Raw genomic sequence first — 56,964 nt, 5'->3', positions numbered from 1 at the left:
ACAGCGGCACCGCGATGCCATCGGTCGGTTCGCCGCCGGCCGTGCTGATGATCGCGATGTCGGCATCGCCCTGGTTCAAGCGGTCAAGCGCGTCGGCTTCACCGGCCTGCTGCAGGTGCACGCTGACCTGCGGGTAGGCCTGCTTGATCGCCGCCACCGCCGGCGGCAGCACGAAGCGCGCCTGGGTGTGGGTGGTGGTCAGGATCAGCTGGCCCTGGCTCTCGCGCCGCTGGTTGGCGGCGTAGGTGCGGATGTTGTTGGCCTCGGCCAGCACCGCGCGGGCGCGGGAGATGACTTCGGTACCGGCCGGGGTCACCGATTCCAGGCTGCGCCCCTTGCGCACGAACAACAGGAAGCCCAGCTCGTCCTCCAGCTGCTTGAGCTGCTTGGACAGGCCGGGCTGGGTGGCGTGCACACGCGTGGCCGCGAGCGTGATGTTCATCTCGGCGTCGGCGATGGCGACCAGGTAGCGCAGCTGGGTAAGCGTCATGGCAGGCGGGGGCGCAGGGGGGCGGAGGTCCACTCTAGGGTCTAATACCCTCACCAGCTTATAACCAAAGGTTGTTTAAGAAAGGTATCTGGTCATTTCCGGGCGTCATATGCCGGCGCTACGGTCAGCCGGCAGCCGCTGGCCTGAACGGCCAGCCTCCCCCCTTCCGCCCGCCGGCCCACGGCGCGGCCCGCTTCCGGAGCGCTTCCATGGCCCTGTACGACTCCATCCTCGACACCGTCGGCAACACCCCCATCGTCAAACTGCAGCGCCTGGCTCCGCAGGGCGTGACCCTGTACGCCAAGGTCGAATCGTTCAACCCCGGCGGCTCGGTGAAGGACCGCCTGGCGCTGGCCATCATCCTCGACGCCGAGGCACGCGGGCTGCTCAAGCCGGGCGACACCATCGTGGAAGCCACCTCGGGCAACACCGGCGTGGCCTTGGCCATGGTGGCCGCCGCGCGCGGCTACAAGTTCGTGGCCACCATGGTCGAGACATTCTCGGTGGAGCGACGCAAGCTGATGCGTGCCTATGGCGCCAAGGTGATCCTGACCCCGGCCGCCGAGCGCGGCAGCGGCATGGTGCGCAAGGCCGCCGAACTGGCCGAGCAGCACGGCTGGTTCCTGGCCAGCCAGTTCGCCAACCCGGCCAACCCGGCCTACCACCGCAACACCACGGCGGCGGAGATCGTGCGCGACTTCGCTGGCAAGCGCCTGGACTACTTCGTCAGCGGCTGGGGCACCGGCGGCACCCTCACCGGCGTGGGCGAAGTACTGAAGGTCGCCCGCCCGCAGACCCGCATCGTGGCCACCGAACCGGCCGGCGCTGCGCTGTTGAAGGGCGACGACTGGAAGCCGCACAAGATCCAGGGCTGGACCCCGGACTTCGTGCCGGACGTGCTCAACCGCGACGTAGTGGATGAGCTGCTGACGGTCGAGGACGACCGCGCCATCGCCACCGCCCGCCGCCTGGCAGCCGAAGAAGGCATCTTCGTCGGCATCTCCGCCGGTGCCACGGTGGCCAGCGCACTGGACGTGGCTGCCCGCGCCGAGCCGGGTTCGGTGATCCTGGCGATGCTGCCGGACACCGGTGAACGCTACTTCTCCACGCCGCTGTTTGCCGAGGTGAACGAAGGCTCCGACGACGACTGGCTGGCCGGCCTGCCGTAAGCCGCACGGGGTCGGATCCCTTTCCCGCAGGGAAAGCGCTCTGACCCCACCCGCGTGGATCAGCGACAGGGGTCAGAGCCTTTCCCATGCGGGAAAGGATCTGACCCCTTTCTGCTTCAGCCTGCGTGAAGGTGATTGCCCCCATCGTGCCTGAAGGCCGTAATCGCAGCGCGTGAGACGGTCATGACGCAGCATGGATGCCCTCTCCACTACGGTGGGTGCAGCCAGCGCGGGCACGGCGCGCAACAACAACAGGCAGGAGACGGACGCATGAAGATCGAAGTGTGGCAGGGCGACATCACGACCCTGGCGGTGGATGCGATCGTCAACGCGGCCAACGAAACCCTGCTCGGCGGGGGCGGTGTGGACGGTGCGATCCACCGTGCGGCCGGGCCGGAGCTGCTGGTCGAATGCGAGCGCCTGCCGGAACTGCGCCCGGGCGTGCGTTGCCCGACCGGCGAAGTGCGTGCCACCGACGCCTATGCACTGCCCGCACGGCATGTGCTGCACACCGTCGGCCCGGTCTGGCATGACGGCCAGCGCGATGAACCGGCGTTGCTGGCCAACTGTTACTGGAAATCACTGCAGCTGGCCGAATCGCTGGGCGTGCACTCGATTGCGTTCCCGGCCATCAGCTGCGGCGTCTATGGCTACCCGCTGTACCAGGCCGCGCAGGTGGCAGTGACCGAAACGCTGGCATGGCAGCGCAGCCACGCGCAGCCGATGCGTATCGTGCTGGTGGCGTTCAACACGGCCACGGCCAAGGCCTACCAGCAGGCACTGGCCGCGGCGGGCCAGGCGGTGGAGGCCGAACGCATCCTGCCGCTGCCGCCGGTGGGTGATGCCGGGTACGTTGCCGCGCATTGAGGTGCAGCAGCGCAGGTGGATGAAAGGCCATCCACGCATGGCGTGGATCTACCGCTGGATGCGCAGCTCCACCAGGCCGGAATCGCCGCCGATGCTGGATACATCCACCGTGTAGTGGCCGGCCGGCAGGGTTTCCTGCAGGCGCGCGTCCGTGCCACTGCCGCCATCATCGTCTTCGATGTCGATGTCACCGCCGACCACGCGCAGCACGGTATCGACCTGGCTGGACAGCGCATCCACCTGCACCCGCGCCGGTGCGTCCAGGCTCAGCAGGAAGCGCCGGCGTCCGTCGGCATCCAGCACGGTGAATACGCTGCCCGACGCTGGAAGCGGGGTGCCGTCCTGGTCGACGATCGTGGCAGGCACCTTGCTGCGCTGGACGTCCAGCGTGAACGCACCGCTGTCCTCTTCATCCAGGGCACTGACGTTGAGCGTGTAGCGGCCCGGCTGCAGCAGCAGGCTGATGCGCGAATCGCTGCCTTCGCCGCCATCGTCGTTCTCGGCATCCTGGCCCTCGCCCTCCAGCGCCAGCAGCGTGTCGAACACGTCCGAGCGCAGATCGATGGTGTAGAGGCCGGCGTCATCCACCTGCAGGGTGTACGTCTGCGACGTCTCCAGCAGCAGGTCGGCGATATGCCCGGAGTTGATGATCGGCTTGCCGTCGTAAGGCTTGAGTTGCTCAGCGCGCAGCCGGAACGGACCGTAGGTGTCCGGCCCGGAGGCATTCACGGCCACCTGGTAACTGCCGCCGCCGTCGGCCCGGAAGGCGACCGCGACACTGCTGCCCTCATCGGTGGCGCGGCTGCGGGCCACCACCTTGCCATCGTGGAAGACGGTCATCGCGCCGCTCAGCGTACCGGTCAGCGTAATGCCGACGCGCTGCTTGTCCTGCAGGGTGATCTGGTACAGCTGGTGATGGCTGCCATCGTTGAAGTTCGTGCCATTGCGCGAGGTGATCTCGCCGGACACGGGCTTGTCGAACTGCAGGACCGGCACCCGGCCCGACGGCGCGGGCGCGCCGAAGCGGTCGCAGCCTGCCACGGACAGCACCGTGGCGATGGCCAGCGCGATTGCGGTGGTACGCATTGAACCTCTCCCTGGCCTTTCGCGGACATCCCTGGCGCACAGGCCCTGCGCAAGGGAGCAGCAACGATACCCGCAAAAGCAGACGCCGGCATGATGCCGGCGCTGCTGTGTCACGTCATGCAGGGGATGGGACGGCTCAGCCGTTCCACTTGCCCAGCGCGGCCAGGCCGTTGTCCTTGGCACGCTCGTACACGGTCTTCTGGGCAGCGGCGTAGTTGCCCTTCATGTCCTTGGCCCACAGCTTCAGCGCGGCCTGCTGCATGGCGCGGCCGTAGGAGAAGCTCAGCGGCCACGGCAGGTTGCCCAGCTGGTTCATCGCGTTCAGGTGTTCGGTCGACTGCTCGTCGCTCTGGCCACCGGACAGGAACACCACGCCCGGCAGGATCGCCGGCACGGTGCTCTTCAGGCACATCACGGTCGACTCGGCCACTTCCTCGGCGTCGGCCTGCTCATCGCAGCCCTTGCCGGAGATGACCATCGAGGCCTTCAGGATGGTGCCTTCCAGCAGCACGTTCTGCTGGTACAGCGCGTCGAACAGCGAACGGAGGGTGGCTTCGGTGACTTCGTAGCAGGTCTCGATGTCGTGGTCGCCGTCCATGATCACTTCCGGCTCGACCATTGGCACCAGGCCGCATTCCTGGCACAGGGCGGCATAACGGGCCAGCGCGTGGGCGTTGGACTCGATGCAGGTGCCCGACGGGGTGTTCTCGCCGATGTTGATGACCGCACGCCACTTGGCGAAGCGCGCACCCAGCTTGTAGTACTCCTGCAGGCGCTCGCGCAGGCCGTCGAGGCCTTCGGTGACCAGCTCGCCCGGGCAGCCGGCCAGCGGGTGTGCACCCTTGTCCACCTTGATGCCCGGAATCATGCCGTGGTCGGCCATGTACTTGGCGAACGGCACGCCGTCCTTGGTCGACTGGCGGATGGTTTCGTCGTACAGGATGGCGCCGGAAATGTGCTCGTTGAGCTTCGGCGTGGTCAGCAGCAGCTCGCGGTAGGCACGACGGTTCTCCTCGGTGTTCTCGATACCGACGCCTGCGAAACGCTTGGCGATGGTAGCGGTGGATTCGTCGATCGCGATGATGCCCTTGCCCGGGGCGACCATGGCCTGGGCGGTTTCAGCCAGCTGTTCGATGCTCATGTATTTCCTGTGGCGGGTGCGGGAAAAACGTAAGTATAGCCCCGCTGCCCGTTGCCTCGCCGTGGAGGACAGGATGGAAACGCTTCCATGTCTGCGCAGGACAAACGGTGTCCTGCGGCATGGGGTCGGAGCCCCTGCGGGGATCCGACCCCAGGTCGGCGTGGGGTCAGATCCCCGCAGGGGCTCTGACCCCGGATCGGCAGCGCCGACCCGATAACGTCAGGGCTTACAGATCGCCCAGGCCGCTGGCGCGGCCGTCTTCGCCCACTTCCAGCAGGCGCAGGGTGTTGGTGGCACCCAGGGTTTCCATGTGCTCGCCGCTGGTGAACACGACGCGGTCACCGGCCTGCAGCAGGTCCGACTCCACCAGCAGGCGGATGCTGCCGCGTGCCGCTTCGCGCGGGGTCAGGCCGCGGCTGTCGAAGTTGATCGGGTACACATCGCGCATCAGTGCCATCTGGCGGCGGGCGCCGTCATGGCGGGTCACCGCGAACACCGGTGCCTTGGCGCGGAAGCGCGACAGGTAACGGGCGGTACCACCGGATTCGGTCATCGCCACGATGGCACGCACGCCCACGTGCTGCGACAGGAACATGGTGGCCATGGCGATGGCCTGGTCGGCACGTTCCAGGTTGCGCGGCGAGGCGTTGAAGTCGGTTTCGGTCTGGAACTGGCGCTCGGCGCCCAGGCAGATGCGCGCCATTGCTTCGACCGCCTTCACCGGGTAGGCACCGGCGGCGGTTTCGGCCGACAGCATCACTGCATCGGTGCCATCGATGACCGAGTTGGCCACGTCAAGCACTTCGGCGCGCGTCGGGATCGGGCTTTCCACCATCGACTGCAGCATCTGCGTGGCGGTGATCACCACCTTGTTCTGCGCCAGCGAGGCCTTGATGATCTTCTTCTGCAGGCCCGGCAGCTCGGCATCGCCGATTTCCACGCCGAGGTCGCCACGGGCCACCATCACCACGTCACTGGCTTCGACGATTTCTTCCAGGTTCTCGATGGCTTCGGTGCGCTCTATCTTGGACACCAGCGCGGCGTAGCAGCCGTGCGATTCGGCGATCTGGCGCGCATCGTTCATGTCCTGCGCGTTGCGGCAGAAGGACACGGCGATGAAGTCGACGCCGATCTTGGCGACGATGCCGATCAGTTCCTTGTCGCGCTCGGTCAGCGCGCCCAGCGACAGGCCACCGCCCTGCTTGTTCAGGCCCTTGCGGTCGGACAGCGCGCCATCGTTGAGCACGGTGTTGATGATGCGGTCGCCCTGCACTTCAACTACCTGCAGCTGCATCAGACCATCGTCGAGCAGCAGCACGTCGCCCGGGCCCACGTCCTGCGGCAGGCCGAGGTAGCTCACGCCCACCTGGCTGGCATCGCCCGGGCCGGCGTTGTCGCTGGCGATCAGGTCGAAGCGGTCACCGGCCTTCAGGTACACCTTGCCTTCGGCAAAGCGCTCGATGCGGATCTTCGGGCCCGGCAGGTCGGCCAGGATGCCCACTTCCACGCCGACACGGGCGGACGCCGCGCGGACATCGGCGGCACGCTTGGCCTGGCCGGACGGGTCACCGTGGCTGAAGTTGAGGCGCACCACGTTCACGCCGGCGCGGAACAGATCCTCCAGCACGCCCGGCGGGTCGGTCGCCGGACCGAGGGTGGCTAGGATCTTGGTGCGACGCTGACGCTCGAACATGGTGAATGGGCCTCTCCCGTTAAAGGTGGGAAATTAGCACATCCTTCACGCCCCATGTATACGGTTACAGCCTTGGGGCGCCTGACTCTGCGGGACATCGAACGGACATGTTCCGGACATACGCTGGCCGGCGGGTGTGCAGCGCCCGCCGGGCAGGGCAGCAACGGGGTCAGAGCCCTTTCCGCGGGAAAGGGATCCGACCCCGGTATTGACCCCGGTATTGGTCAGGCCAGCAGGGCCAGCAGCTGCGCCGGCTCGCGTACCAGGTGGTCGGCACCGGCCTCGATCAGCTCGGCTTCGCCACCGAAGCCCCACAGCACGCCCACGTTGCGCAGGCCGTGGTGGCGCGCGCCTTCGATATCCATGCGGCGGTCGCCGATCATCCAGCACTGCGCCGGCTGCAGCTGCAGGCGCTGCAGCGCCTCGCCCACCAGCTGCGCCTTGCTGCTGCGCGAGCCATCCGGGGTTGAACCGATCACATCATCGAACAGGCCGCCGAATGGCAGGTGCTCGACGATGCGGCGCGCGTGCGGCTCGTTCTTGGCGGTGACCACCGCCAGGCGGTGGCCACGGTCACGCAGCGCACGAACGGTCGCCTCGATGTCCGGGTAGAGGGCGTGCTCACGCCAGCCCTCCACGTCGAAACGCTCGCGGTAGTAGGCCACCGCCTCCTCCACCCGCACGTCGTCGCCGAACAGCGGGGTGAAGGTGGTGCGCAGCGACGGCCCGATCCAGCCCTGCAGGGTTTCCTGCGGCGGCACCGGGTGGCCCATTTTCTGCAGCGCATAGGCGATGCAGGTGGTGATGCCCACTTCCGAATCGATCAGCGTGCCGTCCATGTCGAAGAAGAGCGTTGCACGCGCTTCCCCGCCGGCCTGCAGCGCGACGCTCATGCGCCGCGGGCGGCCAGCGCAGCCACGGCCGGCAGGGTCTTGCCTTCCAGGAACTCCAGGAACGCACCACCACCGGTGGAGATGTAGCTGACATCACCGGCGATATCGAACTTGTCGACGGCCGCCAGGGTGTCGCCACCGCCGGCGATGGAGAACGCGCTGGAGCTGGCGATGGCACGCGCCAGCGCCTCGGTGCCCTTGCTGAAGGCTTCGAATTCGAACACGCCCACCGGGCCGTTCCAGACCACGGTGCCGGCCTTCTCGATCAGCTGCGCGTACTGCGCGGCGGTCTGCGGGCCGATGTCGAGGATCAGGTCATCGTCGGCCACGGCGTCTACGGCCTTCACTTCGGCAGCCGCATCGGGCAGGAACTGCTTGGCGGTGACCACGTCCACCGGCAGCGGAATGGCGGCGCCGCGCGCCTGCGCGTCGGCCACGATCTTCTTCGCGGTATCCAGCAGGTCCGGTTCGTACAGCGACTTGCCCACCTTGTAGCCTGCGGCGGCGATGAAGGTATTGGCGATGCCACCACCGACGATCAGCTGGTCGACCTTGCCGACCAGGTTGGCCAGCAGTTCCAGCTTGGTGCTGACCTTGCTGCCGGCGACGATGGCCAGCAGCGGTTTGGCCGGGGCATCCAGCGCCTTGGCCAGGGCGTCCAGCTCGGCCATCAGCAGCGGGCCACCGGCGGCCACCGGGGCGAAGCGGATGACGCCGTGGGTGGAGGCCTGGGCACGGTGCGCGGTACCGAAGGCATCCATCACGAACACGTCGCAGAGCGCGGCGTACTGCTTGGACAGGGCCTCGTCATCCTTGCCCTCGCCGACGTTCATGCGGCAGTTTTCCAGCAGCACCAGCTGGCCCGGCTGCACGTCGACGCCGTCGACCCAGTCACGCACCAGCGGAACCTCGCGGCCCAGCAGTTCCGACAGGCGCGCGGCGACCGGTGCCAGCGAGTCGGCTTCGGTCCACACGCCTTCCTTCGGGCGGCCCAGGTGCGAGGTGACCATCACGGCGGCACCCTGCTCCAGCGCGCGCTTGAGCGTCGGCAGCGAAGCGGTGATGCGCTGTTCGGAAGTGATGCGGCCATTCTCGATCGGCACGTTCAGATCCTGGCGGATCAGCACGCGCTTGCCGGAGAGGTCGAGGTCGGTCATGCGGACGATGGACATGGGCAACTCTTTGGCTCGGGGACGGGATGCCGGTGTACGGCAGACGGGCATTGTATCGGGTGGCGATGCCTGCGGCAGGCAGAGGCGTACGGCAACAGCAACAGCCCGCATGGTCGGCTCTGGGTTGTCTGTGTGGGGCCAGGGCGGTGTGGGTGGGCGGGACACGCCGTGAACCCATCCATGGGGGCTCGTAGGCGCCATCCATGGCGCCTGCGGTCCCGCCCACCCACACCGCCCTGGCCTCGACAGGTTCCCGGTGACGGAACGGAAGGCAAGAGCAGAAGCGGTTTCTGATGTCGGATGGAGAAAGAACGGGGTCAGATCCGTTTTCCTGCGGAAAACGGATCTGACCCCGCAGCGAGTGCGCGCAGCGCGCGACCCGCTTTTGCTCTTCTTTTTTCTTTCCGTGGGTGGACGCACACAGAAACTGTCAGAGGCCGGGCGGGTGGGCTGGGCAGGGGTGTCCGCGGCATGGATGCCGCGGCCAAGCCTACAGGGACGTACTTGCGGCGTCCCCTGCCCAGCCCACCCGCCCGGCCAAGCGCATGAATCGCGTTTTGCGACCACCCACGAGGGGCTGTGCCGTTCGCGGGAACCTACGCCGAAGGCGCAGGCTTCTGCCGCAGCAGGCTGACCGCCAGGCCACCCACCACCAGAACGCCCAAGCCAAGCAGCGCCCACAACAACCATGCCTTCCAGTCGCGCTGCGGCTCCAACGCCGCCGCGCCGGCCAGCGTCTCCGGGGCGCCTTCCAGGCGCGCCAGCGTCGGCTGCCACGCGGGGTCGTTGCGCTGGCGCAGTTCCTCGATCAGCACCGCGATCGGGGCTTCGGCGCGGCGTGCGGTGGCGCTGCCCACGGCCAGCGCATACGGCGCCGCGCCCTGGCTCAGAAACACCATCACTTCCGGCTGGTAGCCCAGGCGCAGGGTCGGCGCCGTGGCCGTTTCCACCGGGCTGGCCACCAGCTTCCAGTAACGGTCACGCCAGGGCCCGGCCAGTGACTGTGCCGCCGACTGCTGGCGCTGGCCCGGTGCGCCCTGCTGCACCTGGTAGGCGATCCACGGCGCGCTGCGCCGCTGCCATTCCGCGTTGGCATCATCGCGGCTGTACAGCGTCCACTGCACCAGGCTGTTGTCGGTGCTGGCCACGTCGGCCTTGCTGACCGGGAATCGCCCGTCCAGCTCGAAGGTGTATTCACCCTTGCCGGCGGCGGTCGGCTGCAATGACAGCCACTCCCATGGCACCGTCGCCGGGGCGGGCGGCAGTTCGGCCAGCACGCTGCGCAGGGTCGGCAGGCGCGCTTCGCCCTGCGGCAGCACGCGCAGGTAACGCGCATTGCCATCCACCTGCAGGCGGCGCTGCAGCAGGCGCTTGCCGGCGCGCTGCAGATCCACCAGCGGCACATCGCGCGACACCGCGCGCCAGTGCTGCAGGTCGTCGCTGGCGTCGACCTGCACCTGTGCCTGCAGGGGTTGGCCGCTGTCGACCCAGTCCAGCACCAGCGCCGCGACCGGCTGCTGGCCCAGCACGCTGCCGTCGATCAGCCAGCCGCCCTGCCCGTTCGCCACGGCACCACTTCCCACCCGCGCCTCGACCCGGCGAACGCGGCCATCGGTATCGCGCTCGGTCAGCAACTGCAGGTCGTTGCGCTGCGCTTCGGCCAGCGGCGGCAGCGCGAACCACGGCAGCTCGCGCTGCACCGGCGGCTGTGCCAGCGGCTGGTCGGGGGCCAGCAGCGCCGACGGCAACGCCTGCCCGGCGGCGTTGAACACCTGCAGGTCGCCCAGGTCGGCACGGCCAGCGCGGCGGTAGATGGCCGGCTCCAGCACCACGCGGTAGGCGCCGGACTGCGCGCTGGACAGGCTCAACGGCCATTGCTCGGCGTAGTGCCTGCGGTAATCGTTGGCCTGCGCGGATGCCGTACCCGCCACGGCCAGCAGGATCGGCAGCAATGCACTGCGCCATGTCTTCATTGCGTGTTCTCCACGGTCGGCGCGGTGCCCGGGGGCGCCGGCGCCAGATAGCCCACGACCGTGCACAGCAGGCCGTAGGCGATGAACGATGCGATACCCAGCAGGTTGCCCAGGTGCTGGCGGTCGATCAGCACCAGCTTGGCCAGCACCACGGCCATCAACACGGCACCCACCATCCACAGGACGCGCTGGCCACGGCGCGAGCCCCAGACCCAGGCGATAACGCCTAGCACGCTCCACAGCACCGTCAGGCTGGTCTGGGCCAGGCTCCCGCGTGCCATCGACGGGCTCCAGGGCGCGCCGCCCCAGTGGTGGACACCGTGCAGCACGGTGCTGGTGAGGGCGATGAAACCGGCCAGCGCCAGCACCGGCACGCGCAGGCGCTGCAACGAGGCCGGGGCCTGGCTGCCGAACAGCCAGCGCGCGGCCAGCAGCAGGCTCAGCCACTGCGCAAGTTCAGCCGGGTTGAGCACCGGCAGCCACGGCAGCGGATCGGCATCACCGGCCAGGCTGATGCCGATCCACCAGGCACAGGCCAGCACACCAAACACCACGGTCTGCAGGGTGGTGCGTGCCGCGTCGAAGGCATCGCCCAGCGGCCAGCGCAACCACGTCCAGCGCCACAGCGACACGGCCGCCAGCAGCAGCCACGGCAGGGTCACCAGCAGCGCCGTCCAGCCCTGCGCCAGCTGCGCGGCATCATCGCCCCACAGCGCAAGCAGGGACAGCAGCGAAGGCCACAGCAGCCACCACAGGAACTGGGCGATGCGGCCCACGCCGTCGCCGCTCTGCCGCAGGCACAACAGCGTGCGCACGCCCAGCACCGCAAACACCGCCCAGGCCAGCCCGCCGTAGCCGGCAAACGGCTGCTGGTGCGCATCGCCCTGCAACAGCGCCAGCGGGAAGCCCGTCGCCAGCATCAGCAGCGCGGTCATGCCCAGCGCACGCGCCGGCTGCCGACGATGCACCTCGGCGGCCAGCCAAGCGGTCACCGCCGCCAGCACCAGCAGGGCATCGGCCTTTGCTGCGTGCTCGATGAAGCGGACGATTTCATGGACGAAGCCGCCCAGCCACCACAGCAGGCCCCACAGGTAATAGACCAGGGCCACGTCATGCCGCGCGCGGCGCTGGTAGCTCCAGGCACTGGCAAAGCCGGCCACGGCCAGCAGCAGCGCGCCGACGGCGGTGGCGTTGAGCAGGAACCGGGTGTCGCCGTGCCAGTGGTCGGCGCCCGCCACGAAGGCGAACGCAGCGCCGAGCTGCAGCAGCGCGGCAGCCACCTGCGGCAGCCAGCGCTTCTGCCGCAGCCCCAGCCACGCCAGGCCGGCACCTTCCAGCGCGAACACCGCGCCGGTGGCGCGCGCCGACAGCGCCAGCGGCACCGCGAGCGTGGCAAAACCCACCGCCAGCACCGCGTGCGACTGCGCCAGCACGCTGTACGACGCGCGATGGATCAGCGCGCGTGCCAGCAACGCATAGACCGCCGCCAGGCCCAGCGCGCACAGCGCCAGCGTCATCGGCTGCTCGTGCAGCATGCCGGCCTGCAGCGAGAACGCGATCAGCGGCGTGCCGAACACCAGGCTGCCATCAACCAGATCGCGGCGCTCGGCCGGCTGGCGGCGTGCGTACAGCAGCGGAATCAGCAGGTAGAACGCGAAGAACAGCAGCAGGAAGGGTTCGGTACTGCCGAACTTGTCGGCGCGGTACTGCAGCACGCCCCAGAAGGTGCCGATGCCGAAAGTGAAAGCAAAACCCAGCAGGTTGAGCGCGCGCCACGGGCGGAACCAGGCGATGGCGAAGATGCCCGCATTGAGCACCGCGTAGTAACTGAACAGCCCGACGTGGTTGCCACTGCCGGTGGACAGCCACAGCGGCGCCATGAAGCCGGCAAGGGTGCCCAGCACTGCCAGCGTGCGCGAGTTCTGCACCACGGCCAGCACGCACAGGCCCGCCACCAGCAGGATCGAGCTGGCGAAGGCGAAGCCGGGGTTGATGAGTTCGAAGCGCTTGAACGCAGCGAAGATGGTCAGCAGCAGCACGCCGATGGCACCGCCCTGCAGGGCCAGCGCAAACAACCGACGACGTTCACGCTGGTGCCAGCCGAAGCCCAGCAGGCACAGCGCGCCGACGGTGATGGCGGCAAGGCGCAGCTCGATGGGCAGCACCAGCCAGCCCTGGTCGCTGACGTACTTCAGCAGCGCGGCGACGCCGGCCAGCAGCACCAGCATGCCGATCTTCACCGGCACGTTGCCCTCGGTGAACCAGCGTTTGGCCGCGCCCACGGCACGTTCGACGACGTTGGGCTGCGCCGGCTGCGGCGGCAGCGGCGGCCGCGCCGATACCGGCGGTGGCACAGGGGGCACGGGGGGCGCAGGTGGTTCGGGCGCGGGACGCGATGCAACGGGAGGTACCTGCGATACCACCGGCGGCGGGGCGGCCGCAGCCGGGCGCAGCAGCGGCGGTTCGCGGGGCGCGGCGGGCCGTGGCGGCACCACGGCGGCCTCGGCCTCACGCGGCGGCGCGGCGGTGGCCGCGATGCCGTCGGCCACCACGCTCTCCAGGGCGGCCACGCGCCGGCGCAGGCCGGCAATCATCACCAGTGCCACCACCAGCAGCAGCGGTATCGCCAGCAGGGCCAACACCACCAGGACGATCAGTGCTTCCATTCTTCGTCTACCCCAACGCAGCCGCGCCCCAGCGGCAGCGGTCCGTGGCCCATGCTACGTCAGCCGGGCCCATGAACGACGAACCCCGGCAAGCCGGGACCCATAAACAATGAACCCCGGCAAGCCGGGGTTCGTGTGCGGATCTTCGCGGGCCTTACTTGGCCGCGACGACCTTGGCCATTTCAAGGCACTTGTTCGAGTAGCCCCACTCGTTGTCGTACCACGACACGAGCTTGACGAAGGTGCCGTCGAGGGCGATGCCGGCGTCGGCATCGAACACCGAGGTGTGGGTTTCACCGACGAAATCGGTGGCCACCACCTTGTCTTCGGTGTAGCCCAGGATGCCCTTCAGCGCGCCTTCGCTCTGTGCCTTCACTTCGGCGCAGATCTCGGCGTAGGTGGCTTCCTTTTCCAGCTCGACGGTCAGGTCGACCACCGACACGTCCGAGGTCGGGACGCGGAAGCTCATGCCGGTCAGCTTCTTGTTCAGTTCCGGGATGACCACGCCGACGGCCTTGGCCGCACCGGTGGACGACGGAATGATGTTCTCCAGGATGCCGCGGCCGCCGCGCCAGTCCTTGTTGGACGGGCCATCGACGGTCTTCTGGGTGGCCGTGGCCGCGTGCACGGTGGTCATCAGGCCGCGCTTGATGCCCCACTTGTCGTTGATGACCTTGGCCAGCGGGGCCAGGCAGTTGGTGGTGCACGACGCGTTGGAGATGATCGCCTGGCCGGCGTAGGTCTTGTCATTCACGCCGAACACGAACATCGGCGTGTCGTCCTTCGACGGAGCCGACAGGATGACCTTCTTCGCGCCCGCATCGATGTGCTTCTGCGCGGTTTCCTTGGTCAGGAACAGGCCGGTGGCTTCCAGCACCACGTCGGCGCCGACTTCGTCCCACTTCAGGTTGGCCGGGTCGCGTTCCTGGGTCAGGCGGATCTTCTTGCCGTTGACCAGCAGGTCGTTGCCCTGCACCGCCACGTCGGCCTTGAAGCGGCCATGCACGGAGTCGTACTTCAGCATGTACGCCAGGTAGTCCGGCTCCAGCAGATCGTTGATGGCCACGATTTCGATGTCATCGCCGAAGTTCAGCACCGCCGAGCGCAGGACGTTGCGTCCGATGCGACCGAAACCGTTGATACCAACCTTGATTGCCATGTTCAGAAGCTCCTGCAGCCGCGACAGGTGCGGCGGGATGGATAGGGCCCATAAGTCTAGCAGCACCCCACTGGCCACCGCCGGCCAGCGCCGCGGGCTGGCAGGCGGCGGGACAGGATTTGATCCGGATCAAAGCGTTAGCGCGGCGTGAGGCCGAGACTGGCCGCATCTACCCCGCAACGAGAACACCCCCATGCGCAAGACCTCCCCCCTGATCCTGGCCGGCCTGGCCGCTGCCGTCTCACTGGCCGCCGCCCCGGCCATGGCCCAGTCCAAGGGCGACTGGACCGTCTCGGCCGGCGTCCACCAGGTCGCCCCGAAGTCGAACAACGGCTCGCTGGCCGGTGGCACCCTGAAGGTGGACGTCGACAGTGACATCAAGCCGACCATCACCGGTGAATACTTCATCGCCGACAACCTCGGCATCGAAGTGCTGGCCGCGCTGCCGTTCAAGCACGACATCAACATCAACGGCCTGGGCCGCGTGGGCAGCACCAAGCACCTGCCGCCGGTGGTAAGCCTGCAGTACCACTTCAACAGCAAGGGCAAGGTCTCGCCGTTCGTCGGCGCGGGCCTGAACTACACGACGTTCTTCAGCGAGGACACCACTGGCGCGCTGGCGGCCAGCAAGCTGAAGCTGGAAGACTCGTGGGGCCTGGCCGCGCATGCCGGTATCGACTTCGCCATCGGCGAGAAGGGCGCGCTGCGCGTGGACCTGCGCTGGATCGACATCGACAGCAAGGTGAAGCTGGACGGCGAGAAGATCGGTACGGTCAACATCGACCCGCTGGCTTACGGCGTCTCCTACGTCTTCAAGTTCTAATTCAAGTTCCAGGACACCCACAACCCTCGCAGCATGTTGCCCCGGTGTGTGTGCCGGGGCTTTTTTGTGGACACATTGCGTCAATCCCGCGGTTACCTTCGCCCCGCTAGAATGGGCGCATGAAAGCCCTGCACTCCCTGATCCTCGCTGCCGCCCTCGCGCCGGCCCTGCTGACCCTGTCCGCCCCCGCCCATGCCTGGGGCGCGCAAGGCCATCGCCTGGTGGCCGAAGTGGCCGATACCCGCCTCAACCCGGCCGCGCGTGCCGAGGTCGACCGCCTGCTGGCCACCGAGCCCGGCGCCACCCTGGCCAGCATCGCGCCGTGGGCCGACCAGCTGCGCGCCAAGGACCCCGGCCTGGGCCGTCGCTCCGCCGGCTGGCACTACGTCAACATCGCCGAGGACGGCTGCCAGTACGAGCCGGCCAAGCATTGCAAAAACGGTAACTGCATCGTCGAAGCACTGAAGGCGCAGAGCGCCATTCTCGGCGACCACAGCCTGACCGACGGCGAGCGCCTGCAGGCGCTGAAGTTCGTCGTGCACATGGTCGGCGACGTGCACCAGCCGATGCATGCCGGCTATGGCCACGACAAGGGCGGCAACGACTTCCAGCTGCAGTTCGGCAACCGCGGTACCAACCTGCATTCGCTGTGGGACAGCGGCATGCTCAACACCCGCAAGCTGGATGACGCCGGCTACCTGCCGGTGCTGCGCGCGTTGCCGGCGCCGAAGCTGGCCCGCCAGTCCAACCCGCAGCGCGACCCGCAGCGTTGGGCCGAAGCCAGCTGCCGCATCTCGGTGCAGCCGGGCGTGTACCCGGCCACGCGCAAGATCGGCGATGAATACACCGAACGCTATCGCCCGGTGGCCGAAGCACAGCTGCGGCTGGCCGGCGAAAATCTGGCACAGCTGCTGAACCGCGTGCTCGGCACGCGCTGAGGAGGTTCCGATGTCGGCCCAGGTCCAATCCTTCTTCCACCGCGACAGCAATACCTTCAGCTACCTGGTCTTCGACCCGGACAGCGGTGAAGCGGCGCTGATCGACCCGGTCCTGGATTACGACCCGGACACCGACGCCAGCAGCGACGCGCCGGTGCGCCCGCTGCTGGAGGCCATCGAGCAGCAGGGCCTGCGCCTGCGCTGGCTGCTGGAAACCCACGCCCATGCCGACCACGTGTCGGCCGGGCGGCGGCTGAAGCAGCGCTTCCCGCAGGCGACCCTGGCCATCGGCGAGGGCATCCGCGCGGTGCAGGCCACCTTCGCACCGCGCTACGGCCTGGAGCTGGCAGCGCAGGACGCACACTTCGACCATCTGTTCACCGACGGCGAAACCTTCGCGCTGGGCCAGTTGCAGGGCCGCATCATCGCCGTGCCCGGCCACACCAGCGACAGCATCGCCTACCTCATCGGCGATGCGCTGTTTACCGGCGACTCCCTGTTCATGCCCGATGGCGGCACTGCCCGCTGCGATTTCCCGGGCGGTGATGCCGCGCAGCTGTACCGCTCCATCCAGCGCCTGCTTGCCCTGCCCGATGCCACCCGCGTGTTCGTCTGCCACGACTACGGCCCGGGTGGCCGCGCGTTCGCCAACCGGACCACCATCGGCGAGCAGCGCGCGCACAACATCCACGTGCACGACGGCGTAGAGGAAGCCGCATTCGTCAGCGTACGCGAGGCACGCGATGCGACCCTGGCCGAACCCAGGCTGATGCAGCCGGCGGTGAAAGCCAACATCGTTGGCGGCGCCTGACGACAGCGGTGGAGAACCGCCGGGCGTGGCCCGGCGCTACCCGTTACCTGCCCTGCGTGCGTACCACGTGCTGGCCCTTCACGATCTCGAAGGTGAACGCGTACTGCAGGGTGACCGCCACCGGTTCGATGCGGTCCGCGCCCTCGCAGCCACGGTCATCAGGCATCTTGCCCGGTGCGAAGTGGCAGACCGCTGCGGACGAGTACAGCCACTGCGCGACCGCGGCCTGCGCAGCCTGCAGCAGCGGCCCGTTCTCCGCCGCCAGGCCGGCGCTGCATTCACTGCGGTCGGTCAGCGGCTGGCTGCGTTCAACCCGCCCCTGCGCGTCGACCACCACCTGCAGGCAGATGGTGGTCGGTGCCAGCGAGGTGCGTGGGTCGTTCCCGCCCACCACCGGGTCGGGTGCGGTATGCAGCTGCGGCATCCGATAGCCCTCGCTGGCCGCCAGCGTGTAGGGCTGGATCTGCCCGCTACCGTCCCCATCCGCCGCCCGCAGGCGCTGGTGGCCGACGTTCTCGCTGCGGGTGTCGACCGTGGTCACGCGCTCCCGGGTGGCGCAGCCTGCCAGCAGCACCGCTGCAATACACAGCGGTGCGCCCTTCATCGCTGCCTTCACTGCGCCTGGCCACCAGCAGGTTCGGTGTTGTCCATGGCGTAGGTGATCGGGATACGCAGCTTGCCGGCCACCGCCTTGCCATTCTTCATCGCCGGCGTGTAGGTCCATTTACGCGCCGCTGCGATCGAGGCAGCTTCGAATACTCCGGGGTTGGTCGCACTTTCCACCTGCACGTCGGTGACGGTGCCCTTGGCATCGACGGCCACGATCAGCTTCACCACACCGGTCTGGCCCTTCTCGAAAGCCTCGGCCGGATAGCTGGGCGGTGACATCTTCTGTGCCTGGATCGGGCTGTCCAGCCCGGCCTTGGCGGCATCCGCCGCGGCGTACTGGTACGGCTCGGCGCTGACCGACGGCGTGCCCTTCACCGCACCCTGGCTGGCCCAGGCCAACGCAGCAACACCCATGCACAACCCCACCAGCAACACCTGGCCGGACACCTTCGGCAATGCCTTCCGCTTCGACTGCTTCAACATGGCGATACGCTCCTTCAACACGGGTTGGCTGCGCCAATGACATGCCATCGGTGCAACCGGGTGGACCAGCTGCGCCTTCAACAGCGTGCTGGCATAAAGACGGCGCTGCATCGGCTGCGCGGCAACGGTGCGCGCATCGCAGGCCAGTTCCTGGTCGCGCAGGAAGCGGCGCGCAGCCCAGGGCAACAACGGGTGGAACCAGAACACCGACCGTGCCAGCAGCAATGCGCCATTGGCCCAGTGGTCGCCATTGCGGCGGTGGCTGCGTTCGTGGCGCAGGATCAGCGCCTGTTCGTCGGCATCGAACTGCTGGTCGAAGTGCGGGCCGACCACGATGCGCGGCTGCCACAGGCCGACCAGCGCGGGCAGGCCGGGGTCGGCGCTGGCCTGCCAGCTGCCATCACCACGTGCCTGCAGCGTGCCCAGTGCGCACTCGAAGCGGCGTTGCGCGCGCAGTTCGCGCGCCAGGTGCAGGCCGGCACCCAGCCCCCAGACCAGGGCCAGCAGCCAAGGCCACATCGGCAGCTGCGCGGTGACACCTTCAACGGTGCCCGGCACCACCTTCAGCGGCAGCGTGGGCACATGCTGCAGCACCGGCAATGCCCGCAGGGCCGGCAGGGGCAGCAGCAGGGCCACCAGCAGCAGCGGCAGCAGCCACCAGCTGCGATAGGCCAGCTCCGCGCCGCCCAGCTTCACCAGCAGTGGCCGCGCGGCCGCCAGCAGCAGCGCGCCCAGCGCCAGCCACAGGCTGGCCTGCCACAGTCCATCGAGCAGCTCATTCATCGTCCATCTCCTGGATCAGCTTCTTCAGTTCGGCAATGTCCTGCGCCGTCAGTTGCCCGCGCTCGCTGAAGTGCGCCACCAGCGGCGCCACCCGGCCATCGAACACGCGGCCGATGAAGTCCTGGCTCTGCGTTTCCACCCAGGCCTGGCGCTGCAGCAGCGGCTGGTACAGGTAGCGGCGGCCATCGCGCTCGGCGGCGATCGCGCCCTTGGTCAGCAGGCGGTTGAGCAGGGTCTTGATGGTCGGCTCGGCCCATTCACGGTGGGCCAGTGCGGCCACCACCTCATCGGCACTGCGCGGCGCCTGCTGCCACAGCACCTCCATCACGACGGCTTCGGCTTCGCTGATCGGGGTCATGGTTTACATCCGTAATCGACAACCCGATTACGCGCGTAATCGAATGGGATGTCAAGCCCTCGACTGTCGGTTCATCCGGCCTGCCCCAGCATCGGCCCTTCTGCCCACGGAGCCCGCATGAAGCCACTGCGCAAACTGGATTACCCGGTGGACCAGGCCCGGCGTTTCCTCGAGCCGGGCCCCATCGTGCTGGTCAGCACGGCGGCCCACGGCCAGCGCAACCTGATGACGCTGGGCTGGCACATGGTGATGGGCTTCTCGCCCTCGCTGCTGGCCACCTACATCTGGAACGAGAACCACAGCTTCGCCCTGGCCCGCGACAGCCGGCAGTGCGTGATCAACGTGCCGGGCGTGGAAATGCTGGACACCGTGGTGGACATCGGCAACTGCAGCGGCCGCGAGGTGGACAAGTTCGCACGGTTCGGCCTGGATGCAGTGCCCGCCCGCGACGTCGCCGCACCGCTGGTCGGCCAATGCCATTCCAGCTTCGAGTGCCGGCTGCACGACGACAGCCAGGTGCAGGCCAACAACCTTTTCATCTGGGAAATCGTGCGCGCCCACGTCGCCCCGCGACCGAAGCTGCCACGCACGTTCCACTACCGGGGCGATGGCCGGTTCATGGTGTCGGGGCAGGAAATCTCGCGTCGACGGCGGTTCAAGCCCGGCATGCTGTAATGCCAGCACTCCCCTTGCCGCAGGACCGCCACGCATGACCGAACACCTGACCGACCTCGACGCCGCCGTTGACTGGCTGTTCGCGCGCGTGGACGGGCCGCTGCGGGTGGGGGCACCGCTGGCACTGGGCAAGCCGCACCGGCTGCTCAATGCGTTGTATGCGCGGGTGGAAGGGGATGCGTCGCGGCCGCTGCAGCTGTACACCGCACTGTCGTTGAACCCGCCCAAGGCACGCGGCGATGGCCTGGAGGCGCGCTTCATGGCGCCGTTCGTGCAGCGCCATTTCGGCGAGGATTTCCCGCGCCTGGCCTACGCCGATGCGATCGCCCGCGATGCGCTGCCCCCGCATGTGGAGGTGGAGGAGTTCTACATGCAGTCCGGTGCGCTGCTCGGCTCGCGCCAAGCGCAGTCCAGCTACACCAGCCTGAATTACACGCATGCCGCCGATGCCGTGGCGCAGCGCGCGCCGCACGTGATCGTGCAGAAGGTGGCGATGCGCCCGGACGATCGCCGGCTCTCGTTGTCGTGCAACAACGACATCACCCAGGACACCTTGGACGCGATGGCCGCGCGTGGACTGCCACGCCCGCTGCTGGTGGCCGAGATCGACCCGCAGCTGCCCTACCTGGGCGGCACGGCCACGGTGGATGTGTCCTTCTTCGATCTGGTCATCACCCCGCCGCCGCCGTACCCGGCGCTGTTCGGCCTGCCACGGCAGCCGGTGGCCGATGCGGACTACGCCATCGGCCTGTACGCGAGCACCCTGGTACGCGATGGCGGCACGCTGCAGATCGGCATCGGCACCCTGGCCGATGCACTCAGCCATGCGCTGGTGCTGCGCCACACCGACAACGCGCGCTACCGCCGCGTGTTGAACGCGCTGGACCCGCAGCTGGCCAGCCACCCGCTGGTGCAGGAAATCGGCGGGCTGGATCCGTTCGAGGTGGGCCTTTACGGCTGCAGCGAAATGCTCAACGAAGGCTTCCGGCGGCTGGTGCAGACCGGCGTCATCCGGCGCAAGGTGCACGACGATCTGGCGCTCATGCAGCGCATCGAGAATGGCAGCACGCTGTCCATCGACCATGCCACGCTGGAAGCCGAGGGCGAGTACCTGCACGGCGCGTTCTACCTCGGCTCGCCCGAGTTCTACGAATGGCTGCGCACGCTGCCCGAGGACGAGTGCCGCGCGATCGGCATGCGCCGCATCAGCGAGATCAACCAGCTGTACGGCGGCAACGAGACGCTGGAGCGCCTGCAGCGCCGCCATGCGCGCTTCTTCAATTCCTGCATGATGGCCACCGCGCTGGGTGCGGCAGTGTCCGATGCGCTGGACGACGGCCGCGTGGTGTCCGGCGTGGGCGGGCAGTACAACTTCGTGGCGATGGCGCATGCGCTGCCGGAAGCGCGCAGCGTGCTGATGTTCCGGGCCGCGCGCGACGACAAGGGCCAGCGCGCCTCGAACGTGCGCTGGAACTATGGGCACACGACCATTCCGCGCCACCTGCGCGACATCTACCTCAACGAGTACGGCATTGCCGACCTGCGCGCGTTGACCGACGACGACTGCGTGCAGGCGATGGCCGCGATCACCGAAGCGCCGTTCCAGGCGGGGCTGCTGCAGCAGGCCTACGCATCGCGCAAGCTGCGTACGGGGCGGCACCCGGACCCGCAGCGCGAACAGCGCAACACACCGCAGGCTCTGGCCTCGGCACTGGCCCCGTTCCGTGCCGATGGCACCCTGCCCGACTACCCGCTGGGCAGCGATTTCAACGAGATCGAGCAGGTGCTGGTGAAGGCACTGGGCTGGCTGAAATCGAACACGCAGACGCGCGGTGACATGCTGCGCACGGTCTGGGCAGCGCTGCGGCAGCCGGCCGGCGATGGCGATGCGGTGTACCTGCAGCGCATGGGCCTGCAGGCGCCAAAGGAGTTTGGCGAGCGCCTCAACGCACGGCTGCTGCGCCTGGCCCTGGCCCGCACCGCGTAATTGCACGGTGGTAGCGCCGGGCCACGCCCGGCGGACAAGCATCAGTGCCAACCAAGGTTGGCACCTACCTGGGCACGGCGGCACGCTATCCTGTAGCGATGAAAGACGATTCCCGTTTCCTGCATGACCTGCAGCAGCGCCAGGCTGCAGGCGAAGACCTGCGGTACCTCTGCTTCTGGGGCCACCAGCCGCCGCGCAGCGGTGTGTCCGCCTCCTGTTTCAGTCAGTGGTATGACGCCGGCTTCGACATCGACGGCGTGCATTACCGCACCGCCGAGCACTACATGATGGCCGGCAAGGCGCGCCTGTTCGGTGCCACCGAGCTGCTCGACAGGATCATCGCCAGCACCACGCCGGACAAGGCCAAGGCACTGGGCCGCCAGATTGAAGGCTTCGACGAAGCGCGCTGGGTACAGGCGCGCTACCAGCTGGTGGTGGACGGCAACAAGGCCAAGTTCGCCCAGAACCCGGAACTGGGGGCGTTCCTGCGCGCAACCGAAGGCTGGGTGCTGGTCGAAGCCAGCCCGGTGGATTTCATCTGGGGCATCGGCCTGGCCAAGGACCACGCCGACGCGCACAACCCGGCGCAGTGGCGCGGGTTGAACCTGCTGGGGTTCGCACTGATGGACGTGCGCGGGGCGATGTAGCGTCTATCCACGCATGGCGCGGATCTACTGCTGACTGTTCAGCATGTCGCCCAGATACAGGCGCTTGATCGGAGGATGTTCCCGATGTTCCGCTTGCCATAGATCATAGGCTGCCTGCATCGCCAGCCACATCCGTGCATTTCCCAAGCCAGCCAGTTCCAGCCGGTACGCCAGCTCTGCAGAAATGCCCGCATGCCCGTTGATGATCGTCGACAGCTGCCCCCGGGAGTACCCCAGGTGCTGCGCCAGCGCACTGATGGACATGCTGATCGCAGGCAGGATGTCCTCGCGCAGCGACTGCCCCGGATGAGGCGGGTCATACATGGGCATCGCGGGTGCTCCTAGTGGTAATCAAGGTAGTCAACCAACTCAACATCAGGCCCCCGGAACCGGAAGATCACTCGCCAGCTGGCCGACACACTTACGGACCAATAGCCTTTGTAGTTCCCTTGCAATGGGTGCAGGCGATTACCCGGTAATCCCATGTCGCCGGGCAGTTCGGCTTGATCCAACTGATGGAGCAGACGACGCAACCGGCCGACATGGTCCGGCCTGACTCCTGACGCGTCACCACGGTCATAAAGTGCTTTCAGCCCCTTGTGCCGGAAGCTGACGATCACGGACGTCCACTGTAAGGCATGACCTTACATTCCGCAATTTGGATGTGCGTCCTGTTCACGATTCCTCCCGTATACGAACTCGGCCCGCATCGGCGAACCTAACGAAGGTGGTTGTTTTCGCAGAGAACGCAGTAAAGACGGAAGAGGCCAACGCGACATCACCGGTTCGCCGATGAGTCATTCCGGGAAAGAGAGTGTGTCCACCCGGAAACGAGAAAGGCCGGCTTGCGCCGGCCTTCTCCTTTCTGCTTCGCGAAGCTGCTTACAGCGCCTTCGCCGCGGCCACCACGTGATCGGTGGTGATGCCGAAGTGCTTGAACAGCTTGTCCGCCGGGGCCGAGGCACCGAAGGTGTCGATACCGATCACCGCACCGTCCAGGCCGACGAACTGGCGCCAGAAACCGGTGACGCCGGCTTCGATCGCCACGCGCTTGCGCACGGCATTGGGCAGCACCGATTCACGGTAGGCCGCATCCTGGCGCAGGAACACGTCGGTGGACGGGATGGAGACCACGCGGGTCTTCAGGCCGGCGGCGTCCAGCTGGGCCTTGGCTTCGGTGGCCAGCGAGACTTCCGAACCGGTGGCGATCAGGATCACGTCCGGGGTGCCAGCGGCGTCGGCCAGCACGTAGCCACCGCGCTCGATCTGGGCGATCTGCTCGGCGCTGCGCGGCTGGTGCGGCAGGTTCTGGCGGCTGAACACCAGGCAGCTCGGGCCGTCCTGGCGGGTAATCGCAGCCTTCCAGCTCACGGCCGACTCGACGGCATCGCACGGGCGCCACACGTCGTTGTTCGGAATGTAGCGCAGCGAGGCCAGGTGCTCCACCGGCTGGTGGGTCGGGCCGTCTTCGCCCAGGCCGATCGAGTCGTGGGTGTAGACGTGGATCGCGTGGGCCGGGATCAACGCGCTCATGCGCACGCCGTTGCGGGCGTAATCGCTGAACACCAGGAAGGTGGCGTCGAACGGAATGAAGCCACCGTGCAGGGCCAGGCCGTTGGCAATGGCGGTCATGCCGAACTCGCGCACGCCGTAGTACACGTAGTTGGCATTGGCGTCATCGCTGGCCACCGACTTGCTGCCCTTCCACAGGGTCAGGTTCGAGTGCGCCAGGTCGGCCGAGCCGCCGACGATTTCCGGCAGCAGCGGCGCGAAGGCTTCGATGGCCAGCTGCGAGGCCTTGCGCGAGGCGATGGTGGCGCCTTCAGCGGCGACCTTGGCGATGTAGGCATCGGCCTGGGCGACGAAGTCGGCCGGCAGTTCGCCGTGCGAACGGCGGGTCAGTTCGGCGGCTTCGGCCGGGTATTGCGCAGCGTACTTGTCGAACTGCTGTTCCCACTCGGCCTGGCGCAGGGTACCGGTACCGCCGGCACGCCAGCCGGCGTAGATCTCTTCCGGAATCTCGAACGGACCGTAGTTCCAGTCCAGCGCCTTGCGGGTGGCAGCCAGTTCGTCCTTGCCCAGCGCGGCGCCGTGGCTGGATTCCTTGCCGGCCTTGTTCGGCGAACCGAAGCCGATCGTGGTGCGGCAGCAGATCAGGGTCGGCTTGTCGCTCTGCGACAGCGCGGCCTCGATGCCGGCCTTGATGCTTTCCGGGTCATGGCCGTCGACATCACGCACAACGTTCCAGCCGTAGGCCTCGAAACGCTCGGGGGTGTTGTCGGTGAACCAGCCCTCGACGTTGCCGTCGATGGAGATGTGGTTGTTGTCCCAGAAGCAGACCAGCTTGTGCAGGCCCCAGGTGCCGGCCAGCGAAGCGGCTTCGTGCGACACGCCTTCCATCAGGCAGCCATCGCCCATGAACACCCAGGTGCGGTGGTCCACGATCTCCAGCTCCGGGCGGTTGAAGCGCTGTGCCAGCAGCTTCTCGGCCAGAGCGAAGCCCACGGCATTGGCGAAACCCTGGCCCAGCGGGCCGGTGGTGGTTTCCACGCCCGGGGTCTCGTGGCGTTCCGGGTGGCCGGCGGTGTGGCTGCCCAGCTGGCGGAACTGCTTCAGCTGCTCGATCGGCAGGTCGTAGCCGCTCAGGTGCAGCAGCGCGTACTGCAGCATCGAGCCGTGGCCGTTGGACAGCACGAAGCGGTCGCGGTTGAACCACTGCGGGTTGTTCGGGTTGTGCCGGAGGAAGTCGTTCCAGAGCACTTCGGCGATATCGGCCATGCCCATGGGCATGCCGGGATGGCCGGAATTTGCGGTTTCAACCGCATCAGCGGCAAGGAAGCGGATGGCGTTGGCCAACTGGCGACGGGTAGGCTGCGTCATGGTTCTGTCGGAATCGGGAGGCGGCCGCGAAACTGCGGGCGCGCCATTGTCCCACAGACGCCCGGCAGGGTCAGGTCAACGTCGCCCGGAAACGAGACGGGGTCGGAGCCCTTTCCTGGTGGAAAGGGATCCGACCCCGTTCAGGTGTTGCCGGGATCAGTTGTCCAGGCGGGCGGCGGCGGCAGCGGCCTCGGCCGGGGTGTCCGCAGCCTCGCCCTTGGCCACCAAGGTGGTCAGGGCCAGGTCGCCGGTCACGTTCAGCGCGGTACGGCACATGTCCAGGAAGTGGTTCACGCCCAGGATCAGGCCGATGCCCAACGGGTTCACGCCCACCATGGCGCAGATCATCGCCACCACCGGCAGCGAGCCGGAGGGAACGCCCGCGGTGCCGATGCCGCCCAGGATGCAGACCGCCATCACCATGACCTGCTGGCCGATGGACAGGTCCACGCCGAAGAACTGGGCCAGGAAGATCACCGTCACGCCCTCGAACAGCGCGGTGCCGTTCTGGTTGGCGGTGGCGCCCACGGTCAGCACGAAGCGCGACACGCGCTGCGGCAGGCCCATCTGGTCGGCCACGCGCAGCGCGGTCGGCAGGGTGGCGTTGCTGGAGGCGGTCGAGAACGCCATGACCGTCGCTTCCTGGGTATCGCGGAAGAACGACAGCGGCGAACGGCCCGACAGCCACACCGCCGCGCCATAGGTCACGATCATGTGCAGGCCCAGCGCCAGCACCACCACGCCCACGTAGGCGCCGAGGCGGATGATCAGCTCGAAGCCGAACAGCGCGGCCAGGTTGAACATGAAGCAGGCCACCGCATACGGGGCCAGGCGGATGACCAGGTTGATCAGGGTCATCGAGATTTCGAACACGCCTTCGATGGCGCGGCGCAGCGGGGCGACCTTCGCTTCATCGGTCAGCACCATGCCGATGCCGAACATCAGCGCGAAGAACATCAGCGACAGGATGGCGCCGTTGTCCGACGCGGCCTGCAGCACGTTGCTCGGCACGATCGACAGCAGCATGTCCATGCCCTTGGGGGTGCCATGGATGCCGGCCACGATTTCCTTGCTGCGCTCGGCGTTCTCCGAGAGCATCAGCGCGGCGGTCTGCGGGTCGACGCCGGCGCCCGGCTTGAGCACGTTGACCAGCACCAGGCCGATGCCCACGGCGATGCCGGACAGCAGCACGGTGTAGGCCAGGGTCTTCCAGCCGATGCGGCCGAGGGCGCGGATGTCGCCCATCTCCGACACGCCCATGATCAGCGCCGAGAAGATCAGCGGCACGATCAGCATGAAGATCAGGTTGAGGAACAGGCCCGACGCCGGCGTGGTGATGTAGTCCATGACCCACTTGGCACCGGCCTGCAGGCCATCGACGCTGCCGCCCAGGGCATGCACGGTGAGTCCCAGGACCAGGCCGATCGCAAAGCCGATGCCCATCTTCCAGTGCAGGGGCAACTTCTTCTTGTCGGCAGCAGCTGCTGTCATACGCGGCGTTCCTCGAAAAATGAATCTACTCTAACAAAGCGCGCAAGCCGCGCCGGTTCAGGGTCGCTGCGTGGGGTACAGCGGCGCCAGCCCAGTGTCGGCGGCCTCCTGCGGTGTCGACCAGTGCGGTCCGTCACGGAAGCATTCGCGCAGGCGTGCACGCAGTGCGGAGGCTTCGCCCTGCCCGCCCCAGCGCGCGGCCTGCAGGTCCAGCAGCACCTGGCGCTGGGCCGGATCGGCCAGGCGTTCGATCACCTGCTCCAGGCGCTCGACGCCGGCCATCGCACACAGCTGCGCCTGCACCTGGTCGAAACCTTCACCATCGAGCGCACGGCGCAGCTCGGCCACGCTGCCGCGCGGCACGCCACTGTGGTTGGTGCCTGCCGCTGTGGGCGACCCTGCAGGAGACACGCGGCGGCCACGGCGCCAGCCCCAGGCCAGGGTCAGCAGCCACAGCAGGGCGAGGCCAGCGGCGGCGGCGATCCACGGCCACGGGCGCGCGTCCGCGGCCCCCAGCGGCACGGCAGTCGGTGCGGCCGGCGCCGCGTCGTCGCCGGGCAGCGCGGCCTGTGTGTCGATGGGCTGGGCGGCCGGAGCGCCGCCACGGCCGGCGGCCACCACCAACGTGAGGTCCGGCAGCGTGGCCTGCTGGGCGCTGCCGCTGTCCACGTTCCACCAGGCCAGCCTCGGCCCGGGCACGACCAGCGTGCCGGCCTGGCGCGGCACGATCGAGTAGCGCCGGGTGATCTTCAAGCGCGGCGTGCTGCCGGTGAACGTTTCATCGTACTGGGCCGGCTCGGCGAAGACCTGCCCGGCATCGCCTACGTCGGGCACCGGCAGATCAGTGAACTGGGCGCGGGTCGCGCCGTTGGCCACGGCTTCGACCACCACGGTGGCCGCTTCGCCGGCACGCGCACTGTCCGGCGCCGTGGTGTAGCGCAATTGCAGCCCATGCAGCGGCAACCACGGCTGCGGTGCCTGCGCCGGCTGCGCGCGGACCTGCAGGGTACGCTCGGGGGCGACGGCATTCATGCGCCCGTCGCCGCCGGCGCCGAAGAAATCATCGAAGAAGCCACCCGCGGTGCGCCCGTTGAAGCGGGCACCGGGCAGGCGCAGCGGCCCGCTGCGTTCGGGAATCAGCAGGAAGCGCCGCTCCACCACGTTGTAGCGGCGGCCGTTGATCTGGCGCACGTCGGTGCGGTCCTCGCCCACCCGCTGCAGCGACGCGCCCTCGGGCGTATCCAGCACCAGCTCGCCGGAGGCCAGCTGCGAGGCGAAGTAGAGGCGCACCACCACGCCGACGCTCTGCTGCACGTAGGGCTGCGCATCATCCACCTCGGTTTCGACGAAGGCGACGGCATTGCTCTGTGCGGTGGCCACCGTGCCCGCGCCCACCTGCAGCTGCAGCGGCTCGGTGCGCTGGCTGCCCACCTGCAGCGAGGGCACCAGCAGGGTGCCGCTGCGGCGCGGGGTCAGCGTCACCGAGTAGACGGTGCGCTGCTGCATGCTGCCGTTGCTCCATTGCACCTGGCGGTTGCTGCCCTGCGCACCCAGCACGAAATCGGCATTCAACGGCGCGTAGTCCGGGCTGCCCTGGTCGGTTTCCACCTGCAGCGTGACCGGTTCACCGAGCTGGGTACTGGTCGTCTCCAGCCACGCGCGCGTCTGCGCCAGCGCGGCCGATGGCAGCCAGGCCAGCAGCATCGCCAGCAGCACCGTCACGTGGAGTGTCCTGCGCGGCACGCCGATCATCGCCCTTCCCTCTTTCTACGTTCGTTTTCCAACTGGAACTTGGTGCGCAGCAACGAGCCCGGGTCATCGGGCACGCGGCGCATCCAGGCGTCCACGGCCTGCTGTTCCTCGCGCTGCTGCGGCGTGCGCCCGTCGCCGCGTCCAGCGGGCTTGCCCTGCTCGCCCGGCCTGGATTGCTGCATGGCCTGCTGCATGCGCTGGCGCTGTTCCGCATCGGCCTGTGCCTGCGCCTTTGCATCGGCCGCCTGCGGACCGGTGTCCTGGCGGTCCTTGTCACCGGGTTTGCCCTGCTGCGGCGGCTGCTGATCCTGCCGGCCCTGCTGCGGGCCCTGCTGCCCCTGCTTGGGATCCTGCTGCCCCGGCGAACCCTGCTGGCCCTGTTGCTGCCCTTGCTGCGGCTGCTGCTGGCCCTGTTGCTTGTCCTGGTTGGAGCGGTTGTTCTGGTCTTTGCTGGACGGCGGCTTGCGCTTGCGCGCGGCGTCCACCACCGCACGGTTGGCCACCGCGTCGGCCATGCCGGGATGCTTGGCCAGCGCGCGGTCGTAGGCGGCGATGGCACCGTCGTAGTCACCCTGCCGCGCCAGCGCGTTGCCCAGGTTGTACAGGCCGGCATCGCTGTCGATGCCTTCGAAGCGCGCGCGCGCCGTATCAAAATCGCCGTTGCGGTAGGCCTGCACGCCTTCGGCGATGCGTTCGTGCTCGCGCTGGTCGGCACGCTGCCAGAGCGTGCCGGTTTCCTTGGCCGATGTGTTGCGGGGTTGCGCCTGCAGGTTGCCTGCCAGCGGCAACAGCCCCACCGCCAGCACCGCGGCCAGCACCGCGCGGCGGCGGAACGCCAGCAGGGCCAGCAGCATCAGCGGCGGCAGCAGCCAGTAACCTTCGTCCTGCCATTGCCTGCCCTGCCCCGGGCCCTGCCGTGCAGGGCCATCACTGGCATCCAGCACGTCCAGCGCGCGCAGGTCGCGGTCATCGGCGGCAATGCGCGCGTACTGCCCCCCACCGGCGGTCGCCACCGTGCGCAGGCTGCCTTCATCCAGCGCCGCCTGCGCGATCTGCCCGCTGCCATCGCGATAGGCCGCGCCCGTGGGCGTGCCCAGCCCCAGCACGGATACCTGCAGGCCGAGACTGCGCGCCTGCGTTGCGGCGAGTGCAGCGGCAGCATCGGCCTGGTCAGTGACCAGCAGGATGCGCCCGCGCAGCGTGCCGGTCTGGCGCAGCAGCTGGGTGGCCCAGTCGATGCCACGGTCGGCATGCTGGCCATCGCGCGGCATCACATCCGGGGCCAGCGCATCCAGATAGAGCGCTACGTTGGCGGTGTCATCGGTCAACGGTGCAACGGTGTAGGCATCGTCGGCATACACCACCAGGGCGACCTGGCCTCCTTGCCGCGCACGCAGCAGCGCACCGATCTTCGCCCGCGCCTGCAGCAGCCGCGAAGGCGGCAGGTCGGTGGCCGTGATGCGACTGGACAGGTCCAGCACCACCACCAACGGCGTGCCGGCCTGGTACATCGGCTGCGCCTGCTGGCGCCAGCTCGGGCCGGCCAGGGCCAGCACCGCCAGCGTGCAGCCCAGCAGGAGGGCCCACGGCAGGCGCGTACGACGGCGCTCACCGGCCGCCAGCAGGTGCGACAGCAGGTGGGCATCGACCGCCTGCCGCCACGCATCGCTGCGGCGTTGCCGGTACAGCGTGAAGGCGATGACCAGCGGCAGCACCAGCAGCGCCCACAACCATTCCGGCCGCAGGAAATGCAGTGCGCCCGCATCGGGGAGGACGGCGTGGAGCTTCTGCAGGAATGTCGCGATCATCGGCGCCGCTCCGGCCACAGCCAGGCCAGCGCGCCCAGCAGCAGGGCCAGCGCCAGCGGCCAGGCATAGCGTTCGCTGCGCGGGCGCAGGCTCGGGCCCTTGGCGGCGATGGGTTCCAGACGATCCAGCTCGGCGTAGATGCCGACCAGCTCGTCGGTGTCGCGGGCGCGGAAGAATCGGCCCCCGGTCATCTCGGCAATCCTGCGCAGGGTGGCTTCATCCACCGGATCACGATCACTGGCGATGGGGATGCCGAACAGGCGCATGCTGCCATCGCTGCCAAACGCGACGGTGTGCACGCGCACGCCTTCGGCACGGGCCAGTTCGGCCGCGCGCAGCGGCTCCAGCACACCGGCATTGCTGACGCCGTCGGTCAGCAGGATCAGCACGCGCTGTCCTTCGGGTTGGCTGCGCAGGCGCTTGACCGCCAGCGCGATCGCATCGCCGATGGCGGTTTCGCGCCCGGCCAGGCCGACCACGCTGTCGCGCAGCTGGTCACGCACGCTGGCCAGGTCGGGGGTGATCGGGGTGAGGGTGTACGCGCGGTCACCGAAGACCAGCAGGCCGACACGATCACCGGCACGCCGGTCGAGGAAGTCGGCCAGCACCGCCTTGGCCGCGGTCAGGCGTTCCACTGCCTGCGAGCCGAGCACCATGTCCGGCTCGCTCATGCTGCCGGACACATCCATCGCCAGCATCATCTGCCGGCCCTGCTGCGGCGGCGTGATGGCCTCGCCCAGCTGCTGCGGCCGTGCCATCGCCACGCACAAGGCGGCCCATGCCAACCACAGGATGAGCGTGCGCAGCCAGGACGCATCGATACGCCCGCCCCCGGACAATGCCTGCAGCTCGGCTGCGGCGTAGGGCACGCGCAGGGCTGCACCGGGGTCGGCGCGGCGTTTCCAAAGGTGCATCAGCAGCGGCACCGGCAGCGCGAAGAGCGCCAGCGGCCAGGCCAGCTGCAGGTCCGGCCAGGGCCAGTAACTTGCCAGTAGGCTCATCGGCGGCGCTCCTGCAGCAACTGCAGGTATCGCTCGCGCGCCCAGCGACGGACCTCGGCCACGTCGCCTGCTGCGACCTGCGGCCGGTAGGCGCCTTCGGCCAGCAGGCGGCGCTGCGGCTCCGGCAGCTGCTCCTTCGGATCGATCCGCTGCCACCAGGCCTGGTCATGCAGGGCTTCGCTGCCGGGCTGGGCCAGCCGCGCGGCACGGCGCAGCAGCCCGGCGATGGCGGCCAGCTCGGCCGCTGCGGCGGGCGCGGCCTGCAGCTCGCGGTCGAACTGCTGCAGCCAGCGCTGGCGACGGCGGCGACGGCGCTGGCTGATGAACACAAGGATGCCCAGCACCAGCAGCAGGACGGCGGCCAGCATCAGCCAGCCCGGTGCGGGCGGCCACCACGACGGTGGCGGCGGCAGCGCGACATCGCGCAGCGGCAGCGCCGTACTCATGCCGGCACCTCGGTGGGCGCAGGTGCCAGCCAGGCATCGCTGGGGGCGTCGGTGGAAAGGATCTGCACATCGACCCGGCGAGCGGCCAGCTGCTGGCGCAGCGCCTGCAGCGGTTCGACGAAGTGTGCGTGCCAGTGGTCCTGCACCTCGCTGCGGCGCAGGTCCAGGCCGATGCGCTGCTGTGCGGCCAGGAACTGCAGCGGCGCCGACGGCGGCTGCAGTTCCAGCGGGTCGACCAGCAGCAGCAGGGTCAGGTCATGGTGCTGGGCCAGGGCGCTCCAGCGCGCCGGCGCGATGCGCAGGGCCTGCTGGGGATCGGCCAGCACCAGCATGCGCGCGCCGGGGCGCAGCACGCGTCCGGCGTGGTCCAGCGCACGCTCCAGGCCGAGGTCATCGGCGGGCGGTTGCGCGTACCAGCGGGTCAGTGCGTCGAGCACGCGCAGCACGCCACGCGGCCCGCCGGCTGGCGCGATCGGTGTTTCACGGTCGCTGCCGCGCAGGGCGCCGATCCGGTCGCCACGACGCTGCGCCGACCATGCGGCCACGGCACCGGCGCGTGCGGCCTGCACCGATTTGAAGCGCACGCGCGTGCCGAAGTACAGCGCGGGCGAGGTGTCGGCCACGATCAGGCTGACCCGCTCGCGCTCGGCCTGGAACAGCTTGGTGTGGGCGCGGCCGGTGCGTGCGGTCACCCGCCAGTCGATGTGCCGCGCGTCATCGCCGGCGACGTATTCGCGTGATTCGGCGTACTCCATGCCGCGCCCACGCAACGGTGAGGGCGCCTGGCCGGCATTGCCGGCACGCCCACGGCGTGGCGGTGGCGGTCGCTGTGCCAAGCGGCGCAGGGCCACCAGTTCGGCCAGCTGCGGGCGCAGGCCATCGCCTTCAACCACGCTGGCGCTCTGTGGCGCGGATGGATCGGACATGCGCAGGCTCAGGGTGCCGGCACGCGGGCCAGCAGTTCCTGCACCAGGCGCTCGCCATCCCAGCCTTCGGCAGTGGCTTCGTAGCTGGGCAGCACGCGGTGGCGCAGCACATCGGCGGCCACGGCGCGCACGTCATCGGGGGTGACGAAGTCACGACCGGCCAGCCAGGCCCGTGCTCGCGCGCAGCGCTCCAGCGCGATCGAGCCGCGCGGGCTTGCGCCCCAGGCGATGCGGCGGCCGAGGCCGGCGTCATAGCGCGACGGATCGCGCGAGGCCAGCACCAGCTCGATCAGGTAACGCTCCAGCGCCGGCGCCATGTGCAGGTCCAGCACTTCGCGGCGGGCGTCGAAGACCACCTGCATCGGCAGCTTTTCCGGTGCGGGCGCCGCGTCGCCGAGGGCGCCACGTGCGCGCTCGCGGGCCAGGCGCAGGATCTCCGATTCAGCGGCCTGGTCGGGATAGCCGATCCGCACATGCATCAGGAAGCGGTCCAGCTGCGCCTCGGGCAGCGGGAACGTACCCTCCTGCTCGATCGGGTTCTGCGTGGCCATCACCAGGAACAGCGACGGCAGCGCATAGGTATGCCGGCCGACAGTGACCTGGCGCTCGCCCATCGCTTCCAGCAGGGCCGACTGCACCTTGGCCGGGGCGCGGTTGATTTCATCGGCCAGCAGGATCGGATGGAAGATCGGGCCCGGCACGAATTCGAAGCGGCCTTCCTGCGGGCGCCAGATCTCGGTACCGGTCAGGTCGGCCGGCAGCAGGTCCGGGGTGAACTGGACGCGGGCGAAATCGGCTTCCAGGCGCGAGGCCAGCGCGCGGATGGCGGTGGTCTTGGCCAGGCCGGGGGCGCCCTCGACCAGCAGGTGGCCATCAGCCAGCAAGGCGATCAGCAGGCGCTCGACCAGCGCGGCCTGGCCGACGATCTCGGCCGACAGGGCGTCACGCAGGCCGATGAAGGCCGCATGCAGCTGCGAGGGGGTCTGCGCGGGCGGCGCGGTGGCTGGCGCGTCAGGCGGCGCGTTCGACGAATCGGGCATCGGCGGTGGCAGGTTCATGGGGGCCTTTGACCGGCGCGGGGTGGCACGGGTTCCCCACATCATCGCAGGCCGGTCCCGGGATTGGATCAAGGACGGATGAATGGCCATCCGCGCAGGGCGTGGCGCCACAACGAACCGGGGCCGCACATGGCGGCCCCGGTTCGAACAGCGTGTGATGGCTGGCTCAGCTCTTCTTGGCCACGCGCAGCACCTTCGGGGTCACGAACACCAGCAGTTCGGCCTTGTCCTTGTTGCGGCCACGCTTCTTGAACAGGTTGCCCAGGAACGGCACGTCGCCCAGGAACGGCACCTTGCTGACGCTGCTGCGGTCGGTGAACTCGTACACGCCACCGATCACCACGGTCTGGCCGTCTTCCACCAGCACGGCGGTGTTGACTTCGCGGCGGTTGATTTCCGGGATTTCACCGTAACCGGCCAGGGTGATGTAGCGCTGCACTTCGTCCTTCTTGACCTCCATGTTCAGGAACACACGGTTGTCGTCGGTGATGGTCGGAGTGACCTTCAGCTGCAGCACCACTTCCTTGAACTGCACGTTCGGGGTGGCGGCACCGCCGGCGGCACCGCCGCCGCTGATGGTCACGTAGCCGATTTCCTTACCCTGCTTGATCAGGGCCTCGCGCTGGTTGGTGGTCACCACGCGCGGGTTGGAGATCACTTCACCACGCGACTCTTCCTGCATGGCCGACAGTTCGACGTCCAGCAGGTAGCCCGCGTTGAGGATCGACAGTGCCAGCGAACCCGGGTTGCTGGTGGAGGCCACCGGCAGGTTCCAGTTGAGGCCGTCGCCAATCTTCGAGGCAGTCGGAACCGGGGCGGGGCCGACGCTGCCGCCAATGATCCAGTCACGCACGGCATTGGCGTTGGCTGCGTTGGTGTCGACCTGCGAGTTGAGCGTATTGTGGTTCTGGGCCACGTTGCCGCCGAAGAACACATTGTCGCGGCTGCCGCTGATGCCGAACTTCGCACCCAGCTCGCGGGCGAAGGTATCGGTGGCGATGACGATGCGGCTCTCGATCAGCACCTGGTCGACCGGGCGGTCGATCACGTTGATCAGCTCACGCATGCGCGCGATCTTCTTCGGGATGTCGCTGATCATCAGGGTGTTGGTGCGCTCGTCGGCCACGATGCGGCCGCGCGAGGACAGGAAGCCGCTCTCTTCATTGCTGGAGCTGCTGCCACCACTGCCACCACCACCGCCACCGATGCCCTTGGCTTCGGTCAGCGCTTTGAAGATCTGCGAGGCGCTGTGGTAGTTGATCTGCACGTAATCGGTCACCAGATCCTCGCGGTTCTCGATGGCGATGCGTGCGTCTTCCTTTTCCTGCTCGAACTTGGCCAGCTCGGCCTGCGGCGCGACCCAGATCACGCTGCCATCCTGGCGCTTGTCCATGCCCTTGGCGCGCAGCACGATGTCCAGTGCCTGGTCCCACGGCACGTTGACCAGGCGCAGGGTCACATTGCCCTGCACCGAATCGGACGCCACGACATTCAGGTTGGATTCTTCGGCGATCAACTGCAGCACGGTGCGCACCGGCACGTCCTGGAAGTTGAAGGTCACCGGCTTGCCGCTGTAGCCACGCTGCGGCACGCCCTTGGCGGCCTGGGTGACGCTGCCTGCGGTGACGGCACCGACGGCGGCCGGTGCCTTGCGGGCACTGATCTCCACCACGTACTCGTTGCCACTCTGGTAGGCCAGCGATTCAACCGCGCCGCCAGTGCTCAGCACCAGCTGGGTGCCTGCGCCGGACGGCTTGGCGTCGATGCGCTGCACCGGCGTGGCGAAGTCGGTGACGTTCATCGGCTTCTGCAGGTTGGCCGGCAGCCGGGCATTGCCGACGTCGACCACCACGCTGTTGTCCTGCGTCCGCAGGTCAGGGATCGCGCCCTGGCCGTCGAACTCGACGATCAGGCGGCCGCTGCCGTCTTCGCCGCGTTTGAAATCGATCCGCTGCACCGCCAGCGATGCCGGCGCGGTGGCCTGCGCTGCAACGGCGGTGCTGGCCGGCTTTTCAGCCGGTGCGGCAGCCAGCGCCGGAGCGCAGGCCAGCATCAGCGCGACTCCCAGCGCGCTGATGCGGTTCAAGGTAGAGCGCCGGATGGGTCGCAGCCCCTTGGCTTGGTGAAAAGTCATCGTGCTATCCCCAGTAAACGATCATTGATCATCGAGCGCGAGCGTGGCCGGACGTTCCAGCCAGCCCCCCGCGCCGTCCGGCACAAGTTCGATCAGTTCCACGCGGTCTTCGTAGACCGCGGTGACCCGCCCGTCGCTCTGCCCAAGGTATCCACCCGGGCGCACCCGGTAGGTCACCTTGTCGGGCCCCATCACCAGGGCGACCGTGCCGCCTCCGGTACCGATGGTGCCCACCATGTCCAGCGCATCCAGCGGGAAGCCTTCAAGCGGCTCCTTGCGCCGGTTCGGATCCGGACGGGTTCCGCCAGCCCCCTGCTGCGGATTGGTCCAGGCATCGGTGAACGGATCGCGCATGCCCTGCGCGGAGTATTCGAAGGTCTCGAACTGCTGCATCACCGGCAGCGGCTCCAGCGGCTGCGCCGGTCGTGCACGTTCGCTGGCGACCCAGGTTTCAAGGTTGGGCGCGTCGCCCGGCGTGCTGGTGACGCCGCGGCCACAGCCGGCCAGCATCAACACCGCCAGGGCCATGCCGCCTCGTGCAATGAAGGAACGGATCACGGCTGCGCCTCCTTGCCGGCTTCAAGCTGCTGCTGTTCGGCGACCTCGGCATCATCCAGGTAACGGTAGGTCTTGACCGTACCGGACAGCTCCAGCGCACCGGCACGGCTGTTGCCGTTGGCCTTGTCGACAGGCTTCAGGTTGATGTCGTGCATGGTCAGGATGACCACGCGCGGCAACGAGGCCACGCCACTGACGAACGCGCCGAACTGGTGGTAGCTGCCCACCATCTTCAGCTTGATCGGCTTCTCGGCGTAGAACTCCTTGACCTGTTCCTGTTCCGGCTCGAACAACTGGTTGGTCAGGCCGCTGGACAGCGCGGTCTGCGAGATGTCGATGATCAGGTCCGGCATCTCGGTCTTGCTGGGCAGCTGCCGGAGCATCTGCTGCAGGACCTGCTCCATCTGCGCCAGCTGCTGCTTGAGCGGCTCCAGGTTCACCGCGCGCGCCTGTTCCTTGCTGAACTGGTCACGCAGGGTGGCTTCCTGTGACTCCAGGCCCTCCAGCTCCTCGCGCTTGCCGCTGATCAGCAGCATGTACGCGACGAACATGATGACCAGGGCGATCAGCGCGCAGAACACGATCTTCGCGTTCCGCGGCCAGTTGCCGATGTCGTTGAAATCCAGGCTCTTGACGTCGAATTTCTTGCTCATGCGCGGTCCCCCTGCAACGGGGCATGGAAGGCCTGCGGCGGTTGGGCCAGTCGGCTCCCTTCAGGCTTGGGCGGGGCCGCCGGGGTAGCTGCCGGTGCTGCCGGAGCGGGCTGGGCAGCCGGTGCCTTCGCGGGGGCAGCCGGTGCCGGCGGCGGCGTCGGGGCTGCGCCGGGCTGGGCAGGTGCCGGGGCGGCCGAAGCGGCATCGGCGCCAGCCGCCAGCGGCGCGACCGCCGGAGCCGCAGCACCCGGTGCCGCGACCGAACCATCGGCGTTCAGGCCTGGCGTGGTCGACTCATCGCTCTGCGCCGGCAGTTTCACCGTCACCTTGAACTTGTACGGCAGGGCCTTGACGTCAGCCAGCAGGTTCCCCTGGCTCGACTCCTTGTCCGGCGCGCTGGCTTCGATGATCGACAGTTCCGGGCTGGTCATCCAGCCGGACACTTCCAGGTTGCGCATGTACGCCGAAACGCGTGCATTGGACTGGGTCCGGCCTTCCAGGGTGAGCATGTCACCGTCCTGGGTCAGGGCGGTGAGCACGACGCCATCGGGGATCGTGCGGACCAGGGCGTCGAACAGATGGACCATCTGCGAACGCTTGGCCTGCAGCTGCTCGATGACGGCCTTGCGGGCCAACAGGCGGTTCTTCTGCTCGTCGAGGCGCTTGATCTCCTCGTTCTGCTTCTTGACCTTCTCGATCTCGGTCTGCAGGTAGGCGTTGCGATCCTGCTGGCCGCTGACCTGCATGTCGTAATAGAACCAGATCAACAGGGACAGCAGCAGGCCACCGAGCGCGGCCATGCCGAGCATGACGCCGAACTCGCGCTGGCGTTGCTTGCGCCGTTCGGCGCGCCAGGGCAATAGATTGATGCGTGCCATCAGTCGAAGCTCCTCAGTGCCAGACCGGTAGCGATCATCAGCGCGGGGGCATCCTGGGCAAGCGCCTGCGCCTGCACCTTCGGGCCCAGGGTCATCTGTGCCAGCGGGTTGGCGACCACGGTCGGCACGCCCAGCTGTTCTTCGACCATTTCCGGCAGACCGGCCAGCGCGGCGCAACCGCCCGCCAGCACGATGTGGTCGACACGGTTGAATTCACTGCCCGCGTAAAAGAACTGCAGCAGGCGGCTGATCTGCTGGACCGTCGCCTCCTTGAAGGGTTCCAGCACTTCCACTTCGTAGCTTTCCGGCAGCCCGCCCTGGCGCTTGGCCAGGCCGGCTTCCTCGTAGCTCAGGCCGTAGCGGCGCATGATCTCGTCGGTCAGCTGCTTGCCGCCGAACACCTGTTCGCGGCTGTACAGGCTGCGGCCGCCGCGCAGGACGTTGAGGGTGGTCATGGTCGCGCCGATGTCGACCAGGGCGACCACGCCGTCATGGGACACCGGCAGCTCGCTGGCCACCAGGGCGAAGGCGTTCTCGACCGCGAAGGCCTCCACGTCCATCACCTTGGCCTGCAGGCCGCCCAGCTCCAGCGCCGACTGGCGCAGCTCGACGTTCTCCGAGCGCGAGGCAGCCAGCAGCACCTGGACCATTTCCGGGTTGTTCGGGATCGCCCCGATCACCTCGAAGTCCAGGTTCACTTCCTCGATCGGGTACGGAATGTAGTTGACCGCTTCCAGCTCGATCTGGGCTTCCATGTCGGCTTCGTCGAGGTCGGCCGGCATCGGGATCACCTTGGTGATCACCGCCGAACCGGCCACGGCGGCAGCGGCCAGCTTGGCCTTGCTTCCGGAACGGTTCATCGCCCGGCGGATGGCCTCACCCACGGCCTCCACTTCGACGATGTTCTTTTCAACCACAGCATTCGGCGGCAACGGTTCCACGGCGTAGTGTTCCACGCGGAAACGGTTGCCACTGCGGGAAAGCTGCAACAGCTTTACCGCAGTCGAACTGATGTCGACGCCAATGAGCGGCGACTGACTTTTTGGGATGAGCCCCACGGTTTCTCCCCTGCCGACGGGCACTTGGACACAGGATCTGCGTCCGCGCATTAATAACGTATTTTTAGCGAATGGCAACCGCCCTGCTGTGAAATCCCTCACAGGATGAACACGCAGCCCCTGGCAATTCCCCTTGCGTTCCCCGGTGCCGGCCCCAGCCGCCACCTTGCGTAATCTATACTCTGCGACCACGAAATTCGCAATCGGAATCTGACACCGATGACTCGTCTCCGCCGCTGGCTGCGCTGGATCTTTGTTGTTGTCCTGGTCCTGGCGCTGGTCGGTGCTGCCGCCGTGGGCGGCCTGTACTACGCCGTATCGTCCAAGCTTCCCGACGTGCAGACCCTGCGCGACGTGGAGATGCAGGAGCCGATGTACGTCTATGCTGCCGACGGCAAGCTGATGGCCGTCTTCGGTGAAACCCGGCGCACCCCCATCACCATGAAGGACGTGCCGGAGAACCTTAAGAGGGCTTTCCTGGCCACCGAGGACGCCCGCTTCTATGAGCACGGCGGCGTGGACTACAAGGGCATCGCCCGCGCGGTCTGGCTGCTGGCCACCACCAGCGACCGCCGCGTGCCGGGTGGCTCGACCATCACCCAGCAGGTCGCCCGCCAGTTCTTCCTGAGTTCCGAATACAGCTACACCCGCAAGCTGGCCGAGATCCTGCTGGCCCGCAAGATCGAGTCGGAGCTGAGCAAGGACGAGATCTTCGAGCTGTACCTGAACAAGAGTTTCTTCGGCAACCGTGCCTACGGCGTGGCCGCGGCCGCCGAGTTCTACTACGGCAAGAAGCTGAACGAGCTGGACCTGGACGAGATGGCCTCGCTGGCCGGCATCCCCAAGTTCCCCTCCTCGGGCAACCCGATCTCCAACCCGGAGCGTGCCCGCCAGCGCCGCGACAACTACGTGCTGCAGCGCATGGCGGACCTGAAGTTCGTCAGCCAGGCCGAAGCGGACGCCGCCAAGGCGGTGCCGATGCATGCCACCCCGCATGAGCCGCCGGTGCAGGTGTATGCCCCTTACGTGGCCGAGCTGGTGCGCCAGGAAATGATCGCCCGCTTCGGCGGCGACGTGGTCAACAAGGGCTATCACGTCACTACGACGATCGATTCCACCCTGCAGGAATCGGCCAACGTGGCCGTGCGTGACGGCCTGCTGCTGTATGACCACCGCCACGGCTGGCACGGCGTGGAAAAGCAGGTGCAGCTGGGCGCCGCGGATGACGCTGCCGCCCTGGCCGAGCACCTGCGCGGCATCCCCGGCCAGGCCGGCCTGCTGCCGGCCATCGTCGCCAGCACCGGCGCCGACGGCAGTGCCACGGTGGTCATGGCCAACCGCAGCGAGGTCGTGCTGCCGGCCGCCGCCGCCAAGTGGACCAACAAGACCCCGGGCAAGCTGGTGCAGCGCGGCGACATCGTGCGCGTGCGTGCCGGGGCCAAGGAAGGCGAGTGGCTGCTGGACCAGATCCCGCGCGGCCAGTCCGCCCTGGTCTCCCTGGATGCCCACAGTGGCGCCCTGAAGGCCCTGGTCGGCGGCTTCAGCTTCTCCGGCAACAAGTTCAACCGTGCCACCCAGGCACGCCGCCAGCCGGGTTCGAGCTTCAAGCCGTTCGTCTATGCGGCCGCCTTCGACAAGGGCTACAACCCGGCCTCGATCGTGCTCGACGCCCCGGTCGTGTTCCGCGACCGCCGCGGCAAGACCTGGGCCCCGCAGAACGACGGCGGCGGCTTCCGTGGCCCGATGCGCCTGCGCGAGGCCCTGGTGCAGTCGCGCAACCTGGTTTCGGTGCGCCTGCTCGATGGCATGGGCGTGGACTACGCGCGCAAGTACATCAGCGAGTTTGGCTTTGCCGAATCGGAGCTGCCGCCGAACCTGTCGATGTCGCTGGGTACCGCTTCGCTGACGCCACTGTCGGTGGCCCGCGGCTACGCCGTGTTCGCCAACGGCGGCTCGCGCGTGGACACCTGGCTGATCGACCAGGTCAGCGACCGCGACGGCACGCTGGTGTTCAAGGAGAACCCGGCCCTGGCCTGCCGCGAGTGCGCCGGCACCAGCGACCAGCCGGTGAACCAGGTGGTGGATGGCTTCAACTTCGGTGCCCCGGCACCCAAGCCCGATGCCACCGCCGCGGCCAAGCCGGCTACCGAGGCCCCGGCCGCGCCGGCCAACCCGGACGCCCGCACCGCCCCGCGCGCGATCGACGCCCGCACCGCCTACCAGCTGGTGTCGATGATGCGCGACGTGGTCCAGCGCGGTACCGGTACCGCCGCCAAGGTGCTCGGCCGCGCCGACCTGGGTGGCAAGACCGGTTCGACCAACGACCATCGCGATGCGTGGTTCTCCGGCTTCGGCGGCCCGTACGTCACCACCGTGTGGGTGGGCCGCGACGACTTCCGCTCGCTGGGCTACCGCGAATACGGTGGCAAGGCCGCCCTGCCGATCTGGATCGACTACATGCGCGTCGCCCTGAAGGACGTGCCGCTGGCCGAGAACGAACCGCCGGCCGGCATGGTCCAGGCCACGCTCAATGGCGCCGTGGAGTGGGTGAAGGTGGAAGACATGGACCGCCTGACCGACTACGACCTCAACCTGCAGAACACCCCGCAGGCTGACGCGGCCGCGTTCGACATCTTCTGAGGCAGGTAGTGGTGGGTGCCAACCGTTGGTTGGCACTTTGGCATCCACCGGGCATGGCCCGGCGCTACCGGTAGATGCCAACCTTGGTTGGCACGATGGCTCTGGTAGGTGCCAACCTCGGTTGGCGCTCTCAACGATGGCCAACCAAGGTTGGCCGCTACCTACGCCCACCCCCACGCAGGTGTCACATCCCTGCGCTACCCTGCACCCAGGTCGCATCAGGAGTCTTTGCATGCATCGGGCACGTCAGCATGCTGCCAGCCAGACCCGCGAGCGGCGCCACCGCCTCGCCCACGAAGCCGCCCGCCTCATGGCCGAAGGCGGCATCCGCGACTACCACCAGGCCAAGTTGAAGGCCGCCAGCCGGCTCGGCATCCACGACGATGCCTCCCTGCCCCGCAACGTCGAGATCGAAGACGCCCTGCGCGAGTACCAGCGCCTGTTTTCCGGACCAGAGCACGGCAACGACCTGCAGCGCCGCCGCGAAGCTGCCGTGCGTGCGCTGGAATTCCTGCATGGGTTCGCCCCGCGCCTGGTCGGGCCGGTGCTGGACGGCACCGCCGATGCCAACAGCCCCGTGCAGCTGCACCTGCACAGCGATGATCCGGAAGCCGTGCACCGCTTCCTGGACGAGCACGGCATCCCCGCCGAATCGCGCGTGCGGCGGCTGCGCCTGGATCGCGAACGCAGTCTGGACGTACCGGTGTGGGTGTTCAGTGCCGAGGAGCTGACCTTCGATCTGGCCGTACTGCCCTACGACGCACTGCGCCAGGCACCGCTGTCACCGGTGGATGAGAAGCCGATGCGACGCGCCTCCATCGCCCAGTTGCGGCAGCTGCTCGCCGAAGCAGAGATCACCGCCTACATCGGCGGGGACGCCCAGCAGCAGCGGTAAACACATCAGGCCGCCCTTCGGCGGCCTGATGTCCAGATCATTCGAATGCGCACTATCAGAAGAAGATCGCGTACAGGATCAACAGCGGAATCGGCACGCCCAACAGCCAGAGCAGGATCATTTTCATGTCAGGTCTCCTTGCATGGAATACGGGTTACAGGTCGCGGCGGCGGCCGCCCCAGGTGGCGCTGAGGCTGGCGAAGAACGCGCCGATCAGCAGGGTGATGAACAACCACAGTGCGGCGTACGCCGTTGCCTTGCGGGCATCGTCGGCGGTCTGCTTGGCGGTGTTCTTGGCTTTTTCCAGCGCAGCCCGCATGCGCGTCTGCACGTCGGTCACGCGCGCCTGCGCTTCGGCCGGACTCATGCCGGTTTCGCGTGCGATCAGCTGCGACACGTACTGGGTGTCGGCCGGATCCAGTCCATCGCCCTGCAGGCTGTTGATGATGATGCGGCTCACTTCGGCACGCACTTCGCGGCGGTCACCCATCGGCCCGTTGCCCGGCATCGGACGCGGCGGCGGCGGCGCTGCGGCCGGGCCCATGGGCGCATTGCCCGGGGCAGCGCCCGGTGCTGGCGGAGCCGGCGGCGCAGCGGCGGCCTCCGGACCCGGCTGGGTCGCGCTGCGGAACAGCGAATCAACCCAGTAGTTGAGATCACCGTCCGGCGCGGCGGCAGCGGCACTGCCGGCGCCCGCAGCGGCGACGCCTGCGGTGGACGCTGCGGCACCTGCGGTGGCGCCCGCCACCTTTGCACCGGCGCCCAGCACCCCACCGATGGCCGAGGTCAGCAGGCCGGCGGTCAGCAGCGTGGCCACGGCCCATGAGACGAAGCCGTGGGCGGTATCGCGGAAGTAGGTTTCATCGCCGTGGATCTGCGTCCACTTGGTGCGCAGGCGGCCGGCCAGGTAGCCACCCAGGCCGGAAGCGGCCAGCGCGGTGAAGGTGAGCCAGATGACGCTGGACCAACCGAAGGTTTCCTTGCTGACGCCTTCGAACGACCACGGTGACACCGAGGACAAGCCCAACCCGACGCCGAGGATCAGCAGCACCAGGGACAGCGCGGCCGCCGCAGCGGCACCGGCGAAGATCGCACCCCACGACACCGCGCTTTCGCTGGGCGGTGCGACGATGGGTGCAGTGACGACGGTGGCGACGTCGGCGCCGAGCGGGCCGCGCTCGGGTGGGTCGAATCGGGTACTCATGGGGTGGACGCTCCGTATCGGGTGCTGCGGGTGCAGCGTGCGTCCTGAGGCTGCGCGTGCCGTTGTGAAGCTGGCGAGACCCTTGAATCACGCGGTCTTGGCGCGGGCGGGTCTGCGCGAAAGGCGTGCCAACCAAGGTTGGCATCTACCAGGGCAAGAGCCGCCGGTCATGGCCCGGCGCTACCGGGGACGGTGCCGGCGCCGAGGGCATGCATGCGTGGATCGATGAGCGCGTCAGTAGATCCACGCCATGCGTGGATGGTTTTTCGCGAAGGCCCCAAGCGTGCCAACCAAGGTTGGCACCCACCATGCGCGACGCAAAAAAAAAAACGCCCCGCGATGCGGGGCGTTCTCATCACGGCTTACCGCGGGCAATCAGCCCTGGTAATCGCGCACGTCTGCGCCGGTGTAGACCTGGCGCGGACGGCCGATCTTCATTTCCGGATCGACCTGCTGTTCCAGCCAATGCGACACCCAGCCGGAGGTACGGCCGAGGGCGAACATGACGGTGAACATTTCGGTCGGGATCTGCAGCGCCTTGTAGATGATGCCGCTGTAGAAATCGACGTTCGGGTACAGCTTGCGGGCGACGAAGTACTCGTCCTGCAGCGCGGCCTGTTCCAGCTTCACGGCCACGTCCAGCAGCGGATCCTGCACGCCCAGCTGCTTGAGCACCTTGCCGGTCATCTCACCGATGACCTTGGCGCGCGGATCGAAGTTCTTGTAGACGCGGTGGCCGAAGCCCATCAGGCGGAAGCCGGAGGTCTTGTCCTTGGCCTTGACCACGGCGGACTCGACGTTGTCGGCGGTGCCGATCTCTTCCAGCATCTTCAGCACGGCTTCGTTGGCACCGCCGTGGGCCGGACCCCACAGCGCGGTGACGCCAGCGGCGACCGACGCATACGGGTTGGCACCGGTCGAACCGACCAGGCGCACGGTCGAGGTCGAGGCGTTCTGCTCGTGGTCGGCGTGCAGGATGAACAGCAGGTCCAGCGCCTTGACCACGTCCGGGTTCAGATCGTACTGGCCATCGGCCGACTCGAAGGTCTGCTTCAGGAAGCGGCTGACGTAATCCAGCGAGGTGTCCGGCTTGTTGGCCGGCAGGCCCTTGCCGTGGCGGTAGATCAGCGCCGACAGGGTCGGCACCTTGGCGATCAGGCGCACAGCGGCCTGGCGGCGCTGTTCGGCGTCGGACAGGTCCAGCGAGTCGTGGTAGATGCCCGACAGCTGCGCGATGGCGGCGGTCAGGATGGCCATCGGGTGGGCATCCTTGGCGAAGCTGCCGATCAGCGTGTTGATCGACGGATCGACGTTGGCTTCGGCAGCCAGCTCATCGGTGAAGGCCTTCAGCTGCTCGGCGCTCGGGCGCTCGCCGTTGATCAGCAGGTAGGCCACTTCGACGTAGCTCGACTTTTCCGACAGCTGTTCGATCGGGTAGCCGCGGTACAGCAGCACGCCCTTGTCGCCATCGATGTAGGTGATGGCGGACTTGCAGCTGGCCGTGGCGGTGAAGCCGGAATCGTAGGTGAAATACCCCGTTTCCTTGGTCAGCTTCGCAATGTCGACGCAGTCGTTGCCAAGGGTGGGTTTGATGACGGGCAGAACGACCGACTTTTCGCCGGCGTTGAGCGTGACCTGATCAAGATCGGACACTGTGTGCGCTCCTTCATGGGAAGGCGCCTGCCCAAGCGCATTGGTCAGGCACGTGAATGACGTCCTCGGCCTGTGCCGGGGATCAGGTCATTATCGCACAGCAGCATTTGTCGGGTGCTAGACGGAAGTCGTAGACGACGGGCAGGAGGAACCCTGCCAGCAAGCGGCCTTGATGGGCAAAGATGCCATTCCCTGAACGGTCTGTTCCGCCATTCCAAACGCCCGTTGGGTGGGCGCCGGACAAAAACAAACGGCCGCGCAAAGCGCGGCCGTCGGTTCGAAGCTGGATCGACGGATCAGCGCGCGTAGCGCTTCTGGAACTTGTCGATACGGCCCGAGGTGTCGATCACCTTGTGCTTGCCCGTGTAGAACGGGTGCGAAGCCGAGGAAATTTCGACCTTGACCAGCGGGTATTCATTACCGTCGGTCCAGGTGGTGGTTTCCTTGGTCGCCATGGTGGAGCGGGTCAGGATCTTGAAATCGGAAGTGACGTCTTCGAAGACGACGTCGCGGTAGTTCGGATGGATATCGGCCTTCATGGGCTCACACCGTAAATGGGCTGGTGGTCAAGAGCGGCATTATAAACACCGGTTGCCGCGCGGAGCAACCGGTGTTTGCACATCGGGCTCAGTTCGCGCCCAGCGCCTGGCGGACCAGGGCCTCGAAACGCGCCTGGTCGTAGGCCATCAGCAGGTCGCAGTTGTCCGGCTGGCCAGTCTGGCGGTTCCAGTCGACGATGGTGGCACCGCGGCTGAACGTACCGTTCAGCTCCACGTTCAGCGGACGCGATTCCACCTGCAGCTGGCCTTCCGGGTTCAGCGCCCAGGCCATGGCCACCGCATCGGCGGTGTACCAGCGGCCACCCTTGGCGTCTTCGGACAGCGCGCGGGTCTTGCGCGAGATCAGCTCGTAGAAGCGGGCACGGTCGGAATCGGCCTGCAGCCACTGCTCCGCCTGCTCCAGCGGCAGGCCGTGGGCGACGGTGGCTTCCCAGTCCGACACCAGCAGGTGCTTGAACGAGGTGAACACCACATGCGCGGCTTCCGGATCGAAGGCGATGTTGAATTCGGCGGCCGGGGTGATGTTGCCGTGACAGGTGACCGCGCCGCCCATCACCACGATGCGCTTGATGCGCTGGGGCAGGGTCGGGTCCAGCTTCAGTGCCAGCGCGAGGTTGGTCAGCGGGCCGAGCATGACCAGCATCAGCTCGCCGGCATGCTGGTGCGACAGGCGCAGGATGGCGAGCGCGGCGTGCTCGGCCTCGGCCTGGCGGCTGGGCGGCGGCAGGTCCACGTCGCCATAGCCATCACGGCCATGCACGTGGGCAGCGTCCATCGAGGGGTGGATCAGCGGATCGGGGCTGCCTGCGAACACCGGCACATCGGTGCGGCCGACGATGTCGCAGAGCTTGAGGGCGTTGCGGACGGTGTAGTCGAGGCCGACATTGCCGGCGGCGATGGTCAGGGCGACCACGTCGTGCCGTTCATCGGCGAAGGCCATCAGCAGGGCCAGGGCGTCGTCCACACCGGGGTCGGTGTCGATCAACAGCGGGATCTTGTGGGTCATCGTTGCCGTCTTCAGATCGGCAACGAAGTGTGGACCGGGTTGATGACCGTTGCAAGTACGGGGCTTGGGGGTTCGGCAGGGCTGCGCCCTGCACCCGCAAAGGCAGGAGCAACGGCAAACGCCAGAGCAACGGCAAAAGCTGGTTTCCTGGGGAATGGCGGGGTGGGTCCGGTGGCGGGGGACGCTGCAAGTACGTCCATGTAAGCTCGGTCGCCGCATCCATGCGGCTCACGCCCCCGCCACCGGACCCACCCCACCTTCGACGGTTTCCCGTGGTCTGTCGGAACGGCGTTTTGCTCTGGTAGGTGTCGACCTTGGTCGACACATCCACGAGATGATCAAGAATGATCTTTGTAGCGTCGAGCCATGCTCGACTCCCGTACGCAGCGCGAAGTAGAGCCACGCCATGCGTGGATGAGCATCCCGGGAATGGGGTCAGAGCCCTTTGCTGCGCAAAGGGATCTGACCCCTTCGGCGGTTACGCCGAGGCGTAGCGCACGGCGGTGCCGATCCAGCGGTTGACCACGCGGTCGGCCAGTGCCTGTTGCTGGTCCAGCAGGCGCTCGGCCAGCTCGTGTACGCCCGGCAGCAGGCCGGCGTCGCGGGCCAAATCGGCAATGCGGAAGCCGGCCAGGCCGGTCTGGCGGGTGCCCAGCAGTTCGCCGGGGCCGCGCAGTTCCAGATCCTTCTCGGCGATGACGAAGCCATCGTTGGTTTCGCGCATGGTCTGCAGGCGCTCGCGTGCCATCTGCGAAAGCGGTGCCTGATACAGCAGCACGCAGCGCGACACCGCCGAACCACGGCCGACACGGCCGCGCAGCTGGTGCAGCTGGGCCAGGCCCAGGCGCTCGGCGTTCTCGATCACCATCAGCGAAGCGTTGGGCACGTCCACGCCCACTTCAATGACGGTGGTCGCCACCAGCAGGTCGATCTCGCCGGCCTTGAACGCGACCATCGTCGCCAGCTTTTCCGCCGCCTTCAGGCGGCCGTGCACCAGGCCCACGCGCACGCCGGGCAGCAGCGCCTGCAGCGATTCGTAGGTGGCCTGCGCCGGCGTGGCATCCAGCTCCTCGCTTTCCTCGATGAGCGTGCACACCCAGTACACCTGCCGCCCTTCCTGGCAGGCCAGGGCGATGCGCTCGATCAGTTCCGGGCGGCGATCGTTGTTGAGGGCCACGGTCTGCACCGGCGTGCGGCCGGGCGGCAGTTCGTCGATGGCCGATACATCCAGGTCGGCGTACTCGGACATCGCCAGCGTGCGCGGAATGGGCGTGGCGGTCATGACCAGCTGGTGCGGCACGCTGTTGGCACCCGCCCCCTTGTCACGCAGCGCCAGGCGCTGGTGGACGCCGAAGCGGTGCTGCTCATCGACGATGGCCAATGCCAGATCCTGGAACACCACCGCGTCCTGCATCAGCGCATGGGTACCGACCACGACCTGCGCTTCGCCATTGGCGACCTGCTCGATCACTTTCGCGCGCGCCTTGCCGGTGACCTTGCCGGCCAGCCAGCAGACACGCACGTCCAGCGGTTCCAGCCAGCCGCGCAGGTTGTTGAGGTGCTGTTCGGCCAGCAGTTCGGTGGGCGCGGCCAACGCCACCTGCTTGCCCTGCTCCACCGCCAGCATCGCTGCCAGCGCGGCGACCACGGTCTTGCCGGAGCCGACATCGCCCTGCACCAGCCGCAGCATCGGGCTGGGGCGTGCGAGGTCGTCGCGGATCTGCTTGAACACGCGCGCCTGCGCACCGGTCAGGGCGAACGGCAGTTGCTTCAGCAGGGCCTTGGCCAGCTTGCCCGGGCCAGCCAGCGGCGGCGCGTGGTGCGCCTGCAACGCGATGCGCTGGCGGCGCAGGCTGAGGTGGTGGGCCAGCAGTTCTTCCATCGCCAGGCGGCGCTGCGCCGGATGGGTGCCGGCCGCCAACGCGGCCAGGTCAGCATCCGGCGGCGGCCGGTGCACGGTCAGCAGCGCACTGCGCAGCGACGGCAGGCCCAGGCCGTCCAGCCAACCGGCAGGCAGCAGCTCCAGCGTGCTTTCCTCGGGCAGGCGGTCCAGGGCCTGGCCGATCAGCTTGCGCATGGTCATCGGGCCAACGCCTTCGACGGTGGGATACACCGGGTCGAGGCGGTCGCCGAGTTCGGGATCGTCGTTGCGGCCCAGCACCTGGTAGCTGGGGTGGACGATTTCCAGGCCGAGGTGGCCCGGCTTGGGCGTACCGAAGCAGCGCAGCCGGTTGCCCACCGCGAACTGGCCGACCTGCTGCTGGCGGAAGTGGAAGAAGCGCAGCACCAGGGTGCCCTGCCCTTCGTCTTCCACCGCGACCTTCAGCATCGGCCGGTACCGCATGCCGCGTTCGACCGCGGTGACCCGCACTTCCACCTGCGCCGGAACGCCCGAACGCAGGTCTTCGATGCGGGTCAGCCGGGTGCGGTCTTCATAGCGCAGCGGCAGGTGCAGCCACAGATCCTGCAGGGTGGCCAGGCCACGCGCCTGCAGTTTGGCGGCCACGGCCGGGCCTACGCCGGCAAGCATCGCCAGGGATGCTTCGCCGGACGGTGACAGTGCCGGGGTGACCGCCGCCTTGCGTGCCACGGGTGGGTCAGTCGATGACCATCACCGCGTCGACCTCGAAGTTGGCACCCTTGGGCAGGCCGGAGACTTCGATGGTGGAACGGGCCGGGAACGGGGCCTGGAAGTAGTCCTGCATGACGGCGTTGACCTTGGCGAACTCAGCCAGGTCGGTCAGGTACAGGCCCAGGCGCACGACCTTGTCCAGCGAACCGCCGGCGGCTTCGGCCACGGCCTTGAGGTTGTCGAAGGCGCGGCGGGCCTGCGCTTCGACGTCACCGGCGCCGACGATGTCGCCGGTGGCCGGGTCCAGCGGAATCTGGCCGGAGAAGTACACGGTGTTGCCGGCGCGCACGGCCTGCGAGTACGGGCCGATGGCGGCCGGGGCCTTTTCGGTGTTGATGATCTGGCGGGACATGGTCGCTCCGGTGCGTTGGGGGAAAACAGAGCGGTGATTGTACCGGGTGGGCGCGATGTCGGCTGGGGTCAGAGCCCTCTCCGTCGGAGAGGGATCCGACCCCGTGCGTTATGCGGCCGGGGTCGGATCCGTTTCCCGCGGGAAACGGCTCTGACCCCATGCGTTACTGTCGGCGTACCGATTGCACCACCGACAGGCGGCGCAGGCGGCGCATGACTTCGGCCAGGTGGTTGCGGTCGCGCACCTGGATGTTGAACGCCAGCACGGCGGCGTTGAAGTCGCGGTCCAGGTAATCCACGCGTTCGATGTTGGAATGGCTCTGCGCGATGGCCGCGGCCAGCTGCGCCAGCACGCCGGTGCCGTTTTCCACTTCCACCACCAGCGCGGTGTCGTAGTCGCCGGACACCGTGGTGTCCCAACCGATCGGCACCCAGCGCTCGGGCGACTTGCGCAGCTCGGCCAGGTTCGGGCAGTCCATGCGGTGCACCACGATGCCCTTGCCGGCGGTGTGGTAACCCATGATCTCGTCGCCGGGAATCGGCTGGCAGCAGCCGGCGAAGGTGACCACGCCACGCTCGCTGCCGTTGATGAGGATCTTTTCCTGCGAGTGGTGGCGCGAATGCGGGCCGCCGCGCAGTTCGGCATAGGCCATCAGCGCCTGCGCGGCCTGCGTCGGCATCCAGTTGCCCAGCGCCACTTCGGCCAGCAGGGCCTCCAGGCGCGGGAAACGGTGTTCGGCCAGGAACGCATCCAGGCGCCCCTTGGGCAGGCGCTCCAGCGACGAATCCATTGCTTCCAGCGCGCGGTCCAGCATGCGGTGGCCGAGCTGCACGGCATCTTCGTGTTCCAGCTGCTTGAGCTGGTGGCGGATGGCGGTGCGCGCCTTGCTGGTAACCACGAATTCCAGCCACTGCGGTTTGGGCGTGGCCGAACGCGCGGTGATGATTTCCACCGATTGCCCGGACACCAGCTTGGTGCGCAGCGGCACCAGTTTCTTGTCCACGCGCGAGGCCACCGCCATGTTGCCGACGTCGGTGTGCACGGCGTAGGCGAAATCCAGCGCGGTGGAATTGCGCGGCAGGGCCAGGATCTTGCCCTTCGGGGTGAACAGGTAGACCTCGTCCGGGAACAGGTCGACCTTCACGTTGTCGAGGAATTCCAGCGAAGAACCTGCGGCGCGCTGCGAATCGATCAGTTCGACGATCCAGGCATGGGCACGGCTCTGCGCGCTATTGGGCGAATCGCCACCGAACTTGTAGGTCCAGTGCGCGGCCACGCCGCGTTCGGCGATCAGGTCCATTTCCTCGGTGCGGATCTGCACTTCGATGGGCGAACCGTAGGGCCCGAACAGCACGGTGTGCAACGACTGGTAACCGTTGGCCTTGGGAATGGCGATGAAATCGCGGAAGCGGCCATCCAGCGGCTTGAACGTGGCGTGCACCGAACCCAGCGCGTGGTAGCAGCTGGGCACGCTGCGCACGACCAGGCGGAAGCCGAACACGTCCATCACCTGGTCGAAGGATTTGTTCTCGTCGCGCATCTTGTTGTAGATGCTCCACGGGGTCTTGATGCGGCTGACCAGGCGGTGCTCGATGCCCTCTTTCGCCAGACGCTGCGACAGCTGCACTTCCACCTGCGCCATCGCCTCGCGGCGTACCACCGGCTGGCTGCGGATGTGTTTTTCGATGATGGCGTGGCGCCACGGGTACAGCGCCTTGAAGCCGAGGTTCTGCAGCTCGCTCTTGACCAGGCTCATGCCCAGGCGCTGGGCGATGGGCGCATAGATCTCCAGCGTTTCGCGGGCGATGCGGCCGCGCGCTTCGCGGCTCTGCGCGCCGAGGGTACGCATGTTGTGCAGGCGGTCGGCCAGCTTGATCATGATCACGCGCAGGTCGCGCGACATGGCCAGCAGCATCTTGCGGAAGCTCTCGGCGGCCGCTTCCTGGCGGTCGCGGAACTTCAGCTTGTCCAGCTTGGTCACGCCGTCGACCAGCTCGGCCACGGCTTCGCCGAACTCCGAGGCCAGCTCCTCGCGGGTCAGCGGCGTGTCTTCGATGGTGTCGTGCAGGATCGCGGCGATCAGCGCTTCCACGTCCAGGCCGAGCTCGGCCAGGACCTGGGCCACGGCCACCGGATGGGTGATGTAGGGCTCGCCCGACTTGCGCGTCTGCCCAGCGTGCGCCGACGCACCGACTTCCCAGGCACGGCGCAGCAGCGGCAGCTGTTCCGGCGGCAGGTAATGGGCGGCGCGTTCGAGCTGGAGGACGTAATCAGGTACGGCCGCGGCGGTGGGCGCGGCTACCTTGGCAGTGGGGCCTGGGTTCATGCCAGAAGCCTATGCCAGCGCGCCGATTACGGCAAACCCTGAATGCGAAACAGCCCGCACGGGGCGGGCTGTTCAGCGGTCAAGCAACGGCATTGATCGATGCGATCAATCGTCGTTCTTGGACATGTCTTCGTCGGCGACCACTTCAGCGGCAGCCCACTCCAGCGCTTCGCGCTCGGCACGCTCGCGCTCGGCCTTCTCGACTTCGTCGATCAGCGCGTTGTCGATCTTGCGGGCGGCGATTTCGCGCAGTGCCAGCACGGTCGGCTTGTCTTCGGTGTCGTTGTCCAGGGTGGCCTGCACGCCGTTGGCAAGCTGGCGGGCACGCTTGGAGGCCATCATGACCAGCTCGAAACGGTTGTTAACGACTTCCAGGCAATCTTCTACGGTGATGCGGGCCATACGGGCTCCCGGCGACCGGTCGGCCGCTCAGTCGAATGAGGGAAAGGGGACGGAGTGTACTGGCAGGGGCTGGACAAAATCAAGCCAACCCCCACCCGATTCTTTTGGAATCAGTCAGTTGCGCCCGTATCCGGGGTCAGCAGGGCCTGGATGAGGCCGGCGTGGCGGACCTTCTGGGCCTCCCGGCGCAGGCGGCTGGCGGTGAAGATGGCGCACAGCTCGTCCACGGCGGTGTCGAACACCTCGTTGACGATGACGTAGTCGAACTCGTTGAAGTGCAGCATTTCATCGCGGGCGGCACCCAGGCGCTGGGCGATGACCGCCTCGCTGTCCTGGCCGCGCTTGCGCATGCGGTCCTGCAGGGCCTGCTTGGACGGCGGCAGGATGAACACCGTCACCGTGCCCGGCACCAGCTGGCGCACCTGCTGGGCGCCCTGCCAGTCGATTTCCAGCAGCACGTCCTGGCCGGCGGCCAGCTGCGGTTCCACCGACTGGCGGGCAGTGCCCTTCCAATCGCCATGCACCCAGGCATGCTCGAAGAAATCGCCGTCGGCGATCATTTCCTCGAACGTCTCGGCGCTGACGAAGTGGTAGTGCTCGCCGTTCACCTCACCCGGGCGCATGGCGCGCGAGGTGAAGGAAATGGACAGGGCGATCTGCGGGTCACGCGCCAGGGTGGCGTTGACGATGCTGCTCTTGCCGGCGCCCGAGGGGGCCGCAACGATGTACAGCGTACCGCGCGCAACGGCGGCCGACGGAGTGGACGGAGCGCTCATGCGCGGAACCCAAGTTGTTGATTTCGCAAAATTTATCCTCGATGTTCCAGAACCGGCGCGGAGGATCGCGCCAGCACGGCGGGAGCTGCGCGGAACATCCTGGAACCAGGCCCGGCAGATGGCTCCCCGGGGTGCGGGCACGCAACTTTAACAGAGCGGGCCGGGATGGCTGATCGTGCGGCCTGGCAACGACGCTGGCGATGGCAGGGCGGGCGCCACGCTTGCACGCCAATGAAGAAGGGCGCCCGAAGGCGCCCCGCTGCACATCACTCGATGTTCTGCACCTGCTCGCGGATCTGGTCGATCAGCACCTTCAGCTCGACCGCGGCATTGGACGTGCGGCTGTCCACCGACTTCGACCCCAGCGTGTTGGCTTCACGGTTGAATTCCTGCAGCAGGAAGTCCAGTCGACGGCCGACCGGCTCGCGCTGCTTCAGCACGCGGCGGATCTCGACGATGTGGCTGCCCAGGCGGTCCAGCTCCTCGTCCACGTCCAGCTTCTGCAGCCACATCACCAGCTCCTGCTCGGCACGGCCGGGGTCGACCGGGTGCGGCAGGTCGGCCAGGCGGGCGGCCAGCTTGGCGCGCTGGCCGTCGCGAATGGCCGGAATCAGCGTGCGCACGTCATTGGCGATGCGCTCGATGCCATCCACGCGCTCGGCAATGGCGGCGGCCAGCTTGTCGCCCTCGCGCTCACGGGCGGCGACGAAGCCGTCCAGTGCCTGGTCCAGCAGGGACAGCGCCTCGGCCTGCAGGGCCGCTGCGTCGGTGGCCTCGCCCTGGGTCACGCCCGGCAGCTGCAGCAGTTCGGTGAAGCTGACCTGCAGGTTGGGGAAATCGGAGGTCAGCCGGTGCGCGAGCTGGCCCAGCTGGCCCAGCAGCACTTCGTTCACCTGCAGGCTGGCGGCCCCTTCCGGCGCACGCAGGCGCATGACCAGGTCCAGCTTGCCGCGGCTCAGGCGGGCGGCGATGCGCTCGCGCAGCTGCGGTTCAAGCGCACGCAGTTCCTCGGGCAGGCGGGTGCCCACTTCCAGGAACCGGTGGTTGACCGAGCGCAGCTCGCAGCCCAGCGTGCCCCACGGGGTGACGCGCTCGCCGCCGGCATAGGCGGTCATGCTTCGAATCATGGAATGTGTCCGGTGCGTGCAAAGGGGGAATGGTACCCTAGCGCCCTCACCTGAGCCCCCCTGCCCGCCCCCTCAAGGTCGCGGGCATGGCGGCGTACTCCCTTGCCCTTACGGAACCCGCACCATGTCCGATTCCCGCCCCAGCGGCCGCCAGCCCGACCAGCTCCGCCCGGTCGTCATCCAACGCGGCTTCACCCGCCATGCCGAGGGTTCGGTGCTGGTGTGCTTCGGTGAAACCCGCGTGCTGTGCACCGCCAGCGTGGAAAACCGCGTGCCGGGCTTCCTGCGTGGCAAGGGCGAAGGCTGGGTGACCGCCGAGTACGGCATGCTGCCGCGCGCCACCCACACCCGCAGCGACCGTGAAGCGGCGCGTGGCAAGCAGGGCGGCCGCACCCTGGAAATCCAGCGCCTGATCGGCCGCAGCCTGCGTGCGTGCGTCGACCGCAACGCGCTGGGCGAACGCACCATCACCCTGGACTGCGACGTGCTGCAGGCCGACGGTGGCACCCGCACCGCCGCCATCACCGGCGCCTACGTGGCCCTGGTCGATGCGGTGAACGTGCTGATGAAGCGTGGCGACATCAAGCGCAACCCGATCCTGGGCGCCGTCGCGGCGGTGTCGGTGGGCGTGTACCGCGGCACCCCGGTGCTGGACCTGGACTACGCCGAAGACAGCGATTGCGACACCGACATGAACGTGGTGATGAACGACGGCGGCGGCTTCATCGAGCTGCAGGGCACCGCCGAAGGCCACGCCTTCCGCCGCGATGAACTGGACGCGCTGCTGGGCCTGGCCGAAAAGGGCGTGGGCGAACTGCTGGCCGCACAGCAGGCGGCGCTGTCGGCATGAACCGCCGCATCGCCCTGACCACCCTGGTGGTGGCCGACTACGACGAAGCCATTGCCTGGTACACCGGCAAGCTCGGCTTCGCCCTGTTGGACGACATCGACCAGGGCAGCAAGCGCTGGGTGGTGGTCGGGCCGACCAATGGCAGCGCTGCCGCCCTGCTGCTGGCCCGCGCCAGCAACGAGGAACAGCGCAGCCGCATCGGCAACCAGACCGGTGGCCGCGTCGGCTTCTTCCTCAACACCGATGACTTCCACCGCGACCACGCAGCGATGGTCGCCGCCGGCGTCGAGTTCCTGGAAGCGCCGCGCGAAGAACCCTATGCCACCGTCGCGGTGTTCCGCGATCTGTACGGCAACACCTGGGACCTGTTGGAGCCCCGCTGATGAAGACGCTCGTGCTTGCCAGCCATAACGCCGGCAAACTGGTGGAAATGCAGGAGATCCTCGCCGACCTGCCGTTGCAGATCACCTCGGCCGCCGAACTGGGCCTGGGGGACGTGGAGGAAACCGGCCTGACCTTCGTCGAGAACGCGCTGCTGAAGGCACGCGCGGCCTGCGAGGCGACCGGCCTGCCGGCACTGGCCGATGATTCGGGCCTGATCGTCGATGCCCTCGGCGGTGCGCCCGGCCTGTACAGCGCGCGCTACGCCGGCCACCCGACCAATGCCGCGGCCAACAACGCCAAGCTGCTGGACGCGATGGCGGACGTGCCCGATGGCCAGCGCAGCGCCCGCTTCTATGCGGTCATCGTGCTGCTGCGCCATGCCACCGACCCGCAGCCGCTGATCTGCGAAGGCCGCTGGGAAGGGCAGATCATCCGCGAACTGCGCGGCACGAACGGCTTCGGCTACAACCCGGTGTTCCTCGATACCACCCACGGCCTGACCGCTGCGGAAATGGAGCCGGCGTTGAAGAATGCCATCAGCCACCGCGCCACCGCCCTGCAGCAGCTCAAGCAGCAGCTGGCCACCTGGCTCTGATGCCGTCCTGATTACCCAAGGGAAGCCGGCCAGCGGCCGGCACTACCGATGAAGCCCATGCCGCACGACCACGACCACTGCAACCACCTGCCCGGCGAAGCCTGTTCCGGCGACCACGCGCACGACACCGCGCCGCGCCTGGTACCGCCGCCGCTGTCGCTGTACGTGCACCTGCCGTGGTGCGTGCGCAAGTGCCCGTACTGCGATTTCAACTCGCACCAGGCCAAGGGCGAGCTGCCGTTCGAGGCCTACATCGACGCCCTGCTGCGCGACCTCGACCAGGACCTGCCGCTGGTCTGGGGCCGGGTGGTGCACAGCGTGTTCTTCGGTGGCGGCACGCCCAGCCTGTTCCCGCCGGAAGCCATCGACCGCTTCCTGCAGCAGGCCAGCGCGCGCCTGCGCTTCGCGCCCAATGCCGAGATCACCCTGGAAACCAACCCGGGTACCGCCGAGCACGGCCGCTTCGACCGCTACCGCGCGGCCGGCGTGAACCGCC

General features: G+C 67.9%; 51 protein-coding genes (2 of these 51 running past the window's edge). 14 read left to right on the top strand and 37 right to left on the bottom strand.

All coding sequences use genetic code 11. The features are described 5' to 3' along the window. Window positions 1-490: the 5' end (the start) of a LysR family transcriptional regulator gene (locus C1926_RS20420; protein ID WP_079222980.1), read on the bottom strand. Its footprint begins 494 nt before the window's first position; 490 of the gene's 984 nt are visible here — the first part of the coding sequence; its start codon is at window positions 488-490; its stop codon lies beyond the left edge, outside the window. Between the two features lie 209 nt (window positions 491-699). Here C1926_RS20420 and cysK point away from each other — a divergent pair, with 209 nt between their 5' ends. Beyond that, entirely contained in the window at window positions 700-1,659 is a 960-nt protein-coding gene (gene cysK, locus C1926_RS20415; RefSeq protein ID WP_079222981.1) for a cysteine synthase A, read from the top strand. A 270-nt stretch (window positions 1,660-1,929) separates the two neighbouring features. Beyond that, window positions 1,930-2,526 (top strand): O-acetyl-ADP-ribose deacetylase, encoded by a 597-nt coding sequence (locus C1926_RS20410; protein ID WP_108760466.1) that lies wholly within the window; start codon window positions 1,930-1,932, stop codon window positions 2,524-2,526. 48 nt (window positions 2,527-2,574) lie between these two features. Here C1926_RS20410 and C1926_RS20405 read toward each other — a convergent pair whose 3' ends face one another. The 8 genes from C1926_RS20405 to gap form a co-directional block, all read right to left on the bottom strand. Next, complete coding sequence (locus tag C1926_RS20405) at window positions 2,575-3,612, bottom strand: ABC transporter substrate-binding protein (RefSeq protein ID WP_108760465.1); 1,038 nt, start codon at window positions 3,610-3,612, stop codon at window positions 2,575-2,577. 136 nt (window positions 3,613-3,748) lie between these two features. Then, window positions 3,749-4,753: a class I fructose-bisphosphate aldolase gene (locus tag C1926_RS20400; RefSeq protein ID WP_079222984.1), complete on the bottom strand. Its 1,005-nt coding sequence runs from the start codon at window positions 4,751-4,753 to the stop codon at window positions 3,749-3,751. Between the two features lie 226 nt (window positions 4,754-4,979). Beyond that, window positions 4,980-6,446, bottom strand: a complete 1,467-nt coding sequence (gene pyk, locus C1926_RS20395) for a pyruvate kinase (RefSeq protein WP_079222985.1) — start codon at window positions 6,444-6,446, stop codon at window positions 4,980-4,982. A 224-nt stretch (window positions 6,447-6,670) separates the two neighbouring features. Then, on the bottom strand, window positions 6,671-7,339 hold the full coding sequence (locus tag C1926_RS20390; protein WP_108760464.1) for an HAD hydrolase-like protein: 669 nt from the start codon (window positions 7,337-7,339) through the stop codon (window positions 6,671-6,673). Then, on the bottom strand, window positions 7,336-8,511 hold the full coding sequence (locus tag C1926_RS20385; RefSeq protein WP_108760463.1) for a phosphoglycerate kinase: 1,176 nt from the start codon (window positions 8,509-8,511) through the stop codon (window positions 7,336-7,338). The genes C1926_RS20390 and C1926_RS20385 overlap by 4 nt, the downstream gene beginning before the upstream one ends. A 596-nt stretch (window positions 8,512-9,107) precedes the next feature. Then, window positions 9,108-10,484: a DUF3999 domain-containing protein gene (locus tag C1926_RS20380; protein ID WP_108760462.1), complete on the bottom strand. Its 1,377-nt coding sequence runs from the start codon at window positions 10,482-10,484 to the stop codon at window positions 9,108-9,110. Further along, entirely contained in the window at window positions 10,481-13,150 is a 2,670-nt protein-coding gene (locus C1926_RS20375) for a DUF2339 domain-containing protein (protein ID WP_108760461.1), read from the bottom strand. Before C1926_RS20375 ends, C1926_RS20380 begins: the two co-directional genes overlap by 4 nt. 154 nt (window positions 13,151-13,304) lie before the next feature. Then, window positions 13,305-14,309 (bottom strand): type I glyceraldehyde-3-phosphate dehydrogenase, encoded by a 1,005-nt coding sequence (gap, locus tag C1926_RS20370; protein ID WP_079222994.1) that lies wholly within the window; start codon window positions 14,307-14,309, stop codon window positions 13,305-13,307. A gap of 193 nt (window positions 14,310-14,502) precedes the next feature. Here gap and C1926_RS20365 point away from each other — a divergent pair, with 193 nt between their 5' ends. The 3 genes from C1926_RS20365 to C1926_RS20355 all read left to right on the top strand — a co-directional run bounded on the left by C1926_RS20365 (window position 14,503) and on the right by C1926_RS20355 (window position 16,881). Then, window positions 14,503-15,132: an OmpW family outer membrane protein gene (locus tag C1926_RS20365; protein ID WP_079223005.1), complete on the top strand. Its 630-nt coding sequence runs from the start codon at window positions 14,503-14,505 to the stop codon at window positions 15,130-15,132. 119 nt (window positions 15,133-15,251) lie between these two features. Next, entirely contained in the window at window positions 15,252-16,070 is an 819-nt protein-coding gene (locus C1926_RS20360) for a S1/P1 nuclease (RefSeq protein WP_108760460.1), read from the top strand. Window positions 16,071-16,080: 10 nt separating this feature from the next. Further along, window positions 16,081-16,881, top strand: coding sequence for an MBL fold metallo-hydrolase (locus C1926_RS20355; RefSeq protein WP_108760459.1), 801 nt, complete (start codon window positions 16,081-16,083; stop codon window positions 16,879-16,881). Window positions 16,882-16,924: 43 nt separating this feature from the next. On the opposite strand, the gene C1926_RS20350 is transcribed toward C1926_RS20355, so the two are convergent. The 3 genes from C1926_RS20350 to C1926_RS20340 are packed head-to-tail and all read right to left on the bottom strand — an operon-like array spanning window position 16,925 to window position 19,114. Then, a complete protein-coding gene (locus tag C1926_RS20350) occupies window positions 16,925-17,485 on the bottom strand; it encodes a hypothetical protein (RefSeq protein ID WP_108760458.1) in 561 nt (186 codons plus the stop codon). A gap of 8 nt (window positions 17,486-17,493) precedes the next feature. Continuing rightward, a complete protein-coding gene (locus C1926_RS20345) occupies window positions 17,494-18,756 on the bottom strand; it encodes a TonB family protein (protein WP_108760457.1) in 1,263 nt (420 codons plus the stop codon). Further along, window positions 18,749-19,114 carry a BlaI/MecI/CopY family transcriptional regulator gene (locus C1926_RS20340; RefSeq protein WP_079223013.1) on the bottom strand — a complete coding sequence of 122 codons (366 nt, stop codon included), beginning with the start codon at window positions 19,112-19,114 and terminating at the stop codon, window positions 18,749-18,751. The genes C1926_RS20345 and C1926_RS20340 overlap by 8 nt, the downstream gene beginning before the upstream one ends. A gap of 117 nt (window positions 19,115-19,231) precedes the next feature. Here C1926_RS20340 and C1926_RS20335 point away from each other — a divergent pair, with 117 nt between their 5' ends. The 3 genes from C1926_RS20335 to C1926_RS20325 are packed head-to-tail and all read left to right on the top strand — an operon-like array spanning window position 19,232 to window position 22,423. Then, window positions 19,232-19,789, top strand: a complete 558-nt coding sequence (locus C1926_RS20335; RefSeq protein ID WP_108760456.1) for a flavin reductase family protein — start codon at window positions 19,232-19,234, stop codon at window positions 19,787-19,789. 34 nt (window positions 19,790-19,823) lie between these two features. Beyond that, on the top strand, window positions 19,824-21,776 hold the full coding sequence (locus C1926_RS20330) for an acetyl-CoA hydrolase/transferase C-terminal domain-containing protein (protein ID WP_108760455.1): 1,953 nt from the start codon (window positions 19,824-19,826) through the stop codon (window positions 21,774-21,776). 44 nt (window positions 21,777-21,820) lie between these two features. Then, on the top strand, window positions 21,821-22,423 hold the full coding sequence (locus tag C1926_RS20325; RefSeq protein WP_237771968.1) for an NADAR family protein: 603 nt from the start codon (window positions 21,821-21,823) through the stop codon (window positions 22,421-22,423). 24 nt (window positions 22,424-22,447) lie between these two features. Here C1926_RS20325 and C1926_RS20320 read toward each other — a convergent pair whose 3' ends face one another. The 15 genes from C1926_RS20320 to C1926_RS20250 form a co-directional block, all read right to left on the bottom strand. After that, entirely contained in the window at window positions 22,448-22,753 is a 306-nt protein-coding gene (locus C1926_RS20320; RefSeq protein ID WP_108760454.1) for a HigA family addiction module antitoxin, read from the bottom strand. A gap of 11 nt (window positions 22,754-22,764) precedes the next feature. Continuing rightward, entirely contained in the window at window positions 22,765-23,043 is a 279-nt protein-coding gene (locus C1926_RS20315) for a type II toxin-antitoxin system RelE/ParE family toxin (RefSeq protein WP_108760453.1), read from the bottom strand. 262 nt (window positions 23,044-23,305) lie between these two features. Continuing rightward, on the bottom strand, window positions 23,306-25,303 hold the full coding sequence (gene tkt / locus C1926_RS20310; RefSeq protein ID WP_108760452.1) for a transketolase: 1,998 nt from the start codon (window positions 25,301-25,303) through the stop codon (window positions 23,306-23,308). 156 nt (window positions 25,304-25,459) lie between these two features. Then, the gene (locus C1926_RS20305; protein WP_079223022.1) at window positions 25,460-26,794 is read right to left on the bottom strand and encodes a dicarboxylate/amino acid:cation symporter; all 1,335 of its coding nucleotides are present in this window, start codon (window positions 26,792-26,794) and stop codon (window positions 25,460-25,462) included. A 57-nt stretch (window positions 26,795-26,851) separates the two neighbouring features. Continuing rightward, window positions 26,852-28,498: a BatD family protein gene (locus C1926_RS20300; RefSeq protein ID WP_254057426.1), complete on the bottom strand. Its 1,647-nt coding sequence runs from the start codon at window positions 28,496-28,498 to the stop codon at window positions 26,852-26,854. Between the two features lie 44 nt (window positions 28,499-28,542). Next, window positions 28,543-30,354, bottom strand: a complete 1,812-nt coding sequence (locus C1926_RS20295) for a VWA domain-containing protein (RefSeq protein WP_174214109.1) — start codon at window positions 30,352-30,354, stop codon at window positions 28,543-28,545. Further along, window positions 30,351-31,355: a VWA domain-containing protein gene (locus C1926_RS20290; protein ID WP_108760450.1), complete on the bottom strand. Its 1,005-nt coding sequence runs from the start codon at window positions 31,353-31,355 to the stop codon at window positions 30,351-30,353. Before C1926_RS20290 ends, C1926_RS20295 begins: the two co-directional genes overlap by 4 nt. Continuing rightward, a complete protein-coding gene (locus C1926_RS20285; RefSeq protein ID WP_108760449.1) occupies window positions 31,352-31,801 on the bottom strand; it encodes a DUF4381 family protein in 450 nt (149 codons plus the stop codon). Before C1926_RS20285 ends, C1926_RS20290 begins: the two co-directional genes overlap by 4 nt. After that, complete coding sequence (locus C1926_RS20280) at window positions 31,798-32,727, bottom strand: DUF58 domain-containing protein (RefSeq protein WP_108760448.1); 930 nt, start codon at window positions 32,725-32,727, stop codon at window positions 31,798-31,800. Before C1926_RS20280 ends, C1926_RS20285 begins: the two co-directional genes overlap by 4 nt. A gap of 8 nt (window positions 32,728-32,735) precedes the next feature. Continuing rightward, window positions 32,736-33,785, bottom strand: a complete 1,050-nt coding sequence (locus C1926_RS20275; protein WP_108760447.1) for a MoxR family ATPase — start codon at window positions 33,783-33,785, stop codon at window positions 32,736-32,738. A gap of 166 nt (window positions 33,786-33,951) precedes the next feature. Beyond that, the gene (locus C1926_RS20270; RefSeq protein WP_108760446.1) at window positions 33,952-35,919 is read right to left on the bottom strand and encodes a type IV pilus secretin PilQ family protein; all 1,968 of its coding nucleotides are present in this window, start codon (window positions 35,917-35,919) and stop codon (window positions 33,952-33,954) included. A 21-nt stretch (window positions 35,920-35,940) separates the two neighbouring features. Next, entirely contained in the window at window positions 35,941-36,447 is a 507-nt protein-coding gene (locus tag C1926_RS20265) for a pilus assembly protein PilP (RefSeq protein WP_079225360.1), read from the bottom strand. Between the two features lie 26 nt (window positions 36,448-36,473). Further along, window positions 36,474-37,130, bottom strand: coding sequence for a type 4a pilus biogenesis protein PilO (gene pilO / locus C1926_RS20260; protein ID WP_108760445.1), 657 nt, complete (start codon window positions 37,128-37,130; stop codon window positions 36,474-36,476). Beyond that, window positions 37,127-38,008, bottom strand: a complete 882-nt coding sequence (locus C1926_RS20255) for a PilN domain-containing protein (protein ID WP_108747283.1) — start codon at window positions 38,006-38,008, stop codon at window positions 37,127-37,129. The genes pilO and C1926_RS20255 overlap by 4 nt, the downstream gene beginning before the upstream one ends. After that, window positions 38,008-39,066, bottom strand: a complete 1,059-nt coding sequence (locus C1926_RS20250; protein ID WP_079223036.1) for a pilus assembly protein PilM — start codon at window positions 39,064-39,066, stop codon at window positions 38,008-38,010. The genes C1926_RS20255 and C1926_RS20250 overlap by 1 nt, the downstream gene beginning before the upstream one ends. Window positions 39,067-39,285: 219 nt before the next feature. Here C1926_RS20250 and C1926_RS20245 point away from each other — a divergent pair, with 219 nt between their 5' ends. Beyond that, window positions 39,286-41,706: a penicillin-binding protein 1A gene (locus C1926_RS20245; protein WP_079223037.1), complete on the top strand. Its 2,421-nt coding sequence runs from the start codon at window positions 39,286-39,288 to the stop codon at window positions 41,704-41,706. Window positions 41,707-41,938: 232 nt separating this feature from the next. Further along, a complete protein-coding gene (locus C1926_RS20240; protein ID WP_108760444.1) occupies window positions 41,939-42,601 on the top strand; it encodes a hypothetical protein in 663 nt (220 codons plus the stop codon). Between the two features lie 154 nt (window positions 42,602-42,755). On the opposite strand, the gene C1926_RS20235 is transcribed toward C1926_RS20240, so the two are convergent. From C1926_RS20235 to C1926_RS20190, 10 genes are all read right to left on the bottom strand, one after another. Next, window positions 42,756-43,805: a hypothetical protein gene (locus C1926_RS20235; RefSeq protein ID WP_108760443.1), complete on the bottom strand. Its 1,050-nt coding sequence runs from the start codon at window positions 43,803-43,805 to the stop codon at window positions 42,756-42,758. Window positions 43,806-44,180: 375 nt separating this feature from the next. After that, window positions 44,181-45,458 (bottom strand): citrate synthase, encoded by a 1,278-nt coding sequence (locus C1926_RS20230; RefSeq protein WP_108760442.1) that lies wholly within the window; start codon window positions 45,456-45,458, stop codon window positions 44,181-44,183. Between the two features lie 296 nt (window positions 45,459-45,754). Further along, window positions 45,755-45,997: a type B 50S ribosomal protein L31 gene (locus C1926_RS20225; protein ID WP_079223041.1), complete on the bottom strand. Its 243-nt coding sequence runs from the start codon at window positions 45,995-45,997 to the stop codon at window positions 45,755-45,757. A gap of 88 nt (window positions 45,998-46,085) precedes the next feature. Further along, window positions 46,086-47,024 (bottom strand): nucleoside hydrolase, encoded by a 939-nt coding sequence (locus C1926_RS20220; protein ID WP_108760441.1) that lies wholly within the window; start codon window positions 47,022-47,024, stop codon window positions 46,086-46,088. Window positions 47,025-47,502: 478 nt separating this feature from the next. After that, a complete protein-coding gene (recG, locus tag C1926_RS20215) occupies window positions 47,503-49,614 on the bottom strand; it encodes an ATP-dependent DNA helicase RecG (protein WP_108760440.1) in 2,112 nt (703 codons plus the stop codon). 7 nt (window positions 49,615-49,621) lie between these two features. After that, entirely contained in the window at window positions 49,622-50,008 is a 387-nt protein-coding gene (locus C1926_RS20210) for a RidA family protein (protein WP_046987316.1), read from the bottom strand. A 163-nt stretch (window positions 50,009-50,171) separates the two neighbouring features. Next, window positions 50,172-52,334, bottom strand: a complete 2,163-nt coding sequence (locus C1926_RS20205; RefSeq protein WP_079223044.1) for a bifunctional (p)ppGpp synthetase/guanosine-3',5'-bis(diphosphate) 3'-pyrophosphohydrolase — start codon at window positions 52,332-52,334, stop codon at window positions 50,172-50,174. A gap of 105 nt (window positions 52,335-52,439) precedes the next feature. Next, window positions 52,440-52,736 (bottom strand): DNA-directed RNA polymerase subunit omega, encoded by a 297-nt coding sequence (gene rpoZ / locus C1926_RS20200; protein ID WP_079223054.1) that lies wholly within the window; start codon window positions 52,734-52,736, stop codon window positions 52,440-52,442. A gap of 110 nt (window positions 52,737-52,846) precedes the next feature. Then, window positions 52,847-53,512, bottom strand: coding sequence for a guanylate kinase (gene gmk / locus C1926_RS20195; protein ID WP_108747289.1), 666 nt, complete (start codon window positions 53,510-53,512; stop codon window positions 52,847-52,849). 266 nt (window positions 53,513-53,778) lie between these two features. After that, window positions 53,779-54,639, bottom strand: a complete 861-nt coding sequence (locus tag C1926_RS20190) for a YicC/YloC family endoribonuclease (RefSeq protein ID WP_108760439.1) — start codon at window positions 54,637-54,639, stop codon at window positions 53,779-53,781. A gap of 124 nt (window positions 54,640-54,763) precedes the next feature. Between C1926_RS20190 and rph the strand changes: the two genes are divergently transcribed. The 4 genes in view from rph to hemW are tightly spaced (at most 57 nt apart) and all read left to right on the top strand, a layout consistent with a single transcriptional unit that may run on beyond the window. Next, complete coding sequence (rph, locus tag C1926_RS20185) at window positions 54,764-55,489, top strand: ribonuclease PH (RefSeq protein ID WP_005410889.1); 726 nt, start codon at window positions 54,764-54,766, stop codon at window positions 55,487-55,489. Beyond that, window positions 55,486-55,872 carry a VOC family protein gene (locus tag C1926_RS20180; protein ID WP_108760438.1) on the top strand — a complete coding sequence of 129 codons (387 nt, stop codon included), beginning with the start codon at window positions 55,486-55,488 and terminating at the stop codon, window positions 55,870-55,872. Before rph ends, C1926_RS20180 begins: the two co-directional genes overlap by 4 nt. Beyond that, the gene (gene rdgB, locus C1926_RS20175; RefSeq protein WP_079223070.1) at window positions 55,872-56,468 is read left to right on the top strand and encodes an RdgB/HAM1 family non-canonical purine NTP pyrophosphatase; all 597 of its coding nucleotides are present in this window, start codon (window positions 55,872-55,874) and stop codon (window positions 56,466-56,468) included. Before C1926_RS20180 ends, rdgB begins: the two co-directional genes overlap by 1 nt. Window positions 56,469-56,525: 57 nt before the next feature. Next, a protein-coding gene (gene hemW, locus C1926_RS20170; protein WP_108760771.1) for a radical SAM family heme chaperone HemW crosses the window boundary here: on the top strand, window positions 56,526-56,964 show its beginning. Its footprint extends 794 nt past the window's final position; only the first 439 of its 1,233 coding nucleotides appear in the window; the start codon lies at window positions 56,526-56,528; the stop codon falls past the right edge of the window.

It is taken from the genome of Stenotrophomonas sp. ZAC14A_NAIMI4_1 (assembly GCF_003086915.1).
In the GTDB taxonomy this organism is placed as follows: Bacteria; Pseudomonadota; Gammaproteobacteria; order Xanthomonadales; family Xanthomonadaceae; genus Stenotrophomonas.
This window is presented reverse-complemented; position numbering and strand designations above follow the sequence as displayed.

What these genes read in the sequence shown, in the direction of transcription:
- cysK (WP_079222981.1), top strand. Translation starts at nt 700, where the DNA reads ATGGCCCTGTACGACTCCATCCTCGACACCGTCGGCAACACCCCCATC.
- C1926_RS20410 (WP_108760466.1), top strand. Translation starts at nt 1,930, where the DNA reads ATGAAGATCGAAGTGTGGCAGGGCGACATCACGACCCTGGCGGTGGAT.
- C1926_RS20405 (WP_108760465.1), bottom strand. Translation starts at nt 3,612, where the DNA reads ATGCGTACCACCGCAATCGCGCTGGCCATCGCCACGGTGCTGTCCGTG.
- C1926_RS20400 (WP_079222984.1), bottom strand. Translation starts at nt 4,753, where the DNA reads ATGAGCATCGAACAGCTGGCTGAAACCGCCCAGGCCATGGTCGCCCCG.
- pyk (WP_079222985.1), bottom strand. Translation starts at nt 6,446, where the DNA reads ATGTTCGAGCGTCAGCGTCGCACCAAGATCCTAGCCACCCTCGGTCCG.
- C1926_RS20390 (WP_108760464.1), bottom strand. Translation starts at nt 7,339, where the DNA reads ATGAGCGTCGCGCTGCAGGCCGGCGGGGAAGCGCGTGCAACGCTCTTC.
- C1926_RS20385 (WP_108760463.1), bottom strand. Translation starts at nt 8,511, where the DNA reads ATGTCCATCGTCCGCATGACCGACCTCGACCTCTCCGGCAAGCGCGTG.
- C1926_RS20380 (WP_108760462.1), bottom strand. Translation starts at nt 10,484, where the DNA reads ATGAAGACATGGCGCAGTGCATTGCTGCCGATCCTGCTGGCCGTGGCG.
- C1926_RS20375 (WP_108760461.1), bottom strand. Translation starts at nt 13,150, where the DNA reads ATGGAAGCACTGATCGTCCTGGTGGTGTTGGCCCTGCTGGCGATACCG.
- gap (WP_079222994.1), bottom strand. Translation starts at nt 14,309, where the DNA reads ATGGCAATCAAGGTTGGTATCAACGGTTTCGGTCGCATCGGACGCAAC.
- C1926_RS20365 (WP_079223005.1), top strand. Translation starts at nt 14,503, where the DNA reads ATGCGCAAGACCTCCCCCCTGATCCTGGCCGGCCTGGCCGCTGCCGTC.
- C1926_RS20360 (WP_108760460.1), top strand. Translation starts at nt 15,252, where the DNA reads ATGAAAGCCCTGCACTCCCTGATCCTCGCTGCCGCCCTCGCGCCGGCC.
- C1926_RS20355 (WP_108760459.1), top strand. Translation starts at nt 16,081, where the DNA reads ATGTCGGCCCAGGTCCAATCCTTCTTCCACCGCGACAGCAATACCTTC.
- C1926_RS20350 (WP_108760458.1), bottom strand. Translation starts at nt 17,485, where the DNA reads ATGAAGGGCGCACCGCTGTGTATTGCAGCGGTGCTGCTGGCAGGCTGC.
- C1926_RS20345 (WP_108760457.1), bottom strand. Translation starts at nt 18,756, where the DNA reads ATGAATGAGCTGCTCGATGGACTGTGGCAGGCCAGCCTGTGGCTGGCG.
- C1926_RS20340 (WP_079223013.1), bottom strand. Translation starts at nt 19,114, where the DNA reads ATGACCCCGATCAGCGAAGCCGAAGCCGTCGTGATGGAGGTGCTGTGG.
- C1926_RS20335 (WP_108760456.1), top strand. Translation starts at nt 19,232, where the DNA reads ATGAAGCCACTGCGCAAACTGGATTACCCGGTGGACCAGGCCCGGCGT.
- C1926_RS20330 (WP_108760455.1), top strand. Translation starts at nt 19,824, where the DNA reads ATGACCGAACACCTGACCGACCTCGACGCCGCCGTTGACTGGCTGTTC.
- C1926_RS20320 (WP_108760454.1), bottom strand. Translation starts at nt 22,753, where the DNA reads ATGCCCATGTATGACCCGCCTCATCCGGGGCAGTCGCTGCGCGAGGAC.
- tkt (WP_108760452.1), bottom strand. Translation starts at nt 25,303, where the DNA reads ATGACGCAGCCTACCCGTCGCCAGTTGGCCAACGCCATCCGCTTCCTT.
- C1926_RS20305 (WP_079223022.1), bottom strand. Translation starts at nt 26,794, where the DNA reads ATGACAGCAGCTGCTGCCGACAAGAAGAAGTTGCCCCTGCACTGGAAG.
- C1926_RS20300 (WP_254057426.1), bottom strand. Translation starts at nt 28,498, where the DNA reads ATGCTGCTGGCCTGGCTGCCATCGGCCGCGCTGGCGCAGACGCGCGCG.
- C1926_RS20295 (WP_174214109.1), bottom strand. Translation starts at nt 30,354, where the DNA reads ATGATCGCGACATTCCTGCAGAAGCTCCACGCCGTCCTCCCCGATGCG.
- C1926_RS20290 (WP_108760450.1), bottom strand. Translation starts at nt 31,355, where the DNA reads ATGAGCCTACTGGCAAGTTACTGGCCCTGGCCGGACCTGCAGCTGGCC.
- C1926_RS20285 (WP_108760449.1), bottom strand. Translation starts at nt 31,801, where the DNA reads ATGAGTACGGCGCTGCCGCTGCGCGATGTCGCGCTGCCGCCGCCACCG.
- C1926_RS20280 (WP_108760448.1), bottom strand. Translation starts at nt 32,727, where the DNA reads ATGTCCGATCCATCCGCGCCACAGAGCGCCAGCGTGGTTGAAGGCGAT.
- C1926_RS20275 (WP_108760447.1), bottom strand. Translation starts at nt 33,785, where the DNA reads ATGAACCTGCCACCGCCGATGCCCGATTCGTCGAACGCGCCGCCTGAC.
- C1926_RS20270 (WP_108760446.1), bottom strand. Translation starts at nt 35,919, where the DNA reads ATGACTTTTCACCAAGCCAAGGGGCTGCGACCCATCCGGCGCTCTACC.
- C1926_RS20265 (WP_079225360.1), bottom strand. Translation starts at nt 36,447, where the DNA reads ATGGCCCTGGCGGTGTTGATGCTGGCCGGCTGTGGCCGCGGCGTCACC.
- pilO (WP_108760445.1), bottom strand. Translation starts at nt 37,130, where the DNA reads ATGAGCAAGAAATTCGACGTCAAGAGCCTGGATTTCAACGACATCGGC.
- C1926_RS20255 (WP_108747283.1), bottom strand. Translation starts at nt 38,008, where the DNA reads ATGGCACGCATCAATCTATTGCCCTGGCGCGCCGAACGGCGCAAGCAA.
- C1926_RS20245 (WP_079223037.1), top strand. Translation starts at nt 39,286, where the DNA reads ATGACTCGTCTCCGCCGCTGGCTGCGCTGGATCTTTGTTGTTGTCCTG.
- C1926_RS20240 (WP_108760444.1), top strand. Translation starts at nt 41,939, where the DNA reads ATGCATCGGGCACGTCAGCATGCTGCCAGCCAGACCCGCGAGCGGCGC.
- C1926_RS20235 (WP_108760443.1), bottom strand. Translation starts at nt 43,805, where the DNA reads ATGAGTACCCGATTCGACCCACCCGAGCGCGGCCCGCTCGGCGCCGAC.
- C1926_RS20225 (WP_079223041.1), bottom strand. Translation starts at nt 45,997, where the DNA reads ATGAAGGCCGATATCCATCCGAACTACCGCGACGTCGTCTTCGAAGAC.
- C1926_RS20220 (WP_108760441.1), bottom strand. Translation starts at nt 47,024, where the DNA reads ATGACCCACAAGATCCCGCTGTTGATCGACACCGACCCCGGTGTGGAC.
- C1926_RS20210 (WP_046987316.1), bottom strand. Translation starts at nt 50,008, where the DNA reads ATGTCCCGCCAGATCATCAACACCGAAAAGGCCCCGGCCGCCATCGGC.
- C1926_RS20205 (WP_079223044.1), bottom strand. Translation starts at nt 52,334, where the DNA reads ATGAACCCAGGCCCCACTGCCAAGGTAGCCGCGCCCACCGCCGCGGCC.
- rpoZ (WP_079223054.1), bottom strand. Translation starts at nt 52,736, where the DNA reads ATGGCCCGCATCACCGTAGAAGATTGCCTGGAAGTCGTTAACAACCGT.
- gmk (WP_108747289.1), bottom strand. Translation starts at nt 53,512, where the DNA reads ATGAGCGCTCCGTCCACTCCGTCGGCCGCCGTTGCGCGCGGTACGCTG.
- C1926_RS20190 (WP_108760439.1), bottom strand. Translation starts at nt 54,639, where the DNA reads ATGATTCGAAGCATGACCGCCTATGCCGGCGGCGAGCGCGTCACCCCG.
- rph (WP_005410889.1), top strand. Translation starts at nt 54,764, where the DNA reads ATGTCCGATTCCCGCCCCAGCGGCCGCCAGCCCGACCAGCTCCGCCCG.
- C1926_RS20180 (WP_108760438.1), top strand. Translation starts at nt 55,486, where the DNA reads ATGAACCGCCGCATCGCCCTGACCACCCTGGTGGTGGCCGACTACGAC.
- rdgB (WP_079223070.1), top strand. Translation starts at nt 55,872, where the DNA reads ATGAAGACGCTCGTGCTTGCCAGCCATAACGCCGGCAAACTGGTGGAA.